The 56,704-nt window shown below is 71.6% G+C and carries 49 protein-coding genes, 2 tRNA genes and 3 pseudogenes (2 of these 54 only partly in view); 29 read left to right on the plus strand and 25 right to left on the minus strand.

What is annotated here, in order from left to right:
* From ACIQNG_RS15770 to ACIQNG_RS15785, 4 genes and pseudogenes are all read left to right on the plus strand, one after another.
* Nucleotides 1-96, plus strand: partial view of a lantibiotic dehydratase gene (locus tag ACIQNG_RS15770; RefSeq protein ID WP_401485409.1) — the final stretch only. It extends 2,964 nt beyond the left edge of the window; 96 of the gene's 3,060 nt are visible here — the last part of the coding sequence; its start codon lies beyond the left edge, outside the window; the stop codon is at nt 94-96.
* Nucleotides 93-1,319, plus strand: coding sequence for a lanthionine synthetase C family protein (locus ACIQNG_RS15775; protein ID WP_401485410.1), 1,227 nt, complete (start codon nt 93-95; stop codon nt 1,317-1,319). Before ACIQNG_RS15770 ends, ACIQNG_RS15775 begins: the two co-directional genes overlap by 4 nt.
* Nucleotides 1,320-1,343: 24 nt before the next feature.
* On the plus strand, nt 1,344-3,425 hold the full coding sequence (gene fxlM, locus ACIQNG_RS15780) for a methyltransferase, FxLD system (protein WP_401485412.1): 2,082 nt from the start codon (nt 1,344-1,346) through the stop codon (nt 3,423-3,425).
* An 87-nt stretch (nt 3,426-3,512) separates the two neighbouring features.
* Nucleotides 3,513-4,613 (plus strand): annotated as a pseudogene (locus ACIQNG_RS15785) (hypothetical protein).
* Nucleotides 4,614-4,716: 103 nt separating this feature from the next.
* Here the strand turns inward: ACIQNG_RS15785 and ACIQNG_RS15790 are convergent.
* Nucleotides 4,717-5,149, minus strand: a pseudogene (locus tag ACIQNG_RS15790) (mobilization protein); the annotation flags it as partial.
* Between ACIQNG_RS15790 and ACIQNG_RS15795 the strand changes: the two are divergent.
* Nucleotides 5,034-5,315: a hypothetical protein gene (locus ACIQNG_RS15795; RefSeq protein WP_401485732.1), complete on the plus strand. Its 282-nt coding sequence runs from the start codon at nt 5,034-5,036 to the stop codon at nt 5,313-5,315. The pseudogene ACIQNG_RS15790 and the gene ACIQNG_RS15795 overlap by 116 nt on opposite strands.
* Nucleotides 5,316-5,362: 47 nt before the next feature.
* Here ACIQNG_RS15795 and ACIQNG_RS15800 read toward each other — a convergent pair.
* From ACIQNG_RS15800 to ACIQNG_RS15810, 3 genes are all read right to left on the minus strand, one after another.
* Nucleotides 5,363-5,435: transfer RNA gene (locus tag ACIQNG_RS15800), tRNA-Arg, on the minus strand.
* A 198-nt stretch (nt 5,436-5,633) separates the two neighbouring features.
* Entirely contained in the window at nt 5,634-6,875 is a 1,242-nt protein-coding gene (locus tag ACIQNG_RS15805) for an SLC13 family permease (protein WP_401485414.1), read from the minus strand.
* Nucleotides 6,860-8,254, minus strand: coding sequence for a CaiB/BaiF CoA transferase family protein (locus ACIQNG_RS15810; protein ID WP_401485416.1), 1,395 nt, complete (start codon nt 8,252-8,254; stop codon nt 6,860-6,862). The genes ACIQNG_RS15805 and ACIQNG_RS15810 overlap by 16 nt, the downstream gene beginning before the upstream one ends.
* A gap of 198 nt (nt 8,255-8,452) precedes the next feature.
* Here ACIQNG_RS15810 and ACIQNG_RS15815 point away from each other — a divergent pair, with 198 nt between their 5' ends.
* Complete coding sequence (locus tag ACIQNG_RS15815; RefSeq protein WP_401428614.1) at nt 8,453-9,025, plus strand: MaoC family dehydratase; 573 nt, start codon at nt 8,453-8,455, stop codon at nt 9,023-9,025.
* 45 nt (nt 9,026-9,070) lie between these two features.
* Here the strand turns inward: ACIQNG_RS15815 and ACIQNG_RS15820 are convergent, their stop codons facing one another.
* Complete coding sequence (locus ACIQNG_RS15820; RefSeq protein ID WP_401485418.1) at nt 9,071-9,901, minus strand: HpcH/HpaI aldolase/citrate lyase family protein; 831 nt, start codon at nt 9,899-9,901, stop codon at nt 9,071-9,073.
* Between the two features lie 406 nt (nt 9,902-10,307).
* Nucleotides 10,308-11,201 carry a LysR family transcriptional regulator gene (locus ACIQNG_RS15825; protein ID WP_401428618.1) on the minus strand — a complete coding sequence of 298 codons (894 nt, stop codon included), beginning with the start codon at nt 11,199-11,201 and terminating at the stop codon, nt 10,308-10,310.
* Between the two features lie 235 nt (nt 11,202-11,436).
* On the opposite strand from ACIQNG_RS15825, the gene ACIQNG_RS15830 reads away from it, so the two are divergent.
* Nucleotides 11,437-12,075: a LysE family translocator gene (locus ACIQNG_RS15830; RefSeq protein WP_401428620.1), complete on the plus strand. Its 639-nt coding sequence runs from the start codon at nt 11,437-11,439 to the stop codon at nt 12,073-12,075.
* A gap of 160 nt (nt 12,076-12,235) precedes the next feature.
* Here ACIQNG_RS15830 and ACIQNG_RS15835 read toward each other — a convergent pair whose 3' ends face one another.
* On the minus strand, nt 12,236-13,522 hold the full coding sequence (locus ACIQNG_RS15835; protein WP_401485420.1) for a M6 family metalloprotease domain-containing protein: 1,287 nt from the start codon (nt 13,520-13,522) through the stop codon (nt 12,236-12,238).
* Nucleotides 13,523-13,937: 415 nt separating this feature from the next.
* On the opposite strand from ACIQNG_RS15835, the gene ACIQNG_RS15840 reads away from it, so the two are divergent.
* On the plus strand, nt 13,938-14,597 hold the full coding sequence (locus ACIQNG_RS15840; protein WP_401428624.1) for a TetR/AcrR family transcriptional regulator: 660 nt from the start codon (nt 13,938-13,940) through the stop codon (nt 14,595-14,597).
* A 308-nt stretch (nt 14,598-14,905) separates the two neighbouring features.
* Nucleotides 14,906-16,462, plus strand: coding sequence for an MFS transporter (locus ACIQNG_RS15845; RefSeq protein ID WP_401485422.1), 1,557 nt, complete (start codon nt 14,906-14,908; stop codon nt 16,460-16,462).
* A gap of 134 nt (nt 16,463-16,596) precedes the next feature.
* Here the strand turns inward: ACIQNG_RS15845 and ACIQNG_RS15850 are convergent, their stop codons facing one another.
* Nucleotides 16,597-17,082, minus strand: a complete 486-nt coding sequence (locus ACIQNG_RS15850; protein ID WP_401485424.1) for a MarR family winged helix-turn-helix transcriptional regulator — start codon at nt 17,080-17,082, stop codon at nt 16,597-16,599.
* Between the two features lie 201 nt (nt 17,083-17,283).
* Here ACIQNG_RS15850 and ACIQNG_RS15855 point away from each other — a divergent pair, with 201 nt between their 5' ends.
* Complete coding sequence (locus ACIQNG_RS15855) at nt 17,284-18,075, plus strand: dioxygenase (RefSeq protein ID WP_401428710.1); 792 nt, start codon at nt 17,284-17,286, stop codon at nt 18,073-18,075.
* 24 nt (nt 18,076-18,099) lie between these two features.
* Here ACIQNG_RS15855 and ACIQNG_RS15860 read toward each other — a convergent pair.
* A pseudogene (locus ACIQNG_RS15860) lies at nt 18,100-18,366 on the minus strand (GNAT family N-acetyltransferase); the annotation flags it as partial.
* A gap of 196 nt (nt 18,367-18,562) precedes the next feature.
* Here ACIQNG_RS15860 and ACIQNG_RS15865 point away from each other — a divergent pair.
* Together ACIQNG_RS15865 and ACIQNG_RS15870 are read left to right on the plus strand one after the other, a co-directional pair.
* A complete protein-coding gene (locus tag ACIQNG_RS15865) occupies nt 18,563-19,561 on the plus strand; it encodes an RNA polymerase sigma factor RpoD/SigA (RefSeq protein WP_401428631.1) in 999 nt (332 codons plus the stop codon).
* A gap of 460 nt (nt 19,562-20,021) precedes the next feature.
* Nucleotides 20,022-20,768: a TetR/AcrR family transcriptional regulator gene (locus ACIQNG_RS15870; protein WP_401428633.1), complete on the plus strand. Its 747-nt coding sequence runs from the start codon at nt 20,022-20,024 to the stop codon at nt 20,766-20,768.
* Nucleotides 20,769-20,945: 177 nt separating this feature from the next.
* On the opposite strand, the gene ACIQNG_RS15875 is transcribed toward ACIQNG_RS15870, so the two are convergent.
* Entirely contained in the window at nt 20,946-21,911 is a 966-nt protein-coding gene (locus tag ACIQNG_RS15875; protein ID WP_401485426.1) for a helix-turn-helix transcriptional regulator, read from the minus strand.
* Between the two features lie 237 nt (nt 21,912-22,148).
* On the opposite strand from ACIQNG_RS15875, the gene ACIQNG_RS15880 reads away from it, so the two are divergent.
* The 4 genes from ACIQNG_RS15880 (at nt 22,149) to ACIQNG_RS15895 (ending at nt 27,783) form a co-directional block, all read left to right on the plus strand.
* Nucleotides 22,149-23,615 carry an MFS transporter gene (locus tag ACIQNG_RS15880; RefSeq protein ID WP_401485700.1) on the plus strand — a complete coding sequence of 489 codons (1,467 nt, stop codon included), beginning with the start codon at nt 22,149-22,151 and terminating at the stop codon, nt 23,613-23,615.
* Nucleotides 23,616-23,874: 259 nt separating this feature from the next.
* A complete protein-coding gene (locus ACIQNG_RS15885) occupies nt 23,875-24,636 on the plus strand; it encodes a DeoR/GlpR family DNA-binding transcription regulator (RefSeq protein WP_401428639.1) in 762 nt (253 codons plus the stop codon).
* Nucleotides 24,633-25,580, plus strand: a complete 948-nt coding sequence (pfkB, locus tag ACIQNG_RS15890) for a 1-phosphofructokinase (protein WP_401485429.1) — start codon at nt 24,633-24,635, stop codon at nt 25,578-25,580. Before ACIQNG_RS15885 ends, pfkB begins: the two co-directional genes overlap by 4 nt.
* A gap of 214 nt (nt 25,581-25,794) precedes the next feature.
* Nucleotides 25,795-27,783 (plus strand): fructose-specific PTS transporter subunit EIIC, encoded by a 1,989-nt coding sequence (locus tag ACIQNG_RS15895; RefSeq protein WP_401485431.1) that lies wholly within the window; start codon nt 25,795-25,797, stop codon nt 27,781-27,783.
* Nucleotides 27,784-27,912: 129 nt separating this feature from the next.
* Here the strand turns inward: ACIQNG_RS15895 and ACIQNG_RS15900 are convergent, their stop codons facing one another.
* The 4 genes from ACIQNG_RS15900 to ACIQNG_RS15915 form a co-directional block, all read right to left on the minus strand.
* Entirely contained in the window at nt 27,913-28,662 is a 750-nt protein-coding gene (locus ACIQNG_RS15900) for a DUF6227 family protein (protein ID WP_401485433.1), read from the minus strand.
* Nucleotides 28,663-28,839: 177 nt separating this feature from the next.
* A complete protein-coding gene (locus ACIQNG_RS15905; protein ID WP_401485701.1) occupies nt 28,840-30,057 on the minus strand; it encodes an Ig-like domain-containing protein in 1,218 nt (405 codons plus the stop codon).
* 159 nt (nt 30,058-30,216) lie between these two features.
* The gene (locus tag ACIQNG_RS15910; protein WP_401485435.1) at nt 30,217-31,248 is read right to left on the minus strand and encodes a P1 family peptidase; all 1,032 of its coding nucleotides are present in this window, start codon (nt 31,246-31,248) and stop codon (nt 30,217-30,219) included.
* Between the two features lie 39 nt (nt 31,249-31,287).
* Entirely contained in the window at nt 31,288-32,526 is a 1,239-nt protein-coding gene (locus tag ACIQNG_RS15915; protein WP_401428650.1) for a low temperature requirement protein A, read from the minus strand.
* An 85-nt stretch (nt 32,527-32,611) separates the two neighbouring features.
* Here ACIQNG_RS15915 and ACIQNG_RS15920 point away from each other — a divergent pair, with 85 nt between their 5' ends.
* Nucleotides 32,612-32,794, plus strand: a complete 183-nt coding sequence (locus ACIQNG_RS15920) for a hypothetical protein (RefSeq protein WP_401485437.1) — start codon at nt 32,612-32,614, stop codon at nt 32,792-32,794.
* A gap of 130 nt (nt 32,795-32,924) precedes the next feature.
* Here the strand turns inward: ACIQNG_RS15920 and mscL are convergent, their stop codons facing one another.
* The 6 genes from mscL to ACIQNG_RS15950 form a co-directional block, all read right to left on the minus strand.
* Nucleotides 32,925-33,455 (minus strand): large conductance mechanosensitive channel protein MscL, encoded by a 531-nt coding sequence (gene mscL / locus ACIQNG_RS15925; RefSeq protein ID WP_401485438.1) that lies wholly within the window; start codon nt 33,453-33,455, stop codon nt 32,925-32,927.
* 138 nt (nt 33,456-33,593) lie between these two features.
* Nucleotides 33,594-34,100, minus strand: a complete 507-nt coding sequence (locus tag ACIQNG_RS15930) for a hypothetical protein (RefSeq protein ID WP_401485440.1) — start codon at nt 34,098-34,100, stop codon at nt 33,594-33,596.
* A 340-nt stretch (nt 34,101-34,440) separates the two neighbouring features.
* Nucleotides 34,441-35,274 carry an S-methyl-5'-thioadenosine phosphorylase gene (locus tag ACIQNG_RS15935; protein ID WP_401485442.1) on the minus strand — a complete coding sequence of 278 codons (834 nt, stop codon included), beginning with the start codon at nt 35,272-35,274 and terminating at the stop codon, nt 34,441-34,443.
* A 174-nt stretch (nt 35,275-35,448) separates the two neighbouring features.
* Nucleotides 35,449-35,826, minus strand: coding sequence for an FmdB family zinc ribbon protein (locus tag ACIQNG_RS15940; protein WP_401428665.1), 378 nt, complete (start codon nt 35,824-35,826; stop codon nt 35,449-35,451).
* A gap of 68 nt (nt 35,827-35,894) precedes the next feature.
* Entirely contained in the window at nt 35,895-37,187 is a 1,293-nt protein-coding gene (locus ACIQNG_RS15945) for an MFS transporter (protein WP_401428667.1), read from the minus strand.
* Between the two features lie 314 nt (nt 37,188-37,501).
* Complete coding sequence (locus ACIQNG_RS15950; protein ID WP_401428669.1) at nt 37,502-39,085, minus strand: potassium/proton antiporter; 1,584 nt, start codon at nt 39,083-39,085, stop codon at nt 37,502-37,504.
* Between the two features lie 205 nt (nt 39,086-39,290).
* On the opposite strand from ACIQNG_RS15950, the gene ACIQNG_RS15955 reads away from it, so the two are divergent.
* Nucleotides 39,291-42,152: a penicillin acylase family protein gene (locus ACIQNG_RS15955; protein WP_401485444.1), complete on the plus strand. Its 2,862-nt coding sequence runs from the start codon at nt 39,291-39,293 to the stop codon at nt 42,150-42,152.
* A gap of 179 nt (nt 42,153-42,331) precedes the next feature.
* Here the strand turns inward: ACIQNG_RS15955 and ACIQNG_RS15960 are convergent, their stop codons facing one another.
* Nucleotides 42,332-42,985, minus strand: a complete 654-nt coding sequence (locus tag ACIQNG_RS15960) for a 5-formyltetrahydrofolate cyclo-ligase (RefSeq protein ID WP_401485446.1) — start codon at nt 42,983-42,985, stop codon at nt 42,332-42,334.
* Between the two features lie 61 nt (nt 42,986-43,046).
* On the opposite strand from ACIQNG_RS15960, the gene galU reads away from it, so the two are divergent.
* The 7 genes from galU to ACIQNG_RS15995 all read left to right on the plus strand — a co-directional run bounded on the left by galU (nt 43,047) and on the right by ACIQNG_RS15995 (nt 48,993).
* Nucleotides 43,047-43,949 carry a UTP--glucose-1-phosphate uridylyltransferase GalU gene (gene galU / locus ACIQNG_RS15965; RefSeq protein WP_401434110.1) on the plus strand — a complete coding sequence of 301 codons (903 nt, stop codon included), beginning with the start codon at nt 43,047-43,049 and terminating at the stop codon, nt 43,947-43,949.
* A 4-nt stretch (nt 43,950-43,953) separates the two neighbouring features.
* Nucleotides 43,954-45,321, plus strand: a complete 1,368-nt coding sequence (gene glp, locus ACIQNG_RS15970) for a gephyrin-like molybdotransferase Glp (protein ID WP_401485448.1) — start codon at nt 43,954-43,956, stop codon at nt 45,319-45,321.
* 85 nt (nt 45,322-45,406) lie between these two features.
* Entirely contained in the window at nt 45,407-45,886 is a 480-nt protein-coding gene (moaC, locus tag ACIQNG_RS15975) for a cyclic pyranopterin monophosphate synthase MoaC (RefSeq protein WP_401434114.1), read from the plus strand.
* A 131-nt stretch (nt 45,887-46,017) separates the two neighbouring features.
* Nucleotides 46,018-46,566: a molybdenum cofactor biosynthesis protein B gene (locus ACIQNG_RS15980; protein WP_401434658.1), complete on the plus strand. Its 549-nt coding sequence runs from the start codon at nt 46,018-46,020 to the stop codon at nt 46,564-46,566.
* A 17-nt stretch (nt 46,567-46,583) separates the two neighbouring features.
* Nucleotides 46,584-47,282, plus strand: coding sequence for a GNAT family N-acetyltransferase (locus ACIQNG_RS15985; RefSeq protein WP_401485450.1), 699 nt, complete (start codon nt 46,584-46,586; stop codon nt 47,280-47,282).
* A 172-nt stretch (nt 47,283-47,454) separates the two neighbouring features.
* Nucleotides 47,455-48,813, plus strand: a complete 1,359-nt coding sequence (locus ACIQNG_RS15990; protein WP_401485452.1) for a hypothetical protein — start codon at nt 47,455-47,457, stop codon at nt 48,811-48,813.
* Between the two features lie 106 nt (nt 48,814-48,919).
* A tRNA-Ala gene (locus ACIQNG_RS15995) sits at nt 48,920-48,993 on the plus strand.
* Nucleotides 48,994-49,103: 110 nt separating this feature from the next.
* On the opposite strand, the gene ACIQNG_RS16000 is transcribed toward ACIQNG_RS15995, so the two are convergent.
* Together ACIQNG_RS16000 and ACIQNG_RS16005 are read right to left on the minus strand one after the other, a co-directional pair.
* The gene (locus tag ACIQNG_RS16000; RefSeq protein WP_401434121.1) at nt 49,104-49,910 is read right to left on the minus strand and encodes a hypothetical protein; all 807 of its coding nucleotides are present in this window, start codon (nt 49,908-49,910) and stop codon (nt 49,104-49,106) included.
* 75 nt (nt 49,911-49,985) lie between these two features.
* Nucleotides 49,986-50,471 (minus strand): GNAT family N-acetyltransferase, encoded by a 486-nt coding sequence (locus ACIQNG_RS16005; RefSeq protein WP_401485704.1) that lies wholly within the window; start codon nt 50,469-50,471, stop codon nt 49,986-49,988.
* Nucleotides 50,472-50,565: 94 nt separating this feature from the next.
* Here ACIQNG_RS16005 and ACIQNG_RS16010 point away from each other — a divergent pair, with 94 nt between their 5' ends.
* Nucleotides 50,566-51,360 (plus strand): exodeoxyribonuclease III, encoded by a 795-nt coding sequence (locus tag ACIQNG_RS16010; RefSeq protein ID WP_401434663.1) that lies wholly within the window; start codon nt 50,566-50,568, stop codon nt 51,358-51,360.
* A gap of 45 nt (nt 51,361-51,405) precedes the next feature.
* On the opposite strand, the gene ACIQNG_RS16015 is transcribed toward ACIQNG_RS16010, so the two are convergent.
* Nucleotides 51,406-52,095 carry a MerR family transcriptional regulator gene (locus tag ACIQNG_RS16015; protein WP_401485706.1) on the minus strand — a complete coding sequence of 230 codons (690 nt, stop codon included), beginning with the start codon at nt 52,093-52,095 and terminating at the stop codon, nt 51,406-51,408.
* A 199-nt stretch (nt 52,096-52,294) separates the two neighbouring features.
* On the opposite strand from ACIQNG_RS16015, the gene ACIQNG_RS16020 reads away from it, so the two are divergent.
* The 3 genes from ACIQNG_RS16020 (at nt 52,295) to ACIQNG_RS16030 (ending at nt 55,790) form a co-directional block, all read left to right on the plus strand.
* Nucleotides 52,295-53,902 (plus strand): flavin-containing monooxygenase, encoded by a 1,608-nt coding sequence (locus ACIQNG_RS16020; protein ID WP_401485454.1) that lies wholly within the window; start codon nt 52,295-52,297, stop codon nt 53,900-53,902.
* Between the two features lie 65 nt (nt 53,903-53,967).
* Entirely contained in the window at nt 53,968-54,894 is a 927-nt protein-coding gene (locus tag ACIQNG_RS16025) for an alpha/beta fold hydrolase (protein WP_401485455.1), read from the plus strand.
* Nucleotides 54,891-55,790 (plus strand): SDR family oxidoreductase, encoded by a 900-nt coding sequence (locus tag ACIQNG_RS16030; RefSeq protein ID WP_401485457.1) that lies wholly within the window; start codon nt 54,891-54,893, stop codon nt 55,788-55,790. The genes ACIQNG_RS16025 and ACIQNG_RS16030 overlap by 4 nt, the downstream gene beginning before the upstream one ends.
* Before the next feature lie 220 nt (nt 55,791-56,010).
* Here the strand turns inward: ACIQNG_RS16030 and ACIQNG_RS16035 are convergent, their stop codons facing one another.
* Nucleotides 56,011-56,704, minus strand: partial view of a S41 family peptidase gene (locus ACIQNG_RS16035; RefSeq protein WP_401485459.1) — the 3' end only. The gene runs 2,573 nt beyond the window's last position; the window shows 694 of its 3,267 coding nt (coding positions 2,574-3,267); its start codon lies off the right edge, out of view; the stop codon is at nt 56,011-56,013.

Consider the following 56,704-nt stretch of genomic DNA (forward strand, 5'->3'; position numbering starts at 1 on the left):
ATCGCGGTGAACTTCCCCGAGGAGGAGGTGTGCCTCTACCTGGCACGCGCCGCCGCTCTCGCCTGGACCGCGCGTGCCGAGAGGAGGCCGACATGACCACTCACCCGGCTCTCGACCTGGTCGACGCCGTCGCGTCCCGGCTCGCCGATCCCGAGGTACAGCGGTTCTCCCCCTCGTACCGGCAGCACCTGGCCTACGGCCCTGCTGGCATCGCGCTACTCCACATCGAGCGGGCCGCGCACGGACTCGGACCGTGGCAGCGCGCTCACGACTGGCTCGCCGCCGCCTCCCGCCAGCCTCTCACCAGCGGTCCCGACAGCCACCCCTTCTACGGGACGCCCGCCCTCGCCCACGCGCTGGCCTGCGCGGCGGACCACCTCCCAGGCTCGTACCAACGCGCGCTGAACACGATGGACGACCGAATCGCGATCGACGTCGGACGCCGCCTGAATGCCGCCCACCACCGTATCGACGCCGGGCGTCTGCCACAGCTCGCCGAGTTCGACGCGATCCGAGGGCTGACGGGATACGGCGCCTACCTGCTGCGCCGCGCTCCCGACGGTGCCACGACGCGTGCTGTGCTCGACTACGTCGTACGCCTCACCGAACCGTTGGCCCACCAGGACGAGGCCCTGCCCGGCTGGTGGACCGACACCGGACCCTCGGGCTACCCGGACGACCGCTTCCCCGGCGGCCACGCCAACAACGGCATGGCACACGGCATCGGCGGCGCACTCGCCTTCTTGGCCCTGGCCGCCCGGCACGGCACCATCGCCCACGGGCACCACGCAGCCATACGCACCATCCTGACCTGGCTGGACCGCTGGAAGACCGATCACGGCCAGGCTTGGCCGTACTGGATCACCTGGGACGAACTGCGGACCGGCTGCCGCGCCCCGTCCGCAGTCCAGCGACCCTCGTGGTGCTACGGCACCGCCGGCCTTGCCCGCGCTCAGCAGCTCGCTGCGATCGCCTTCGGCGACATCGACCGTCAGACCCAGGCGGAGAACGCCCTCGCGGCTGCCCTCACCGACGCCGACCAGCTCAAGGCCACGACGGACAAGGGGCTGTGCCACGGCTTCGCGGGGCTTGTCCACATCGCCACCCGGGCAGCCGACGACGCTCACATCTCGACCGCGGCCCGCATCCGCGCCTCGATTCCCGCCCTCCTGGACGCGATTCATTCGGCGGACACCGCATTCAGGAACGGAGACCCCGGCCTGCTCGACGGCGCCGCCGGCACAGCCCTGGCACTCATCGCGCCCAGCACCGCCACCCCACCCCGTTCCGCCTGGGACGCCTGTCTGCTCGTCGCCTGATCCACCGACAGAAGGACCCCCTCCATGCCCTCCGACCGCTGGCAGCAGCACAACATCACCTTCGCCGACCGCTCGGGCGCCCAACGCGTCATCGCCGAATGTCTCGCCCCCGCCCTGACCGCCGCCGAGGCGACCGGGCAGGTCACCGGCTGGTGGTTCATGAACAAACAGCCCTGGCCCCTGCGATACCGCGCCGACGAACCCTCCCCGGTCATTGAGTCGCTGCTGGACGACCTCGTCGGCGAGGGCTGGGTCGCGTCCTGGCTGCCCGGCAGATACGAGCCCGAGGTCGACGCGTTCGGCGGACCGACAGCCATGGAGACCGCCCACCAACTGTTCGCCGATGACTGCCGCCATCTGCTGGCCTACCAGCCCGGCCCGGGGCACCTAGGGCGCCGGGAGACCGTCGTCCTTCTGGTCAGCGCCATGATGCGCGGCGCCGGACTCGACTGGTTCGAGCAGGGGGACGTATGGGCGAAGGTGGCCGCACTCCGGCCGACTACCGATCCGCTGCCGCCCGGACGGGCCACCACCCTGGCTCCCACCATGCGGAAGCTAATGACCGCCGAGGCCCATGACCTCTGCCACCCGGGCGGCCCGCTCCACGGTCACGACGCATGGGTCACCGCGTTCGAACAGGCGGGGGCAGCCCTCGCCGACCTCGCGGGCCACGGCGTTCTCACCCGTGGCCTGCGGGCCGTCATCGCCCACCACACGATCTTCCACGCCAACCGCGCCGGTCTCCTCCGGGACGACCAGAGCGCTCTGTTCAACATCGCACGAGAGGTAGTCATGGGAACCAGTGACAACACCGCATCGCCCAGCGGGTCAGCGGCGGACGCCGCTAGCGTCGGCTCGGTGAACACCGAAACGATCACCACCGACTCGGCGGACGCCGAGCGCCTTCGCAACACCCTGGTCGACCGGATCCAGGCGAACGGTCAAGCCCGCACCCCCGCCGTCGCGAATGCTCTGCGGACCGTTCCCCGCCATGTGTTCGTTCCCGAAGCATCGCTCGAAGACGCCTACGCCAACGCCCCGGTGCACATCAAGTACGACACCGACGGCGCCTCCATCTCGTGCGCCTCCCAGCCGGGGGTCGTCGCCCTCATGCTGGACCAGCTCGATGTACAGCCCGGCGAACGCGTCCTCGAACTCGGTGCAGGCAGCGGCTACAACGCCGCTCTCCTCGCGCACCTGGTGGGCGAGACCGGTCACGTCACCACCCTGGACGTCGACGACGACCTCGTAGAAGGCGCCCGCGCCCATCTCGCCGAGGCCGGGATCACCAACGCCAAGGCCGTGACCAGGGACGGAGCCCTCGGGTACGCGGAGGGAGCACCGTACGACCGGATCATCGCCACCGTCGGCGCGCACGGTGTGCCGCACGCCTGGCTGGAACAGCTCGCCCCCGGCGGACGTCTTCTCGTGCCCCAGCGCCTCAAGGGCAGCGTCGCCCGCTCCATCGCGTACGAACAGCGCGACAGCCGGTGGGTATCCATCGGCAGCGAGATGAACACCTTCATGCCGCTCCGGCGCGGCATCGCCGACGACGACCGCCGTGTCATCCCGCTCAGCGCCGATGGCACCGTTCGGCTCCAGGCCCCCGCCGGCCAGGACATCGATGCCGACGCCCTCGCCCGTGTTCTGGAACAGCCGCGCACCGAGGAGTGGACCGGTATGACGGTCCGCGCCATGGAATCGCCGGAATGGATGGAACTGTTCCTCACCTGCTCCTTGCCGTCCGGCCTGATCCGGATGCTGTTCCCCCAGAACGCCAAGGGCGGGCTGCTCACCGAAGATCCGTACCCCTCATCCACCGCGGCCGTGGAGAAAGGCGCCGTCACCTACCTGGCCCGGCGGCTGCTGAAGAAAAGGACCCCGGAAGGCGGCAAGCTCTGGGAGTTCGGCGTCGTCGGCCATGGTCCCGGCAGCGACGAACTGGCCGCGAAGGTTGCGGACACGATCCGTACTTGGGACCGGAACTATCGCGGCCGTGAGGCCACCTTCGAGATCCAGCCTCTCGACACCGCGCCTGCCGAACAGCGCCCCGGCCTCTTCGCCCTCGACACTCCGCTGAACCGGATCGTCGTCGACTGGCAATGACACCCCACGAATAGCGGAGGGTGCCCGTCGGCATACGACGGGCGGGCACCGCCGCCCCACAGTTCCGACTCACACCCCGGGGGACCCATGGACCCGCACGTTCCCATAGCCCAGCGCTTCCCGCTCGTCGCCCGATTCCGACCCGCCTGCCTGCCCCTGCCCCAACGCGTCCGTGCACTCGTCGACCTGGCCGACACTGCGGTGCGGAAGGCTGACCAGGGACTGGCGTCAGCCATCTACAACCAGGCCGCCCTCATCGCCTCCGACCTGGACCTTCCCGGCCCCGCCCGCGAGATGTGCCATCAGCACGCCGCCGCCTATCTCGACGCCTGCCCGCTGCCCGGAATGAGCGCGATCCGAGGACTCGAACCCGTCGTCAACCTCGCCCGTCTCCAGATCCGCAGTGGCCACCCCGACGAAGCCCGCCAGCGGCTGCTCGACCTCTACGCCGCCGTCGAGACCGGTGCAACCGCTCGGTTCGACGGCGTCGAGGTGCCGGCGGATCTCGCCACGACCGACGCGGACCGCCAAGAGGTTCGTGCGTGGCTCTGGCGCGTGCTCCTCGCCGACGGCACGCGCACCCTCACCACCACCGGACGCTGGGCCGAGGCGCTGAAGCACATCAAGTCCCACCGAGGCGTGGGCAATCGTATGCTCGACGGTCGCCAAGTCGCCGTACTCTCCGCCCTGATCTCTGGCGACACGGCATCGGCAGCAGGGCTCCTCCACGACACCGTGCCCTGCGACCCGTGGGAAGAGACCGTCACGGCTTGCCTGACCGTCCTGCGCCGCCGCGAGGCCCAACAACCCTTCGACGGCCACCTGCTGGAACTGACCTCGGACTACCTTCACCGGCAGGCCGAGCCCGGAATGACTGTTTTCGACATCCGGCTCGGCCTCACCGTCCTCGACTCGATTGGCTCCTCCGACGCACCTGCCGCGCACCGCGTCGTGGAAAACCTCCACCACAGGACGACGGAGGCCGAGGACGGCTACGCCGCCCGCGCGGTCCTGGCCCATCCGCTCTTTCTCACTCTCGCCACAGAGCGAGGGGTCCAGGAGTGCCACGAGCTGGTCAAAGCCTGAGCCCTGGGAGCGGGAACCATCCCGAAAGACCTGCACAGTGCACTGACCGCAGCTCTACGCGCCAGCGACAAGGTGATCCGGGACAGCCTCGCGCATCGGTGATCAGCGTCGACGGCCCTGTGCTGTCGACTGAGGTGGCGTGAACACAGTTGCGCATGTTACGGCGACGGCGGCCGGTCGGCCCTTACTTCGGGCCGACTCTCGACTGCCGAGCTTCTGGCTGGTAGTCGTTCCAGTGACGGGCGGTGCGCAGGTCGCCCCGGACTTTGGTGGCGGCGATGTGGATGTGGTCGGGGGCATGGCGGACGGCGACCCAGCGGCAGCCGTCCGGGTCGCCTTCGGGGGGCGATGTCGGTGGCGTGGACGATGCGGCGGGCGATGTCCGCCCATTCGTCGTCGGTGAGCGTCCGGTCCTCGGGTGTGGCCCGAACGGAGCAGTGCCAGACGTGCTGCTCGGGTGCCTGGCCGAGGCGCCGGGCCTGCTTGACCCTCAGGTCGAGGTCGGCGACGAGGAGCTTGCGGGTGGCGTCGAAGTCGTCGGCGCGGCCGGGGTCGGGGGCGAAGCCGTCCCAGGAGGCGACCAGGTGGGGGTCGGTGTGGTCCTTTGCCTTCTTCGTGTCGAACAGGTACCGGATCAGCCCGGCTGTGCTCTTCCCGCTGCTGATCGACGAGCTGGAGGAGCTTGGCTCGGAGACCGTGCCGGATGGTGTTGATCCGTTGGGAGAAATTTCGGAGATCAACTCTCCGTCCGCTCACGCACCGCTCACGCAAACGGCCCCGGACGACGAGTCCGAGGCCGAATAGAGCCCCCACCTGGGGGAGAAACCCCAGGTCAGAGCCGTAACGCGTTGTGCCCCCGGCAGGATTCGAACCTGCGACACCCGCTTTAGGAGAGCGGTGCTCTATCCCCTGAGCTACGAAGGCCCGAAGGCCGGGATCTGTCGGGGAGAACCTCGTTCGGTTGGTTCCCGGCAGTCTGCGGCAGCGCGGCCGGTAGGGGCTGCGCCATCGCAGACAGTGTAGCGGGTGGCCTGGTAGTGGCAGGTGTCTGCTGGGTGGGGAGGTCTTTGGTGCTGGTCGCGTGGGTGGGAGGGGGGACCGGGGTGTGGTCCGGGGTGGGTGTCAGAGGACCACGAAGGTGAACCAGGCCGCGGCCGGGGCGATCGCGCACACGCCCGTGCCCCAGCGCAGCAGGCCGCGGTAGGTCTGGGGCCGGGTGGATTCCGGGGTGTTGGCGACGACCAGGGCGCCGTTGGTGGAGAAGGGGCTCGCGTCGACCACGGCCGCTGTCGCGGAGAGGGCGATGACCAGGCCCGTGGTGGGGATGGAGCCCGAGGCCAGGAACGGGGCCGCCAGGGGCATCAGGGCGCCCAGGATGCCGGTGGTGGACGCGAAGGCCGACACGATGCCGCCGACGTAGCAGATCAGCAGCGCGGCCAGGAGGGGGGCGCCGACCGCCGCGATCGTTTCGCCGAGGGAGTCCACGATCCCGAGCTTCTGCAGCAGGGCGATGTACGTGACGATCCCGCACACCAGCAGGACCACGGGCCAGGCGATCTCCCTGGACGCCTGCTGGGCCGTGGTGCGGAACACGACGGCCAGGGCCGCGGCCAGGGTGAGGGCGAACAGGCCCGTGTCCAGGGAGAGGACGGTGGTGCCGAGCACCAGGAGCACCATCGCCGTGAGGGTGGCCCCCTGCTCGGCGCCGAGTCGCGGGGCCGCCGGCGTCGCGGTGTCCGGCTCCTTCGGCAGGGCGACCGCGCTCCGGCGTCGGCGGCCGAAGACCAGCCAGGTGATGAAGGCGGCGGCCAGATTGACGGCGAAGGTGCCCCCGAACAGCGCCGCTCCGCCGACGTGCAGCCGATCGGCCGCGAGGGACGCGTTCACGATGCCGCCCAGGATCCCCGTCGGCGCGAAACTGCCCGCGGCGGCCCCGTTGACGGCCATCAGCCCGACGTACAGCGGGCTCATCCCGTTGCGAACGGCGAAGGTGATGCCGATGGGGGCCAGGATCGCGACCGCCGCGGGGGAGGCCGCACCCGTGGCGCACAACAGCGTGGCCAGCAGGAACAGCACCCACGGCACCACCCCGACCCGGTTGCCCGCGGCCCGGACCGCCGCGTGGACCAGCCAGTCCACCGTGCCGTTCGTACGGGCGATGCCGAACAGGAAGGTCACAGCGACCAGCACCACGAACATGTCGGCCGGGAACCCCGCCAGCACCTCCTTCGCGGGATGGCCCAGCCACACCGCACCGAACAGGAACGTCGAGATCAGGGCCAGGATGCCCATGTTGAGGCCGGTGACCGAGGCCAGGACGAAGACGACGGCCAGGACCAGCACACCGATCAGCTCAGTGGACATGGCGCCATCCCTTCAGGGCGGCGCTCGACGGGCGCGTCGATCCAGGCGAGGACGGATTCCGTGTGCTCGCCCAGCGCCGGTACGGGTCGCAGCCGCGCGGGCGGGCGGCCGTGGACCGTGACCGGCGGGACGAGACCCCGCAGCTCCCCGACCGGGCTGTCGAACGAGGCCCACCGGCCCCGGGACCGGAGCTGCGGGTGCTGGCTGAACTCGCTCACGGTGCGCTGCCGCGCGTGCGCGATCCGCGCCTCGTCCAGCCGGTCGACCAGCTCCGCGGCGCTCAGCGCCAGGGTGGTCTCCCGTACGAGGGCGTCGAGTTCGGCCCGGTGGGCGACCCGGTCGGCGTTGCCCTTGAACCGGGGGTCGTCCAGCAGCTCGGGCCTGCGGAGCACGGTCTCGCAGAAGGCGGCCCATTCGTGGGCGTTCTGGAGACCGAGCAGCACGTGGCCGCCGTCCTCGGTCGGGAAGGGACCGTAGGGGGCGATGGTGGCGTGGCTGGCCCCGGTACGGGCGGGCGCCGTGCCACCGTAACGGGTGAAGTACTCGGCATAGCCCATCCATTCGCCGAGCGCTTCGAGCATGGAGATCTCCAGTCGGGTGCCGAGACCGGTACGGGAGCGGTCGAGGAGCGCCGTGAGGATGCCGGAGTAGGCGTACATGCCGGCGCAGATGTCCGCGATGGACAGGCCCACCTTCGACGGGGTCCCGGGCGTGCCGGTAATGGCGAGCAGTCCCGCCTCGGCCTGCACCAGGAGGTCGTACGCCTTGCGGTCGTGGTGGGGGCCGGTGCCGCCGTAGCCCGAGATGTCGCAGGAGATCAGTCCCGGGTGGGTCGGGGCGAGTTGCGCGTGGCCGATGCCGAGGCGGGCGGCGGCTCCGGGGGCCAGGTTCTGTACGAGGATGTCGGCCCGGTCGACCAGCGCGTGCAGCCGCCGGTTGCCCTCGGGGGAGCGCACATCGAGCTGGACGCTCTCCTTCCCGCGGTTGAGCCACACGAAGTGGCTGGACATACCGCGTACGGTGCGGTCGTAGCCCCTGGCCAGATCACCGGTGCCGGGCCTTTCGACCTTGATGACCCGGGCGCCGAGATCGGCGAGCTGACGGGTCGCGAACGGCGCGGCGACCGCCTGTTCCAAGGAGACGACGACCAGGCCGGCAAGTGGACCGTCCACCAGGTCGTCGGCGGGGCCGGTGGCGCGCTCGGTCGTGCGGCCCCGGGTGGGAGCGGCGGCGGCAGCGGGAGCGGCGGTGGGCGCAGCAGCGGGAGCGGTGGCGGGGGCAGCGGTGGAAGTGGCGGCGGGGGCAGCGGTGGAAGCGGTGGCGGGGGCAGTGGTGGGAGCGGCGGGGACGCGGTGGTGCGGGGAATGCGGCTCAGGCATGAAAAACCTCCGGCGGAGTCCGGATCTGATGTGCAGACACTGTCCGCCGCTCGTCAGCCGCTGTGAAATGACGAAATGACCGCCACCTCATGCGTGGCACGCATGACCTGAGACGTGGTCCGGTCATGCGTGTCATGCATGGCGCGAGGCACGTTTCGTCATTTCACAAGCCCGCTCCGGCGTTCCGAAGATGAGGTCATGACGAACGAGAGCCACCGCCGCCCCGCCCCGGAACGCGCCCCCGTGACCGGCTGGCAGGGCCGCTACTTCGAGGACTTCGAGGTCGGGGACGTCTACCGGCACCCCCTCGGCCGGACCGTGCTGGAGACCGACAACGCGTGGATGACCCTGCTCACGCAGAACACCGCGCCCCTGCACTTCGACAGGCACTACTCGGCGCAGACGGTGTGGGGCCGGCCGCTGGTGGACTCCACCTTCACGCTGGCCCTCGTGACCGGGCAGAGCGTCACCGACGTCTCCCAGCACGTGATGGCGAACCTGGGCTGGGACCGGGTACGCCTGCCGAACCCGGTGTTCGAGGGCGACACGATCTACTCGCAGTCGGAGGTGCTGTCCGCCCGCACCTCCTCCAGCAGGCCGGACGTCGGCATCGTCCGCGTCCGCACGATCGGCTTCAACCAGGACGGCGTCGTCGTCATCACCTTCGAGCGGACGCTGATGGTCTACCGGCGAGGTCACGGGCCGTCGTTCGACGCCGTACGGCCCGTGTGGGACGAGCGGTCGAGGGCGGCGGCCGGCCTGGACGGCTGAGCCCTCGCTCGCGTACGGCACCTGCCCGCGAGCACCCGAGTCGCTCTACGTCTCCATGAGCGCCGCGAACTCCAGCAGGTCACGGGCGTGTTCGAGGCGCGGCCGGTCGATCATCTCGCCGTCCACCCGGACGGCGGCACCGTCGCTGTGCGCGGCCTGTTCGAGCACCCGGCGAGCCCAGTCGATGCGCTCGGGCGCGGGACCGTAGGCGGCGTTCACCGGGGCGATCTGCGCGGGATGGACGCACAGTTTGCCGGTGAATCCACCGGCCCGGCTCCCGTCCGCCTCGGCGCGTACCGCGGTCAGGTCGTCCAGGCGCAGGGTGGGGCCGTCGATGGGGCCGCGCAGTCCGGCCGCCCGGCTGGCGATCACCAGCCGGGTACGGGGGTAGGCCCAGGCTTCGGGCGCGTCGCCCATGCCGGTCTCGCGCCCGAAGTCGGCCACGCCGAACGCGAGGGCGAAGGTGGCCGTCTCGCAGGCGATGGCGAAGGCGTTCTCGATGCCGAGCGAGGTCTCCACCAGGGCGACGACCGGCGTTCCCGGCGGCAGCAGGGCGGCCGTCGCGGCGATGTGCTCCGGACGCTCGGCCTTCGGCAGCATCACACCGGCGAGCGCGGGCAGGTCCGCGACCGCGTCCAGATCGTCCCGCCAGTGGTCGCTGGCGCGGTCGTTGATCCTGACCCAGACGGGCAGGTCGCCGGCGTTCCGCCGGGTGAGGTGGTCGCGGGCGAGCGCCTTGCGGCCGGGCGCGACGGCGTCCTCCAGGTCGAGTACGACCGCGTCCGCGCCGGGCCGGTCCCCGCGGGGGTAGCGCTCGGGACGGTCGGCCGGGGTGAACAGCCACGAGCGGGCGTGGCGGGGACCGAGAACCATCATGTCTCCTTGCGGGAGCGGGCGGTGGGGAGGTGATCGGGAGCGGTGACACCCCGCCCGCATACGGCTACGGCCGTCCCCGCGGCCCGGGTGACCAGCGGAAGCGGGGCACGCACCCTCTCGTGCTCATGGCGCCATGCTCGGACCCGTTCTCCCCGCCCGTGAAATGACGCCTCTTCGCCGGGTTCATGCGTGGTGGGCATCGTCCCAGCTCAGAGGTGGTTGGCCGCGCGGTTCGAGCGTTCGAGCGTTCGGGTTGCTTGGGCTGCTTGGGCTGCTTGGGTTGCTTGGGTTGCTTGGGTTGCTTGTGCTGTTCGTGCTGCCTGCGGGCTCAAGGTCGGACTCCCGCTGCCCACGGGCTCAAGCTCGGGCAGGCGCGGGCTCGGGCAGGCGCGGGCTCGGGCGCGGCTCAGGCGCCTGTCTGCCGGGTCGTGGAGCGGACGTAGTCGTAGAACCGTGCCACCACCGCGGCACGTGGGCCGCCCGCCGGGACGATCACCCCGATCGTCCGGAACGCCCCCGGATCCGCCAGCGGTACGGCGACGGCGCGGCCCTCTTGGGCGGACGGGTCGCCGGTGCTGGGCACCACGGCCACTCCCAGCCCGGAGGCCACCAGGCTGCGGAGGGTACTGAGTTCCGAGCACTCCGTGACGATCCGCGGGGTGAAGTCGGCCGCCGCGCACAGTCTGTCCGCGACCTGGCGCAGCCCGAACTCCGGTTGCAGCGCGAGGAAGTCCTCCGTCGCCAGCTCGGCCGCCCGCACCCGGCGGCGGGACGCCAGCCGGTGCCCGGCGGGTACGAGCAGGGACAGCGCCTCGTCCTGGAGCGGCGTCCACCGCAGGTCGTCGTCGGCCGGGCGCGGGCTGGTGACACCCAGGTCCAGTCTGCCCCGGCGCACCCCGTCGACCACGGCGTCCGCGGCGCTGCCCCGCAGCTCGAACGTGGTCGAGGGCGCGATCCCGCGGTAACCGGCGAGGAGTTCGGGGATCAGCCAGGTGCCGTACGAGTGGAGGAAGCCGAGCGCGATGGTCCCGGTGTCGGGATCGACCAGGGTGGCGATGCGCTGCTCCGCGTGGTCGATCTCGCTGATGGCGCGCACGGCGTGGGCGCGGAACAGCTCACCGTACTTGTTGAGCCGCAGCCGGTTCTGCCGGCGGTCGAACAACGGCACACCCACCCGCTTCTCCAGACGCGCGAGGGCACGGGAGAGGGTGGGCTGGGCGATGTTGAGCCGCTCGGCCGCGGAGGTCACGTGTTCCGACTCGGCAAGAGCCACAAACCACTGCAACTCTCTGATCTCCATGGGGCCACCATACGCGCGACGCATGATCCCGCCACGGCAGCCGGGTGACGGGGGCGGGGGCGGGGGCGAGGGCGGGGCCGTACGGGGCCCGCCGTGGCAGCCGGTGACGGGGGCGGGGCCGTACGGGGCCCGCCATGGCAGCCGGTGACGGGGCGGCTGACCGTGCGGGGGCGGGGTGAACGCGTTCGGGAAAAGGGGTGGTACCGGCGGGAGGCGGCGTGTTTGCATGGCCGACATGGTGTCTGCCGAGCGTCTGCTCGCCTTCGGGGCGATGTCGTTCCTGCTGATCGTGGTGCCGGGGCCCAGTGTGCTGTTCGTGATCGGGCGGGCGCTCGCGCAGGGGAAGCGGGCCGCGCTGACGACGGTGGTCGGGAACACCATCGGGGCGTATGTGCTGATCGTCGCCGTCGCCCTCGGGGTGGGGTCGGTCGTGGAGCGCTCCGTGCTGGTGTTCACCCTGCTCAAGCTGGCCGGCGCCGCCTACCTCGTGTATCTCGGGGTCAAGGCGTGGCGGGAGCGCGGCGCGCTCTGGGACGCCGTGCAGGGGAACGGGAGCGTCCAGGGCGGGGTGCGGACCTTCTGGGAAGGGTTCGCCGTGGGGGTCACCAACCCCAAGACCATCGTCTTCTTCGCCGCCGTGCTGCCGCAGTTCGTGGACCGGGGGCAGGGACAGGTCGCCCTGCAGATGCTGGTGCTGGGGCTGGTCTTCAGTATCATCGCCGTCGCCTGCGACACCGTCTGGGGGCTGGTCGCCGCCACCGCCCGCGACTGGTTCGCGCGCTCGCCCCAGCGGCTCTCCGTCGTCGGTGGAGTCGGCGGGCTCACGATGATCGGGCTCGGGGTCACGGTCGCCGCCACCGGGCGCAAGGACTGACGTTCCGCCCGCAGACGCCGGGCGCAAGGACTGACGTTCCGGCCGTGGACGCCGGGCGCAAGGACTGACGTTCCGCGCCTTGCGCCTTGTCGCCGGGCGGAGCATCCAGAGCAGCGGAGCATCCAGAGCACAGGACTCACCCCGCCCCCGTCGCCCCGGCTCACCCCCGCGTCACCCTCACCACATGGTTCCCCTTCAGGTCCGCCGACGCCACCGTGATACGGATGCCGTGTTCCGGGTCCTTGAAGGTCTCGCCGGGGGTGAAGGTCGCGTCGGAGAGTTCGGCGTGGACGTTGGGGGAGCGGGTGCAACCGCCGCTGTCGCCGCGGGAGTCGTAGACGCGGACCGGGCCCTGGCCGGTGTCGATGACGGCGTTCACCTTGTAGATGAGGATCCCGGCACGGCAGACCGCCTCGTCGTTGCCGCCCTGGGTGCGCAACTCGACGGCGTAGCCGGTACGGCGGTCCAGCGGTACGACGACCAGTTTGGGGCCGCCGGAGCGGGTCAGCGGGGTGAGGATGTGCTCACTGGTGCCGGGGCGGGAGGCGCAGGTGATCTGGCCGGCGTCGAGCCAGCCCAGCTTCCACTTGTGCCAGCCCAGCAGATCGTTGTTGGCGCCCCAGTCCTCGCTCATGATGTCCCAGTGCCCCACGGCCGCCCCGCCCTCCATGGTGTAGAGGTCGGGCAGGCCGAAGACATGGCCGTTCTCGTGCGGCAGCACACGGTAGCCGGTGCGGTCGTAGGAGCCGGAGCCGTCGTCCTGACGGGAGTAGACGAAGGACGCGTTCGCGACCGGGACCCCGTCGGCGGTGGGGGCCTCCGGGTTCCCCGCGAAGGTCACGGAGAGCACGGTGTCCAGCGCCGAAGGGCCCGCGTTCGGGGTGACCAGCACGTTCAGGAGGTCGTACGAGCTGAAGTCCACCTTCGGGTCGGCCGCGGTCACCAGGTCCTGGACCAGCTTGCGGTACCCGGGGTCGAAGGGGGCGCCGCGCTCTATCCCGTACTCCTCGAAGCTCTTCGGCATGCGCAGCCACTGCGTCACGGGGGCCTCGGAGCGGTAGTCCAGGCGGCCGTACGAACTGGTGCGGAACCATTCCTGGGTCTGCGGGAAGAACTCGTGGTAGCGGTCGAGCGCGTCGCCCTGGCCGGGCGCGTCCGAGAAGTCGATCATCAGGCTCAGCGCCCGGATGGTGCCGGTGGAGGGGGCGTAGCCGCGGGAGGTGGGGACACCCTCGGACATCTGGACATCGGTCGGGCCGCTGATCATGCAGGGGCCGAGCGCGGAGGAGCGGGAGAGCGAGGCAGGGCCCGCCCCGGCCGCCGAGGAGCCCACGGTGTGCTGACCGGTGCCCGCCGCGGTGCTGACGGCGAAGGTCAGCGCGGTGACGGAGACGAGGGTGGCCGCGCGTCGCGGGCGTATCCGGCTGTGGGACGGCTGAGGCTGCATGCAGGGGCCTTTCGCTCCAGGCAGCCACCGGACTCTCACCGGACCCCGGCTGCGCGCTCGCGGCAGCCGGCGAGACGCGACCGGCTGCACCCTTTCGATCACCCTGTGTCCAGGTGGCCGCGGGCGCGCGCTGGAGGAGACCGATCGTGGGTTTCTCCGCGCTGTGATGTGACTCACGTCACTGGAAGTCTTCCGGAGGTCGGGAAATAACCGGGGACGCCCTCCCCGTTTAATGGGGCGTAGGTCGAACCGGGGACCCATTCCCCGGTTCGTTACGAACGGGCAACGAGCCACGAACGAGCGACGACGAGCCACGAGCGAGCGACGAACGCGCGACGACGAGTCACGAACGAGTGACGACGAGCGAGCGACGAGCAGTGAGTGGCCCTGACGACCGGACGACCAGGAGGCAGCCGTGGAGACCGCGACACCCGAGCGACGCAAGGCACCCCGGCCCCGTGCCGACGCCCTGCGTAACCGGGAGCGGATCGTGCTGGCCGCCCGGGAGATGTTCGTGGAGTTCGGGGCCGACGTCCCGCTCGACGAGATCGCCCGCCGGGCCGGCGTCGGCAACGCCACGGTGTACCGCAACTTCCCGGACCGCGATTCCCTGGTCCGGGAAGTGGTCTGCGAGGTCATCGACCGTACGGCGCGGGCGGCCGAGCAGGCCCTCGCCGAGTGCGGGGACGAGCCGTTCGCCGCGGTGGAGCGGATCGCGCACGCCGCCGCCGATGAGCGGATCAGCGCGCTGTGCCCGATGGTCTCCAGCACCTTCGACCGCAACCACCCCGATCTGGAGGCGGCGCGGATGCGGTTCGAGGAACTGGTCGAGGAGGCCATGGAGCGCGCCAAGGCGGCCGGTCAGCTCCGTGTCGACGTGGGTGTCGGGGACCTGATGGTCGCCGTGGCCCAGCTCAGCCGGCCCCCGGCCGGAACGCTCTGTCTCAGCGTGGACCCGTTCGTCCACCGCCATCTCCAGGTGTTCCTGGACGGCATGCGGGTCCCGGCCCGCTCCACCCTGCCCGGAACGCCCGTCACCATGGAGGATCTGCGCCGGATCCCGCACGAGGGATGAGTTTCGCGGGCGATCGCGGTCAACACCCCGGTCACCACGCCCGACAGCGAAGCCAAGCCGCCGACCCGGCCTCATGGACTCCAGACCTACCTCACAGACCCTTAGACCCCTAGACCCTTAGACCCTTAGACCCTTAGACCTACCTACCTCACAGCCCCCTGGACCGATGAACCCCTGGGCCCACAGAGCCCTGGACCCCTAGACCTCTTTCTGCCTTACCAAGTCCGATATTTCACTCGTCCCGACGGATCAGCGGATCAACGCGGATCAGTCGTCATCCGTCACGAAGTCCCGAAGTGGGTACACCCATGTCAGAAACAGCCTCGAAGGCCGCCGGCACCTCCGCGGTGCCCGATCCCGACCCGGGTCGCTGGAAGGCCCTCGTCTTCATCGCGCTCGCCCAGCTGATGGTCGTCCTCGACGCCACCATCGTGAACATCGCACTGCCCTCCGCCCAGGAGGACCTGGGCATATCCGACGGCAACCGGCAGTGGGTCGTCACGGCCTACGCCCTCGCCTTCGGTGGTCTGCTGCTCTTCGGCGGCCGGATCGCGGACCTGTGGGGGCGCAAGCGCGCCTTCGTCGTCGGGCTGGGCGGTTTCGCCGTGGCCTCCGCGCTCGGCGGTGCCGCCACCAACGAAGCCATGATGTTCGGCGCCCGCGCCCTCCAGGGCGTGTTCGGCGCGCTGCTCGCGCCCGCCGCGCTGTCGCTGCTCGCGGTGATGTTCACCGACGCCAAGGAGCGCGCGAAGGCGTTCGGCATCTACGGTGCGATCGCCGGTGGCGGTGGCGCCGTCGGTCTGATCCTCGGCGGCTTCCTCACCGAGTACCTGGACTGGCGCTGGACGTTCTACGTCAACATCCCGTTCGCCGTGGTCGCCGCGATCGGCGCCTGGCTCGTCATCCGTGAGCCGGCCTCGGGCCGCAACCGCTCGCCGCTCGACATCCCCGGCGTGGTGCTCTCCACGCTCGGTCTGGTCGCGCTGGTCTACGGGTTCACCCGCGCCGAGTCCGAGGGCTGGGGCGACTCCGTGACCGTCGCCATGTTCGTCGCCTCGGCCGCGCTGCTGATCGCCTTCGTGGCGGTGGAGGCGAGGGTCAAGTCGCCGCTGCTGCCGCTGCGCGTGCTCACCGAGCGCAACCGCGGTGGGATCTACCTCTCGCTGGGCCTCGCCGTGATCGGCATGTTCGGCCTGTTCCTCTTCCTGACCTACTACCTCCAGATCGTGCGGGGCTACTCGCCGGTGCGGACCGGCTTCGCCTTTCTGCCGATGATCGTGGGCATGATCGTGGGTTCCACCCAGATCGGTACCCGGCTGATGACCCGGGTCGCGCCCCGGCTGCTGATGGGCCCCGGCTTCCTGGTCGCCGCCGTCGGCATGCTGCTGCTGACCCAGATGAAGATCGACTCGTCGTACACGGCCCTGCTGCTGCCCGCGATGCTGCTGCTCGGCCTCGGTATGGGTACGGCGTTCATGCCGGCCATGTCCCTGGCCACCCAGGGTGTCGAGCCGCGTGACTCCGGGGTCGCCTCCGCGATGGTCAACACCTCGCAGCAGGTGGGTGGCGCGATCGGTACGGCGCTGCTGAACACGATCGCGGCCTCCGCGACCACCTCGTACGTCGCCGACCACATCGGTGGCGCCGGATCCCGCCCGGAGGCGCAGCTGGTCCAGCTGCGCGGCATGGTCGAGGGCTACACCAGCGCCATCTGGTTCGCCGTCGGCATCCTCGTGGCCGCCGCGCTGATCGCCTTCGGCATGGTCAACGCCGGCCGGCCGGGCACCACCACGGTCACCTCCTCCGGTGACGGTGACGGCGACGGTGTGGAGGACCAGCTGAAGGTGCCGGTCATCGCGCACTGACCCGCAGGACCGGACCGGTTCCGCTCGCGTCGACCGGTCCGTCGTACCCATCGGGCCCGCCGTGCACGGCAGGAGGGGACGCCTTCCGCGTACGGCATCCGGGACCTGCCCCGGCTCCGCACCGAGTGAGCGGCTCAGCGGAGCCAGGGCAGGTCCGCTCCGGCTTCGTTCGGCTGAAGTCCCTCGGCGACGATCTCCATGATCTCGCCGAGGGACTTCTGCTGTTCCGGGGTGAGCCGGGCGAACAGCGCCTGGCGTACGGCGCCGACATGGCCGGGCGCCGAGCGGGCCAGCACCTCCTGGCCCTGGTCGGTGAGGACCGCGAGCTGGCCGCGCTTGTCGGAGGGGCAGTCCTCGCGGCGCACCCAGCCGTGCTTCTCCAGGCGGGCGACGGCGTGCGAGAGCCGGGAACGGGTGATCTTCGCGTGGCGGGCCAGCTCGGTCATCCGCAGTCGCCGTTCCGGCGCCGCGGAGAGCTGGACGAGCAGCCCGTAGTAGATGTGCGGCATTCCCGCGTCGCGCTGGAGCTGACGGTCGAGATGGTCCTCCAGCAGCGTCGTGGCGTGCAGGTACGCCTGCCAGACGCGCTGCTCCTCGGCGGTGAGCCAGACCGTGTTCATGCGTCCACTGTACGACCGTGCTGCTTGAAGATTAAAGAAAGTGGTCGTATGGTCGGGGGTGGTTCTTTAGAGTTCAACTATCTATGTTCAGTGATCTACGCGATCTACGCGATCTACGCGATCTACGCGATCTACGCGATCTACGCGAACTGCGTGAACTGCGTGATCTACGTCCAACTATCCACGGGAGTGGTGGTCAGCATGTCCGACGCGGCACAGGGGCGGATGCCCGCCCTCTACCTCAGCCATGGCGCCCCGCCCCTGGCCGACGACCCCGTCTGGCCCGGCGAACTGGCCGCCTGGTCCGCCGGACTGCCCCGCCCCCGCGCGATCCTCATGGTCTCCGCCCACTGGGAGGAGGCCCCGCTCGCCCTCGGCGCCACCGAGACGGTCCCGCTCGTCCATGACTTCTGGGGCTTCCCCGAGCACTACTACCAGGTCCGCTACGACGCCCCGGGCGCCCCCGCTCTGGCCGAGTCGGTACGCAAACTGCTGCGCGCCCCGGGCATGCCGGTGCAGGACATCCCCGACCGGGGGCTCGACCACGGTGCCTATGTCCCGCTGGTCGAGATGTTCCCCGGCGCCGACATACCGGTCCTCCAGGTCTCCATGCCGACCCTCGACCCGGTGCGGCTGATGGAGATCGGCCGTCGGCTGGCCCCGCTGCGGGACGAGGGCGTGCTGATCGTCGGCTCCGGTTTCTTCACCCACAACCTCGCCGCGCTACGGCACACCGGGCCGGGCGTGCCGACCTGGTCGGCCGAGTTCGACGACTGGGGGCGGCGGGCGCTGGAGTCACGGGACTGGGACGCCCTGCTGGACTTCCTGCACAAGGCCCCGGCGGGTCAGTACGCCCACCCGCGCACCGAGCACTTCGCCCCGCTCTTCGTCACCCTGGGCGCGGCCGACGCGACGGGGGAGACGGACGCCCAGCGGTCGGTGATCGACGGGTTCTGGATGGGGCTGGCGAAGCGGTCGGTGCAGTTCGGGTGAGTGACGGCCGTCCGGTGGGTAGCGGTCGATGACGGCCGCGTACGCGAAAGAGCCGGATGTGGCGTGGTCAAGGATTTCCTGAGAGTCCGCGTCCGTGGCAACCATCAGCCGATGCGGTCCGTCTTCAAGGTGGGAGGGCGGTCAAGGGCGGCAGCGCTCCGCAGAAGGGAAGACCGCCGTGTCGAATGTGATCGGCGTCTCACGGATGTAGTGGTTGCAGAGCGTGGTGGGGGCGTCGAGATCATCCTCGGTTCCCGGCCTGACCTGGACCTCCGTGGGTGCGGACGCCATCCGACCTCCCCCTGGGGCGGCACAGGGTACTGCATGATCAGAAAAATTGGGGGGCCCGTTGGGAATTCTGTCCGGATTCCAGTCGTTGTTTCCATCGGATGCAGGGCACCCGGAAAGAGTACGGAGAGGTCGTACAGCCGAGAGTCCGAGTATCCGGAGACCGACCCGCTGACCCCACCATCGCAAGGGAGCACGCATGGCAACCCGTGCCGTCGCCCGTCGTAAGTCCGCCGCCGGCGAGACCTCCGACGCGGCACACAGCGTTCGCGCCTCTGGCGGCGAGATCGCCGACCGCGACCTGGTCGGCATGTATCTCGATGAGATCGCACGCACCCCGCTGCTCGACGCGGCGAAGGAAGTCGACCTGTCGCAGACGATCGAGGCGGGTGTCTTCGCGAGGCAGGTCCTGGAGGGCTTCGAGGAATCGACCTCCGACGCCACCCGGGAGGAGCTGGAAGCCCTGGTCGCCGCCGGTGAGCGGGCCAAGGATGTCTTCATACGCTCCAACCTGCGTCTGGTGGTCGCGGTCGCCCGCCGCTATCCGCGCAGCGGACTGCCCCTGCTCGACCTGATCCAGGAAGGCAACGCCGGACTGGTCCGCGCCGTCGAGAAGTTCGACTACCGCAAGGGCTTCAAGTTCTCGACGTACGCCACCTGGTGGATCCGGCAGGCCATCACCCGCTCGATCGCCGACCAGTCGCGCACCATCCGGCTCCCCGTCCACCTGGTGGAGGAGCTGGGTCGGATCCGTCGTGTGCAGCGCGAGTTCAACCGCGACCAGGGCCGGGAGCCGGAGCCGGCGGAGATCGCGGCGGAGCTGGGCTCCACGCCGGAGCGGGTCAGCGATGTGCTCGACTGGGCGCGTGACCCGGTCTCGCTCAACATGTCGGTGGACGACGAGGGGGACACCCAGTTCGGCGACCTCCTGGAGGACACCTCCGCGATCACCCCGGAGCAGTCGGTGCTGACGCTGCTGCGCAGCGAGGAACTGGACGATCTGATCGGCCGCCTCGACCAGCGCACGGCCTCGATCATCAAGATGCGCTACGGCATCGACGACGGCCGCGAGCGGACCCTGACCGAGGTCGGCAAGGAGCACGGACTGACCCGTGAGCGGATCCGGCAGATCGAGAAGCACGCCCTGCTGGAACTGAAGAAGCTGGCCCGCGACACCGGGTTCGACGCGGTGGCGTGAGTCCCTGCCCGTCAGGGCAACGGTCCGGGAGCGGGCCCTCGCCGGGCGGGGGCGTGCGCCGGGTGGCCAAAGCCCGCGCAAACATGGCGATGTAACGCCGCTTAACCGGCGGCGCATCGGGAACAAACCCTCAGGGCGCAGAAGTCCGGCTACCCGGAGACCTCATGGAGGAGGCTCCGAGGAAGCACGGGGTCTGCCGCTCCGTAGGGGCGGGGATCTGTTCCCCGCCGACCGCTTCCATGACCACGACCACGACTTTGGCCACGCCCAGGAACCACGTCCCGCCGTCCAACCCCCCCGGCGCCGGGACTCCCCAGAGCCGGGCTCCGCGCGCCTCCCCCCCCCTGGCGCCGGAGCCCGGCTCCTCCTTGTGCGGTGAGGGAGGCGGGGCACCCCGAACCTGAACCCCGGGGTGGCCCGCCGGATGGCAGATTCTGCCACAGGGGCATAGCCTGCCGACGTGAGCAGCACCACCCCCGCACACAACCGCCCCGTTTCGGGGCCCGCCGCGACCGCTTCTGCGGCGGCCGGTTCGCTGACCGAGCGGCGCAAGGCGGCGACCCGTATGGAGATCGCGCGGGCGGCGGCCGGCCTCTTCGTCAGCCGGGGGCTCAGGGCCACCCGCGCCGAGGACATCGCCCACACCGCCGGGATCGCGCCGCGCACGTTCTACCGCTACTTCGCGACCAAGGAAGAGTCCGTCGCCCCCCTCTACGCCGCCGGCGCCGAACGCTGGGCCGAGGCGCTGCGGGCCGCGCCGCCCGGACTCTCCGTCCCCGAGGCACTGGACCACGCCGTCCGGCACACCTTCACCCCCGGCGTCGGGGTCTCGGCGGCCTCGTGGGAAGGGGTCCGCACCCTGGTCCGCCTCGCGGACGCGAGCCCCGCGCTGGGGCGGGTGTGGGCGGAGGTGTGCCGCACGGGGGAGGGGACCCTGGCCGAGGTACTGGCGGTCCGGCTGGGGCGGGCCGCGCCGGGTGAGGGCGAGAACGGGGGCGTGCCGCAGGGCGACAACGTTGCCGGGTGCGGCGATCCGGAGGTGTCCCCGGCGTTGCGGTTCGCCGCCGCGGTCGCCAGTGCGGCCGTGCGGGTCGCTGTGGAGTCCTGGGCGGCCGGCGACGGTCCGCCGGACGGGCCACAGGGACCGGCGGCGCTGGCCGTCCGCAATCTGGAAGCGCTACGGGATTTCCGGTGGACGGAACTATGAGGCGCCGACGGCCCGGGACGCGGGTTCCCGCCGGGGGTTCTGCGGGCGCCCTCTGAGCGCGCCCGAACGACACTCCTGGGCCGGGACCCGCGCTCCCTGGGTCGGGGCCTGTGCTCCCGGGTCGGGCCCCGGTCGGGCCCCGGTCAGGACCCGCCCCCCCCGGCGTCAGGCCCCGCCTCAGGTCCCCGAAGCCCGTAGCAGGCGCTGGCCCAAGTTCCTTACGTACGTGATGAGTTCTGGTGGGTTCTCGATCGTGAAGTCGGGGCCGAGCATGGCCAGTCTGACTCCGAGCCACTCCAGTGGGTCACCCGTTGTGCCGCGCATCCGGCATCGGTCGGGGGTGAGCGGTTCGGGTGTGCCCATCCAGGGCGGGAGCCGGCCCGCGATGGCCTCGGCGGGTGCCTCGAAGATCACGGAGAACCCGTATGTCTCCTGCTGACGGCTGATGGACCGCCGTAGGTACTCCGCCGCGTTGCCGGTGGGCAGTTCGCGCGGGCTGAAGCGGGCACCGGTGGCGAAGGGGTCGCTCACCCGGTCGACCCGGAACGTACGCCAGTCCTGGCGGTCGAGGTCGTAGGCGACGAGGTACCAGCGGCGGCCGGTGGAGACCAGCCGGTGCGGTTCGGTGACGCGGCGGCTCTCGGTGCCGTCGCCGGAGCGGTAGGCGAAACGCAGCCGTTCGTGACCGGCGACCGTGGAGGCCATGACGGTGAGGGTCTCGGGGGCGATGTTGGGGCCGTCGCCGCTGGTCAGCGGGGTGGTGGCGGCCTGGAGGGTGGCCACCCGGTGGCGCAGCCGACTGGGCAGCACCTGCTCCAGCTTGGCGAGTGCGCGTACGGATGCCTCGTCCACGCCCTCCAGGGCGTGACCGGCGCCGGCCCGCAGGCCGACCGCGATGGCGACCGCCTCCTCGTCGTCCAGGACGAGGGGCGGCAGCGCCTTGCCCGCGACCAGCCGGTAGCCGCCGTCGGAGCCCATGGTGGCCTGGACGGGGTAGCCGAGTTCACGCAGCCGGTCGATGTCGCGGCGGACCGTCCGCCGGGAGACCCGCAGCCGGTCGGCGAGTTCTCCGCCGGGCCATTCGCGGGGGGTCTGGAGGAGGGAGAGCAGTTGCAGGAGCCGTGCCGGGGTGTCCGTCGTCATGTTGTCGAGGGTGCCTCACCACTAGGACATGATCTGACCTACTGAGCCCCTAGCTTATGCGACATGACCTCCAGCGAGACGAATCTCAGTTCAAGGACGCCGAGTTCACCGGCGGAAGGGGCACCGGCCACGGCGTCGGTCGATACCACCGGCCGGCCCGGTCAGTCCGGTCAGTCCGGTCAGTCCGGTCAGGTCGGGCAGGCCGACCGGCGGCGCTGGTTCGCGCTGGCCATCGTGATGACGGCGGCCTTCATGGACCTGGTCGATGTCACGATCGTCAACATCGCCATCCCGTCCATCCAGCGGGACGAGGGCGCGAGCTTCAGCCAGATCCAGTGGATCACCGCCGGATACGCGCTGGCCTTCGCCGCGGGCCTGATCACCGGCGGACGGCTCGGTGACATCTTCGGCCGCAAGCGGGTCTTCCTGGTCGGCGTCGCGGGCTTCACCGTGGCCTCCGCGCTGTGCGGCCTCGCGGTGAACCCGGAGATGCTGGTCGCCTCCCGGATCCTCCAGGGCGCGACGGCGGCGCTGATGGTGCCGCAGGTACTGGCGATCGTGCACGCCACCTTCCCGGCGCACGAACGCGGCAAGGTCTTCGGTCTGTTCGGCGCGATCGTCGGACTGGGCGCGGTGTCCGGCCCGCTGCTGGGCGCGCTGCTCACCGAGTGGAACCTGTTCGGGCTGGAGTGGCGGCCCATCTTCCTGATCAACCTGCCGGTCGGTGTCGCGGCCCTGGTCCTGGGCAGCCGGTTCATCTCCGAGTCCAAGGCCCCGCGGGCGCTCAAGCTCGACCTGGTGGGGGTCGCACTGGTCACCTCCGCGCTGATGATGCTGATCTACCCGCTCACCCACGGCCGCGAGAACGGCTGGCCGGCCTGGGGCTTCGTGTCGATGGCCGGCTCGATCGGGGTGTTCGCGGCGCTGGTGGCGTACGAGCGGCGCAAGGCGGAGCGGGACGGCTCCCCGCTGATCGAGCTGTCCCTGTTCAAGGTGAAGAGCTTCGCCGCGGGGATCGCCGTACAGACCGTCTTCGGTGTGGTGATGGGCGTGTTCTTCCTGGTCTGGACGCTGTACATGCAGATCGGACTGGGCTGGGAGCCGCTGAAGGCCGGACTGACCGGGGTGCCGTTCTCCCTCGCCGTGTCGGTCGCGGCCGGGATCTCGGTGCAGGTCCTCGTGCCGCGGTTCGGACGCAAGGTGCTCCAGGCCGGTGCCGCGGCCATGGCGGCGGGCGTGCTGCTCTACCTCTGGGAAGCCGGGCGGTACGGGGCCGACATCGCGCCCTGGCAGATGGCGCTGCCGCTGATCGTGATGGGCGTCGGCATGGGCCTGATCGTGGCCCCGCTGACGGACGCGGTGCTGTCTCAGGTGCCGCGTGAGCACGCCGGTGCGGCGTCCGGGCTGGTCAACACGGTCACCCAGATGGGCAACGCGCTCGGCCTCGGCCTGGTGTCCGTCGTCTTCTTCGGTGTCATCGACGAGCACGTGGCACCGGGCGCGGTGGGCGCCGAGTACCTGGACGGCTTCCAGAACGCGCTCGGCTGGGTCGCCGGGCTGCTGATCGTCATCTTCCTCGTGATGTTCGCCCTGCCGAAGCGCCCGGCCCAGCATGTGGAGGGGGCGGCGACGGCGGCCGAGGAGCCGGGGGACGACCTGACGCCCGGCCAGGACCGGGGGCGGGAGCCGGAGCTGGTGGGCTGAGGTCGCAACCGACCCACCCGACCGTCCGAGGAAGGGCCCGGCACCGGGGGTGCCGGGCCCTTCGGCGTGCGCCTCGGCCCCGCCCCGCCCATGCCCCTCCCCTGCCTACCTGCGCTCGCTCTGCGCCCGTTCATGTCTGATCGGAGCCCGATTGAGTCTGTAAGAGTCCGAATCGATTTACTTTCTGGAGATCCGGCCGTACGCTCCCCCTCAACAGAGCGAAAACCACGCGATCGGGCAGAGTCGGAGGCAAACGGACATGTACGCACCGGAGCGGCAGCAGGAGATCCTCCGGCTCGCCCGGGACGCGGGCCGGGTGGACGTGCTGTCGCTGGCCGAGGAGTTCCAGGTGACGGCGGAGACGGTCCGCCGGGATCTGAAGGCCCTCGACCGGGCCGGACTGGTCCGCCGGGTGCACGGCGGCGCGATCCCGGTCGGCCGTCTCGACTTCGAACCCGACCTCACCGAGCGCGAGTCCAGCTCCGCCGACGAGAAGGACCGCATCGCCAAGGCCGCGCTCGCCGAACTGCCCGCCGAGGGCACGGTGATCCTCGACGCCGGTACGACCGTGGCCCGGCTCGCGGCGGCCGTCCCGGTCGAGACCTCCCTCACCGTCGTCACCCACGGCCTCCCGATCGCCGCCCGTCTCGCCGACCACCCCGGTATCCAGCTCCACCTCGTCGGGGGGCGCGTCCGGCACCGTACGCGTGCCGCCGTGGACGCCTGGGCGCTGCGCGCGTACGCCGAGATCCGCGCGGACGTCCTGTTCGTGGCGGCCAACGGCTTCTCGGCCGCACACGGGCTGACCACCCCCGACCTCGCCGAGGCCGCCGTGAAGCGGGCGGCGATGGCGGCGGCCCGCCGGGTGGTGCTGCTCGCCGACTCCAGCAAGCACGGCCAGGAGCACTTCGCCCGCTTCGGCGACCTCGGCGAGGTGGATCTGCTGATCACCGACAGCGGGCTCGGCCCGGAGGCCGCCACCGCGATCGAGCGCGGCGGCACCGAAGTGGTCCGCGCATGATCCTCACCGTCACCCCCAACCCCTCCCTCGACCGCACCTACGAGGTGCCCGCGCTGGAGCGCGGCGAGGTCATCCGCGCAAGCGGCGAGCGCATGGACCCCGGCGGCAAGGGCGTCAACGTCTCGCGCGCGATCGCCGCGGCCGGCCGCCGCACGGTCGCCGTGCTGCCGCTCGGCGGGGCGCCCGGCGCGCTGGTCGCCGCCCTGCTCCACGCCCAGGGCATCGAGGTCGCGCCGGTCCCGGTGGCCGGCGCCACCCGCTCCAACATCGCGCTGGCCGAGTCCGACGGCGTACTCACCAAGATCAACGCGCCCGGCCCCGAACTGTCGGCGGCGGAGCAGGAGTCGCTCCTGGAGACGGTGCGGGAGCGCTCGGCGGGCGCGGACTGGATCGCCTGCTGCGGAAGCCTGCCGCGGGGACTCGCGCCCTCCTGGTACGCCGATGTCGTCACGCGGGCGCACGCCGGGGGCGCGCGTATCGCCCTGGACACCTCGGGCCCCGCCCTCCCGGCGGCCCTGCGCGCCCGGCCCGACGTGGTCAAGCCCAACGCCGAGGAACTCGCCCAGGCCGTCGCCCGCCCCCTCACCACCGTCGGCGACGCGGTCGAGGCCGCCGAGGAACTGCGCGCGATGGGCGCCCGGGCCGTCCTCGCCAGTCTGGGCGCGGACGGCCAACTGCTGGTCGAGTCGGCGGGCACCTGGTTCGCAACCGCGCCCGTCACCGCCGTACGCTCCAATGTGGGCGCCGGGGACTCCTCCCTCGCCGGGTTCCTCATCGCGGGGGGCACCGGGCCGGCCGCCCTGGCCTCCGCCGTCGCCCACGGGGCCGCGGCCGTCCAACTGCCCGGCAGTGTGATGCCGACCCCGGCGGACCTGGACCCGGCGGCGGTGACCGTGACGTCGGACGTGCCGCTGGACCGTGCGCTCACGGAGCCGGTGCCATGACCGGCACCCTCCCCGCGCCCGCCCCCGGCCCGCTCCACCCCTCGGCCCCCCGACCCGCCCGCCTCCCTGCCCTCCGTGCCCTCCCTGCCCTCCGTGCCCTTCGTCCCGCCCGTCTCCGTGCCTTTCGGGCTGTCCTCCCGGCCGCCCTCCCGCCCGTCCCCGTCCCCCCAGCCCACCTCGTCCCCCGGGCGATACGCGAGCGAAGGAGCCCGCGATGAGTGACATGATCACCGCGGATCTGGTCGATCTCGACCTGTCCGCCGACACCAAGGAAGCGGCGGCGCGCTCCCTCGCCGAGCGGATGGTGGCCCTGGGCCGGGTGACCGACCTGGACGGCTTCCTCGCCGACGTGGCCGCCCGCGAGGCCCAGATGCCCACCGGCCTGGACGGCGGCATCGGCATCCCGCACTGCCGCAGCGAACATGTCACCGAGCCGATCCTCGCCTTCGGCCGCAGCGCCTCCGGCATCGACTTCGGGGCGCCGGACGGCCCGGCCGACCTGATCTTCCTGATCGCCGCGCCCGCCGGTGCGGACGACGCCCATCTCACGATCCTGTCCTCGCTCGCCCGCCGGCTGATGAACGCCGAGTTCACGGACGCACTGCGGGCGGTACCGGACGCGGCGGGCGCCGCCGCGCTCATCAGGGGCGACGCGGAGAGCGCCGTAGCCCCGGACGCGCCGCCCGCGGACACCGGCCGTCCCTTCCGGATCGTCGCCGTCACCTCCTGCCCCACCGGTATCGCGCACACCTACATGGCCGCCGAGTCCCTGGAGAACGCGGGCCGGGAAGCGGGCGTCGAGATCACCGTCGAACCGCAGGGCTCGGCCGGATTCACCCGGCTCGACCCGGCCGTCGTCGCGGCGGCGGACGGCGTGATCCTCGCCCATGACGTCCCGGTACGGGAGAAGGACCGCTTCGCCGGGAAACCCACGGTCGACGTGGGAGTGAAGGCGGGCATCAACCGCCCCGCCGAACTGATCGCCGAGGTCCGCGGGAAGGCGGCGCGCGGCGAGGTGAGTGCGGCGCCCGCGCCGGGGCGCACGCCGGTCGACCGCACGGGCGACGCCGACGAGGGTTACGCCACCAAGTTGCGTAAGTGGCTGATGTCCGGCGTCAGCTACATGGTCCCGTTCGTCGCGGCCGGCGGTCTGCTGATCGCCCTCGGCTTCGCGATCGGCGGCTACGAGATCAACAAGGCGCCGTCCGTCATGGACCGCTTCCTCTGGACCCAGGCGGACAGCTGGGGCGCCCTGTTCTTCCAGATCGGCGGCGTCGCCTTCAACTTCCTGGTCCCGGTCCTGGCGGGCTACATCGCCTACGGCATGGCGGACCGGCCCGGTCTGGTCCCCGGCTTCGTCGGCGGCTCCATCTCGCTCACCATCAACGCCGGTTTCCTCGGCGGTCTGGCCTCCGGTCTGATCGCCGGTGCGGTGGTGCTGGCCGTCCAGCGGGTGCGGATCCCGGCGTCACTGCGCGGGATCATGCCGGTGGTGGTGATTCCGCTGATCTCCTCGGCGATCGTCGGCTTCCTGATGTTCGTGGTGATCGGCAAACCCATCGCCCGTGCGCAGAAGGGCATGACCGACTGGCTGGGCGGCCTCACCGGCACCAACGCCCTGCTGCTGGGCGCCCTGGTCGGCCTGATGATGTGCTTCGACCTGGGTGGACCGGTCAACAAGGTCGCCTACACCTTCGCCACCGCCGGTATCGCGGTCGCCGCGCCCAGCGACTCGGCGATGAAGATCATGGCGGCGGTGATGGCCGCCGGAATGGTGCCGCCGCTGGCGATGGCCCTGGCCACGACCGTGCGCGGCAGGCTCTTCACCCCGACCGAGCGCGAGAACGGCAAGGCCGCCTGGGTGCTGGGCGCGTCCTTCATCTCCGAGGGCGCGATCCCGTTCGCGGCGGCCGACCCGCTGCGGGTGATCCCGGCCTCGATGGCGGGCGGCGCGGTCACCGGTGCCCTGTCGATGGCCTTCGACACCACACTGCGCGCCCCGCACGGCGGCATCTTCGTCGTGCCGCTGATCGGCAACCCGTTCCTCTACCTGATCGCCATCGCGGCGGGCGTCGCGGTCACCACGGCCCTGGTCGTCGTCCTCAAGAGCCTCCGGAAGCCGACCCCGGACCCGGACGGCACCGCCACACCGGGTACGGACCGGACGCCGACGACAGAGCCGAAGGAGCCGGTGGCGGCGTGACGAGAGCGCGGGCGCACCACCGCGTCGTGCGGCACGCCACCGCTTCGTGCGGCGAGGGTCCTACGGCCCCATGAGCGCGGCGAACTCAGGGGGGCGGGGTTCCCGGGAACCCGAGCCCCCGCACCATCCTCAGGGCACCTGTGCCGCCCGTCGTTCCATCGCTTCGCGGGCGGCGTCCTCCGAGGCGTACACCTCGCACATGTGACGGCCGTCGGGCGTTGCCGTGTGCTCGACCTCCCAGAGGGAGACCTCGTGGCCGTCACGCAGCAGGAACGCGTGTTCGTAGAGCGAGAAGCACAGCCCGGCACGCCCCGCCCGGCACGGGCGGCCGAACGCCTGGGTGATCTGGTGCGCGATCGCCTCGGCGAGCAGCGCCGCCGTCTCCGCGTCCGGCCGGTCCGCGTTCTCCGCGCGGCGCAGCAGCCGGCGCGCGTGGTCCGCCGAGTCGTCGGGCACGTAGGTGTGCCGAGGGCCCGGGACCGGTGGCAGCCGCACCTGCACCGAGAGTTCAAAGTCCGGTGCGTCCGGCGGCAGCGGAAGTCTGGCCGTGGCGGCGCGCAACTCCTCCTCGTCCGCGTACACCTCGTGCTGCGGGGTGCCTCCCGGCCGGGTGTCGTGCACCAGCTCCCAGAGGGTGAGTGCCGACCCGTCGGCCAGCAGCCAGGTGTGCCGGTACGTCTCCCGGTGCTGCCCCGCGCTGTGGTGCGCGGAGTGCAGCGAACTGTCCTGCGCCAGGGCGCAGTCGAGACGCCGTATGGTGTCGTCGGGCAGTTCGAAGGAGTTGAGGGCACGGCCGAGCAGTCGCGCGAGGTGCTCTTCCGGAGACTCCGGCGACTCTGGTGGTGGTTCGTACGCTGCCGTCTCGTACGGAACGCTCAAGGTTTCTCCCGGCGTTGCTGCGTGTCACCTTGTGGGTGCATACCGTAGCCCCTCGGTCGGACATCATGTCCGGGAACCGAGAAAACGTACGCAAGGAAAACTGCCAGACCGCGCGAGAAGTTCCCGCGCGGCCCGATGGTCCCTCAAAAATACCTGGTCAGTGCGGCGTTGGACAGATCAGGCCACGCTGTCCGCGGTCCACTGGCTCCAGGACATGTTCCAGCCGTTGAGCCCGTTGTCGGGGGCCACCGTGTCGTCGGGGGAGTTCTTCACGATGACGACGTCCCCGAGCAGGGAGTTGTCGTAGAACCACTTGGCCTCGGTGTCGCCCTGCGCGCCCTGCACATCCGCGAGGCCCACACAGCCGTGGCTGGTGCCCTGGCGGCCGAAGGGCGGATTGCCCTTGGGGTACCAGTAGTTGCCGTGCAGGAACGTTCCGGAGGTGGTCAGGCGCATCGCGTGCGGGACGTCCGGGATGTCGTACTCGCCGCCGAAGCCGACGGTCGAGCCGTTCATCCGGGTCTCCTTGAACTTCTCCGAGATCACCATCTGCCCGTTGTACGTCGGGTTCTCCGCGCTGCCGGCCGAGATCGGCACCGACTTCAGCACCTTGCCGTCGCGCTTCACGGTCATGGTCTGCGTGCCGACGTCGACGGTGGACACCTGGGAGCGGCCGATGGTGAAGTTCACGGTCTTCTTCTGGACCCCGAAGACACCGTTCGCGCCCTCGACACCGTCCAGGTCGATCTTCATCGTGACCTTGGAGCCGGCCTTCCAGTAGTCCTGCGGCCGGAAGTCCAGGCGCTGGCCGTCGAACCAGTGCCCCACCACCTCCTGACCGCTGCTCGACGTGACCGTGATGCCCTTCTGCACGGACTTCCGGTCGGTGATCGCCTTGTCGAACCGGAACGACACCGGCATCCCCACACCCACCGTCGACCCGTCGTCCGGCGTGTACGTCCCGATGAAGCTGTTGTCCGGGCTGACCGTCGTGAACACCGAGTTCGCCGACGTCGGCCGCCCGTCGCCGCCCTTCGCGCGCGCCGCGATCCGGTACTTCGTCCCGCGCTCCAACTGCTCCTTCGGCTTCCAGCTCACCCCGTCCGCCGACACCGCGCCCGGCACGTCCTGCCCGGTCTCCGCCACGGTCATCCGCACGTCCGTCAGCCGGCCGTCACTGACCTTCACACCGGTCTTGTTGATGGAGGCCCCGGCCGACCCGTCCTCGGCGGAGATCACGATACGGGCGCCCTGGTCGCCCGACTCCTTCCCGCCCCGACCGCCCTTGCCGTCATCGGCCCCGGCGCTGCCCCCGCACGCGCTCAGCACCATCGCCCCGACCACGAACGCCGCCCCGGCCACGACCCCGCGCCTGGCCCTCCCCGCTATGCCCATGTTCCCCACGGCTTGCTCCCTGTTCCCACGTTCTGCCTCGTCCACCCGTTCCGCGAGGAAAGAGGGAGCCGTCAGCGGCCCGGTTCCGCCCATGTCTTCTGGACATCACCGCGTGACAGAACCGGGACAAACGCCGGGGTGGGAGGGGGTGCGGACCCGTCAGTTCCGGGTGCCGTACAGCTCGGTGTACGAGGGCCAGAGGCCGCCCGGTCCGGCCACCGGGGTCGCCGCGCGCACCGCCCGGGTGATCGCCCGGGTCACCGTGTCCGCCGCCGCGGCGAGGAGTTCATTGAGGGTGAGGGGCCGCTTCGGGGGCAGCGGGCGGTCGGCCGTGGCGAGGGCGAAGACCGTGTCGCCGTCGTTCAGGAGGTGGACGGGGCGCACCGCGCGGGCGATGCCGTCATGCGCCGTGCCCGCGAGCTTCTGGGCCTGCGCCTTCGACAGGTCCGCGTCCGTGGCGACCACCGCCAGCGTGGTGTTCAGCGGCGGCAGGGTGTTGCGCGCCGCGGCCTCGGCGATGCTCCGGGCCGCCGCCTCATGGACCTCCGCGCTCGGATAGACCACCCGGCCCCCGTACAACTCCCCGTACATCACCCCCGTCCGCGGATCCATCACCTCGCCCGCCGCGTTGGCCACCACCAGCGCCGCCACCGTGAACCCCGACTCCGTCACCGTGCTCGCCGTGCCCACCCCGCCCTTCAGATGACCCACCGAGGCGCCCGTCCCGGCCCCGACGACCCCCTCGGCCACCGCCGCACCCGGCCCGCTCGCCGCCGCGGCCTCCACCGCCGCCCGCCCGGTCGCCGCGTCGGGCCGCGCCCGGAAGTCACCACCGCGCCCCAGGTCGAAGATGCACGCGGCGGGCACGACCGGCACCACATGCCGCGGATCCGGGCCCACCCGCACCCCGCGCCCGCGCTCCTCCAGCCAGGCCATCACCCCCGACGCCGCGTCGAGCCCGTACGCGCTGCCGCCCGTCAGCACGATCGCCTCGACCCGCTGCACCACATTGCGGGGGTCGAGCGCGTCGGTCTCCTTGGTGCCGGGCCCGCCGCCGCGCACATCCACCGCGACGACCGCCCCGCCCTCGGGCGCGAGCACGACCGTCGTCCCCGTCAGCCAGCCCTCCCCGTCACACGTCGCGTGCCCCACCCGCACACCGGCCACATCCGTCAGAGCGTCCACTGTCATGCCCCCCAGTCTCGCCCCACCCGCCCCGCGACCAGGGGCTCACCGCGCCTCGGACAGCTGAGCCGGACCCCGGCCCCGCCCCGGTCTCCGCAGCGCCAGCGTCTCCCCGGCCACCACCGCCAGCGTCATCACCACGCCCGCCGCCAGTACGGCCCACGTCCCGCAGAACGTGCAGCCGATGACCAGCAGGGCCGCCACCGGGAGGACCAGATGCTCGGTGATGCCCATCTTGAAGTGGCGGGAGTGCAGCGCCCACACCGCCAGCAGGTACAGCGCCGTCGGCAGGGTCACCGCCGCCGACGCGGCCAGGGTGGAGAGGTCGGCCTCATGGACGGCCTGCTCGATCGTCACCTCCAGACCGCCGCCGATCGCCGCCGCCGAGGCGAAGATCAGGTAGTGGCCGTAGCCCCATAGAAACGCCTGTCTGTTGCCCCGCAGATGGCCGTGGATCGGGACGGCGAAGTAGATCCACCAGGCCGCGAACACGATCAGCAGGCCGCCCGCCGCGATGGGCAGCAGCGTGGCCACCGCCGCGTTCACATCCACACCGGACTTCACGGCGACCGTCGCCGCGGCGACCGACTCACCCAGCACGATGATGGTGAACAGCCCGTACCGCTCGGCGATATGACGCGGATGCCACGGACTGGCGAAACCGCGCTCCGCGAACAGCGGAACGCTCAGCTCCGCGACCACCATCACCAGGAACACCCAGGAGCGCGCCGACTCCGGCAGGAACACCAGCCCCAGCCAGCCGATCTGGCACACCAGGATCCCGATCGCGTACCGCAGGGCGCAGCGCCGCTCCTCCCCGGCCGCGTCCCGCGCCGCTCTCAGCCACTGGGACGCCATCGCCACCCGCATGATCGCGTAGCCGAGCCAGACCAGCACGAAGTCATGCTGGTCGAAGGCGCGCGAGACACCGGCGGCGAGTACCAGCACCCCCGCGATCTGCACCAGGGTCACCACGCGGTACAGCACGTCGTCGTTGTCGTACGCCGAGGCGAACCAGGTGAAGTTCATCCAGGCCCACCACACGGCGAAGAACACCATCGCGTAGTTCAGGATCCCCTCGCCGACCCGCCCCTCGGCGAGCGCGTCCACCAACTGCACCCCGGCCTGGGCCACCGCGACCACGAAACACAGGTCGAAGAACAGCTCCAGCGGGGTCGAGGCGCGATGCTCCTCGCCGCGTCCTCGCGCGGTGAGCCGCCGCAGGGGCCCACGGGGCTCCGCCGGGCCCGAGGGGGCCGTCGGCGGGGGTGAGCTGGAGGTCATGATTCCCAGCAGAACAGATCCCCTCGGGAATCTCCTGCGCGGACGTTCGCGAGGGGGACGGGGGCCGGGGCCGTACGCTGGAGGCATGACGACCGCCCCCGAACCCGAGCCCCGCGCCCCGAGGCCCGCGCTGGTCTTCGACGACCCGCTGGACACCCCGTCCTCGGACGACACGGACCGGGGCTGGGGTGACCGGGCGGGCTCGGAGAGCAGCAGCGCCGACGACCTGCGCCGCTTCCTCGACGAGAAGCCGCCCCACCACCTCTGAGCCGCACCGCGCGCCCCGGGGGGCCGTGCCCCGCGGAGCCGTGCTTCCGGGATACACGCCCCGGGGACCCGCGCGACAGGGCCTCGCGCGACAGAGCCTCGCGTCCCCGGGACCCGCCGAACCGCGCGAGCTAGCCTTCCCCGCGCCCCGTACCGCCGGATCCACCGGTACCGCCCACGCCGCCGGATCCGCCGGAGCCGCCCGCACCGCGCTGGGCCACCAGTTCGTCGCGGATCTCCTTGAGGACCTCCAGTTCGGTCAGCTCGATGATCTCCGCTGTGCCCTCCTTCGCCTTGCGGCGGGCTTCCTGCCGGGCCAGGTACTTCGCCATCGGCAGGACCATCAGGAAGTAGACCACCGCGGCTGTGATCACGAAGCTCAGCGCGGAGCCAAGGACCGAGCCCCAAAGGATCATCACACCGCTGGAGACCGTACCGTCGGCCGCCTTCTGGCACGGGCCCTTCAGACAGGAGCTGTAGCTGTCCAGGTTCTGGGTGCCGATCGCTCCGACCAGCGGGTTGATGACACCCCTCACCACCGAGTTGACGATGTTGGTGAAGGCGGCGCCGATGACCACCGCGACTGCCAGATCGACGACGTTCCCGCGCATCAGGAAGGCTTTGAAGCCGTCCCAGAGACCCGGATCCTTCTTCTCGCTCACCTCGGAGCCTTCCTTCACACACGCACATAGGGGAATGGACCGCTCCGCAACCTACGTCAGGGTGCCGCCATCCTGTCCAATCCCATCCCTCGATCGAGCGACTTGACACGGGTGTGAGTGGCCCCTGCGGGGCGTGGATCAGCACAGGGTCACCGCCAGACTGGCCGTCGTACCCGCCCCGACCAGGACCGCCGCCGTGGCCCGGGGGACCGACAGCAGCACCAGCGCCCCGCCCGCCGCGGATTCCGCCGAGGCTCCCTCCCCGGGCCCGTCCAGGGGCTTCGGCACCTCGGTCACCAGCGCGCCCCGCGCCACCACGCGCGCGTCCCCGCCGCCGGTCGCGGTCTCCCGCGCGGCGATGACATCGACCCGGTCGCCGGGGCGCAGCAGCCGGACCGTCGCGGCGTCCGCGATCCGCACCGGCGCGGTCACCTTCCTCGGCGGCGCCCCGGCCCGTTCACGCGGCGGCCCGCCATCCGTCTCCGCAGGCTCCCGGGGGCCCGCCGCCACCAGCGCCGCCGTGACGACGAGACCCACCGCCAGGGCCCGCCCGCGGTGTCGTACGAGTCGGCTCCGGCTCAGCCGACAGCGTCCACCGCGCACCCGCACGGGCGCGAACTGCGGCACCTCGCACGGCGGCGGCACATCACCCCCTGACGGACCTGACGGACCTGACGGACCTGACGGACCTGACGGACCTGACGGACCCGCACGGGACGGAGTCGGAGGAGGAACGGGAGGGACGCGAGGAACGGGACGAACAGGAGGAACACGAGGAACGGGTGGAACAGGACGAACGGGAGGAACGAGCGACACGGTGCTCACCACCTGCGAAGGAACCGGCTGGACCCCCCACGATGAGGCTTTTCGCCGATCTCCGCCGAGCCCCGTGTCCTACTCCCCGGTTGTGGACAACTCCGCCACCCGAATGAGGAGTTCCACCCCGCCGAGACGTTTCTTCAACCTCCCCGGCACCCCACCCCGCCTACGGCAACACGATCCCCGGCTCCGCCCCACTCAACGCCGTCGTGCACAGACACTCCCGCTCCCCGCTCGCCGGCAGCCCGCCCACCGTGTCGAAGAGCACCCCCCGCAGCCGGTCCACGTTGGCCGCGAACACCCTCAGCACCTCCTCGTGGGAGACGCCCTCGCCGGTCTCGGCGCCCGCGTCCAGGTCGGTCACCAGCGTCAGCGAGGTGTAGCAGAGTTCCAGCTCACGGGCGAGCACGGCCTCCGGGTGGCCGGTCATGCCGACCACCGACCAGCCCTGCGCCCGGTGCCACAGCGACTCCGCGCGGGTGGAGAAGCGCGGCCCTTCGACCACGACCAGCGTGCCCCCGTCCACCGGTTCCCAGTCCCGTCCGCGCGCGGCCTTCAGCGCGGCCGAGCGGCCGACCGGGCAGTAGGGGTCGGCGAGGGACACATGGACCACGTTCGGCACGGTTCCGTCGGCCAGCGGCAGCCCGTCGTAGTACGTCTGGGTCCGGGCCTTCGTACGGTCCACCAGTTGGTCGGGGACCAGCAGGGTGCCCGGCCCGTACTCGGGGCGCAGACCGCCCACCGCGCACGGGCCGAGGACCTGGCGCACGCCGACCGACCGCAGGGCCCACAGGTTGGCCCGGTAGTTGATCCGGTGCGGCGGCAGCCGGTGGTCGCGTCCGTGACGGGGCAGGAACGCGACCCTTCGGCCGCCGATGTCGCCGAGGAAGAGGGAGTCACTGGGCGCCCCGTACGGGGTGTCGACCTGGACCTCGGTCACCTGGTCGAGGAACGAGTAGAAGCCGGAACCGCCGATTACACCGATCTCTGCGTTCTCCATGCCCAGCACACTAGCCATGCCCAGCACACAAGCCATGCCCAGCACATCAGCCATGCCCGGCACGCCGGCCGCCGCTCACGAAGGACCGCCGCGTGCCCCGGGAACGCCGAACACCCCGCCGCCCCGCGCGACGAACGGCGGGGCGACGGGGCGACGGGGTACGGCGAAGAGGAGTTACGCCGCCGAACTACCGGCGGACGAACTGGAGCCCGACGACTTCGACCCGGAGGACGAAGCGGAAGACTTCTTCTCCGAGGAAGAGGAGGACGAGGAGTCCGAGGACGAGGAAGACGAGGAAGACGACGAGGACGACGACTTACCGTCCGTCGAGGACCCCGAGGCCGACTTCGCCGCCGGCGCGCTGCTGGACGACGAGCCGCGGCTGTCGTTGCGGTAGAAACCCGAGCCCTTGAAGACGATGCCCACCGCGGAGAACACCTTCTTGAGGCGGCCACCGCAGTTGGGGCACTCGGTCAGGGCGTCGTCGGTGAACTTCTGCACCGCCTCAAGGCCCTCGCCGCACTCGGTGCACTGGTACTGGTAGGTCGGCACTGGTCTTCCTCCTGGCACTCTCACTCGATGAGTGCTAACGACGGTCCATAGTGACGTATTCCTCGGGATCAGTCCACTGCGACCGGCTCGCGGTGACCCACGCCACGCGCGACGGTACGGCTCTGGGGGCGGGCCGCCAGAGCGGAACGCAGGGCCACGACCGTCAGCAGCGCCAGCACCGTACCGCCCATCGGCACCAGGAACCCGGCGCCGTCCCACAGACGGTCCTCCAGTTGTCCGGCGACCGTCACGGCCGCCGCCTGCCCCAGCGCCACGGCGCCGGTCAGCCAGGTGAACGCCTCGGTGCGGGCCCCGGCCGGGACCAGCCCGTCGACCAGGGTGTAGCCGGTGATCAGCGCGGGCGCGATGCTCATGCCGACCAGCAGGCCGAGGCCGGCCAGCAGTACGACCGACTGCGCGGCCCACAGCCCGGACGCGGTCAGCGCGAGAGCCGCGTAACCGGCGACCAGCCGGTGCTGCGGGGCCGACTTCCAGGCGATGGCGCCGCACGCGACACCGGCGAGCATGTTGCCCGCGGCGAAGGTGCCGTAGAGGACGCCGTTCAGGCCCGGTCGGTCGATCGACTCGGTGAACGCCGCCAGCGAGACCTGCATGCCGCCGAAGACCGAACCGATGCCCAGGAAGGCCACGATCAGCACCCGCACACCGGGGATCCGCAGCGCGGACACCTGCTCCACGCGGGCCTGCCCCCGGGGGGACACCGTGGGTTGGGTGCCCTTCTGCGCGGCGAACAGCAGACCGCCGACCAGGGTCAGGGACGCCTCGGCGATCAGGCCCGCGGCAGGGTCGACGGTCGTGCACAGCGCGGTCGCGAGCAGTGGGCCGAGGACGAAGGTCAGCTCGTCGGTGACCGACTCGAAGGCCGCCGCCGTACTCATCAGGGGCGTGCCCTGGAGCTTCGCCGCCCAGCGGGACCGGACCATGGGGCCGATCTGCGGCACCGACGCACCCGTGGGCACGGCCGCCGCGAACAGCGCCCACAGGGGCGCGTCGGAGAGGGCCAGCACGGTCAGGGTCAGGCCCGACAGGGTGTGTACCAGGACGCCGGGGAGCAGGACCGCGCGCTGGCCGAGGCGGTCGGCGAGGCGTCCGCTGTAGGGCGCGAAGAGCGCCATGGAGACACCGGTGACGGCGGCGACGGCACCGGCCGCGCCGTACGAGCCGGTGGTGTGCTGCACCAGCAGCACGATGGAGATGGTCAGCATCGCGAACGGCTGGCGTGCCGCGAAGCCGGGGAGCAGGAAGGCCCAGACGCCACGGGTGCGCAGCAGGCTGCCGTATCCAGGGCGGGCGGATTCCGGTGTGTTCTTCGACGGCTCGTCGGTGACCGTGGACACCACGGCCCGTGCCTTTCTGCCGCCTGGTGGCACCCGCACGGGGGCGCCGAGAGCTGTCCTCTTGCGCGGAACTGCGGTAGATACCGGCATCCACTCAGGAGACGTCCCGGCCGCCATACGGTCGCGCCAGCTCTGCGTCAGGCAGAGTCGGTTCGATCAGGTCCGCCCTAATCGTACTAGGAAGACCCGCCTGCCCCCACCTGCCGGTACGAGACACGGGCCACGGGCCGCGAGACACGGGCCACGGGCCACGGGCCACGGGCCACGAGACACGGGCCACGGGCAGCGGGGCCACGGGACACCCTGAGCCGCCCCGCTCAGCGCCGCGATCTCGTGACGATCGCCCGCGCGGCCGTCCCGTTCGCCCCGAGCCATCCGGCCAGCTTGCCGCCCTGGCCCACGGCCCGCAGCCGGGCCTCCGCCGCGTCCCGGACCGGGTCCGTCGCGACGACCAGCAGCTCGTCACCTCGCCGCAGCACCGTCGTGGGCAGCGGTACGAAGGACTTCCCGTCGCGTACGACGAGGGTGACGGCGGCGCCCGCGGGCAGCCGCAGCTCGCCCACCTCGACGCCGTGCATCCGGGAGCCGCCGGGGATCGCGACGGACAGCAGATGGCCGCGCAGCCGCTCCAGCGGCGCCGACTCGATGCCGAGGTCCGCCGCCTCCGCCGTCTCGCCCAGCCGCAGCACCCGGCCCAGCCACGGCAGGGTCGGCCCCTGCACGAGGGTGTAGACGACGACCAGCACGAAGACGATGTTGAAGATGGTCTGGCTGCCGTCGACCCCGTTCACCATGGGGATGGTCGCCAGGACGATGGGCACGGCACCGCGCAGTCCGGCCCAGGACATCAGCGCCTGCTCCTGCCAGGGCACCCGGAACGGCACCAGACACAGCACCACGCTCAGCGGTCGCGCCACCATCGTCAGGACCAGCCCGATGACCAGCGCGGGCAGGATGTCGTCGCCCAGTTCGTGCGGGGTGACGAGCAGTCCGAGCAGCACGAACATGCCGATCTGGGCGATCCAGCCGAGCCCGTCGGCGAAGCCGCGGGTGGCGGGCGCGTGGGGGAGCCGGGCGTTGCCCAGCACCATGGAGGCCAGGTACACGGCGAGGAACCCGCTGCCGTGCGCCATCGCGCCGGCGGCGTACGCGGCCACGGCGATGGCCATGACGGCGATCGGGTAGAGACCGGAGGCGGGCAGCGCCACATGGCGCAGGCCCCAGGCGCCGAGGAAGCCGACGGCGAGGCCGATCGCGGCGCCGATGACCAGCTCCAGCGCTATCTCGCCCAGCAGTACGTACCAGTGCTCGATCGGACCGGCGGAGGAGAAGGCGACGACCAGGATGACGACGGGGGCGTCGTTGAACCCCGACTCGGCCTCCAGCGTGCCCTTCACGCGCGCGGGGAGCGGCACCTTGCGCAGCACGGAGAAGACCGCGGCGGCGTCCGTGGAGGACACCACGGCCCCGATGATCAGTGCCTGGCGCCAGTCGAGGCCGACCAGGAAGTGCGCGGCCGTGGCTGTGACCCCCACGCTCACCGCGACACCGGCCAGCGCGAGCGCGGAGGCGGCGGGCAGGGCCGGTCTGATCTCCTTCCACGTCGTGGCGAGACCGCCCTCGGCCAGGATCACGACGAGGGCCGCGTAGCCGATGACCTGGGTCAGCTCGGCGTTGTCGAACTGGATGTCGCCGATGCCGTCCTGGCCCATGGCGACGCCGATGCCCAGGTACACGAGCAGGCTGGGGAGCCCGCTGCGCGAGGAGATCCGGACCGCTGCGACGGCGACGAGCAGGACGAGCGAGCAGACGAGCAGGAGTTCGTTGAGGTCGTGGACAGTCAGCGGCCGTTCCCTTCCCTGGCCCACGCGCGCGTCACGCGTGTGAGCAGACCCGTACATAGGACACGAAGTACGGAACCGCGCGTCCAACTACTTCGTTACCTTACCTAACTCTTGACGCTTTCTTGACGTCCCCCGCGACAAGATCGAACGCTCGTGCGCGCTCGATCACCGATCCGCGTCAAGTGCTCCCAGGCCCTGCGCCTATGGTTGCTCCAGCACTCCAGGACCGCCTGCCGCTCGCGTTAGGACAGCAAGGACAGCGATGCCCTCCAACACCACCGCCACAACGGGTCGGAAGTCCGGCAGGAAGAAGGGACGCAAGGCCCGCCTGTTCGTGCTGGTCCTGGTGCTGGCGATCGTCGGCGGCCTCGCCTTCGGGGCGTACTGGACCATCAGTACGGTCCGGGCCTCCTTTCCGCAGACGACGGGCGAGCTGACCCTGGAAGGGCTGTCGGGGCCGGTGGACGTCAAGCGCGACGGTCACGGCATCCCGCAGATCTATGCCTCCTCCGACGCGGACCTGTTCATGGCGCAGGGCTTCGTGCAGGCGCAGGACCGGTTCTACGAGATGGACGTGCGCCGGCACATGACCTCCGGCCGGCTGTCGGAGATGTTCGGTGAGAGCCAGGTCGAGAACGACGAATTCCTGCGCACCCTGGGCTGGGACCGGGTGGCGAAGAAGGAGTACGAGTCCACGCTCTCCGACGAGACGAAGAAGTACCTCCAGGCGTACGCCAAGGGGGTCAACGCGTATCTGGCGGGCAAGGACGGCAAGGACATCTCCCTGGAGTACGCGGCGCTCGGCTTCACCAACGACTACAAGCCGACGCAGTGGACCCCGGTGGACTCGCTGGCGTGGCTGAAGGCGATGGCCTGGGACCTGCGCGGCAACATGCAGGACGAGATCGACCGCGCCCTGATGACCAGCCGGCTGGGCCCGCAGCAGATCGCCGACCTCTACCCGCAGTACCCGTACGACCGCAACAAGGCGATCGTCCAGGAGGGTCAGTACGACGAGCTGACCCGGACCTTCGACGGCGGTGAGGGCGGCTCCGGCACAGGCCAGGGCACCGGCACCGGCCTGGGCGGCGTGGGCACGGACACGGGCACGGACACCGGAACAGGCACCGGCACCGGCACCGACGTAGGCACAGACACCGGCACAGGCACCGGCACAGGGACGGGCGTAGGCACCGGCACCGACTCCTCGGGCCTCCAGACCCAGCTCTCGGGCCTCTACGACCTCCTGGACAACCTCCCCGAGGCCGTCGGCGTCAACGGCAACGGCATCGGCTCCAACTCCTGGGTCGTCGGCGGCGAGCACACCATCACCGGCAAGCCCCTGCTGGCCAACGACCCGCACCTGACGGCCTCGCTGCCGTCGGTCTGGTACCAGATGGGCCTGCACTGCCGGAAGGTCTCCAAGAGCTGCCAGTACGACGTCAGCGGCTACACCTTCGCGGGCATGCCCGGCGTGGTCATCGGCCACAACCAGGACATCTCCTGGGGCATGACCAACTCCGGCGTCGACGTCACCGACCTCTACCTCCAGAAGCTCACCGGCGAGGGCTATCTGTACGACGGCAAGGTCAAGCCGTTCACCACCCGCGAGGAGACCATCGAGATCGCGGGCGGCGACTCCAAGAAGATCGTGGTGCGCGAGACCAACAACGGCCCGCTGCTGTCCGACCGGGCCGGCGAACTCGTCAAGGTCGGCAGAAAGGCCACGGTCGAGAGTTCCGCGCCCGACCGCGGCGACGGCTACGGCATCTCGCTGCGCTGGACCGCGCTGGACCCGGGCACCTCCATGGACGCCGTCTTCGAGATGAACAAGGCGACCGGCTGGGAGGACTTCCGCGAGGCGGCGGCCCTGTTCGACGTGCCCTCCCAGAATCTCGTCTACGCCGACACCGAGAACCACATCGGCTACACGCTGCCCGGCAGGATCCCCACCCGCCCGGAGGGCGTGGACGGCTCGATCCCGCAGCCCGGCTGGGACCCCGAGCACCGCTGGACCGACTACATCGAGCAGGACGAACTGCCCTACGAGTACGACCCCGAGCGCGGCTACGTCGTCACCGCCAACCAGGCCGTCGTGGACGCCGAGGACTACCCGCACACCCTGACCACGGACTGGGGCTACGGCACCCGCAGCCAGCGGATCACCGACCTGATCGAGTCGAAGATCAAGGGCGACGGCAAGATCTCCACCGAGGACATGCGGCAGATGCAGATGGACAGCAGCAGCGAGATCGCCCGGCTGCTGGTGCCCACCCTGCTGAAGATCGACGTCGAGGACAAGGACGTCCGCGAGGCGCAGAAGCTGCTGGAGGGCTGGGACTACACCCAGGACGCGGACTCGGCAGCGGCGGCCTACTTCAACGCGACCTGGCGCAACATCCTCAAGCTCGCCTTCGGCCACAAGCTGCCCAAGGAACTCCGGGTCAAGGGCCAGTGCCTGTACGTCGACCCGGTCGAGAACACCGGTCCGGTGGACGACGACCGCAAGGTGCGCGAGTGCGGCCAGCGCGACGCCGAACAGGCCCAGCCGGACGGCGGCGACCGCTGGTTCGAGGTGGTCCGCAAGCTGATGGAGAAGCCGGACAGCGACTGGTGGACCACGCCCGAGTCGGGCAGCGGGCGCCCCGCCGCCGACAACCGGGACGACCTGTTCAAGCGCGCGATGATCGACGCCCGCTGGGAGCTGACCGCCAAGCTCGGCAAGGACATCGACTCCTGGAGCTGGGGCCGGCTGCACCGGCTGTTCCTGGAGAACCAGACGCTCGGCACCGAGGGCCCCGGCTTCCTCCGGTACATGCTCAACCGCGGCCCGTGGAAGATCGGCGGCGGCGAGGCCACGGTCAACGCGACCGGCTGGAACGCGGCGGGCGGCTACGGCGTCGTCTGGGTGCCGTCGATGCGCATGGTGGTCAACCTCGACGACCTCGACAAGTCGAAGTGGATCAACCTCAGCGGTGCCTCGGGGCACGCCTACAGCGCGCACTACACCGACCAGACGGAGAAGTGGGTCGCCGGTGAGCTGCTGCCCTGGGCGTTCACCGAGAAGGCGGTGGACGAGAGCACCAGCGACACGCTCGTCCTGATGCCCGCGAACGGCGGCTGACGGCCCGTCGGCAGGTCGACCCGTCGACCGGTCGGCCGGGCACCCTCACCGACCGCCGTCACCGACCGCCGTCACCGAGCAGCACCGTCACCGAGCAGCACCGTCACAGACAGCCGAAAGGCCCCCCACGCGCGTGGGGGGCCTTTTCGCGGACCGGACGACCCGGCGGTAACGGGATCTCAGGCCCCCGGGAACCGGCGGACCCCCGACGGAGTCACCACGGCCTGCACCGGCCGGTCGTGCGCTTCCGTCGGCACCCGCTCCAGCACCTCCGCGTCGTAGAGCAGCACCACCAGCGCGGGCCGGGCGCCGGAGCGCTCCAGCCGGGCGAGGACCCGGTCGTACGAGCCTCCGCCGCGCCCGAGCCGCATCCCGCGCGCGTCCACGGCGAGGCCCGGCAGCAGCACCACGTCCGCGTCCGTCACGGCGTCCGGGCCGAGCCGGTCACCGGCCGGTTCGAAGAGCGCCATCCTGCCGCCGTGCCGCACGCGCGCGAGGGAGCCCTCGCCGGTGTAGGCGCCCCAGTCCAGATCGTGGTCCGGGAGCAGCGCGGGGAGCAGTACCCGCACGCCGCGCGCGCAGAGCGCGTCCAGCAGGGCGACGGTGCCGGGTTCGGTCTCGACGGAGACGTACGCCGCCACCGTCCGCGCCCGCGCCAGCTCGGGCAGGTCGAGGGCGCGCTCGGCCAGCGCCCGGCCCCGGTCCCGTACGACATCCGCCGGCAACCCGCGCCTTACCGAGAGGAGATCCCGGCGCAACCTTCGCTTGTCAGAGTCCGTCTTACCTGCGATGTGACTCACCCGCTGTTTCCGTATCGTCTTAAATGTTCTCATATGGCAACCAAGGGGCTGGAGTCGCAGATTCCCGCCAAAGCCACCGGATAAGGTTGCGGCCATGACTCAGTCGCACCCCAGGATCAGCAAGGCTGTCATCCCCGCAGCAGGTCTCGGCACCCGGTTTCTGCCCGCGACCAAGGCCACCCCCAAAGAGATGCTGCCGGTCGTCGACAAGCCCGCGATCCAGTACGTGGTCGAGGAGGCCGTCTCCGCCGGTCTGGACGACGTCCTCATGGTCACGGGCCGCAACAAGCGCCCCCTTGAGGACCACTTCGACCGCAACTACGAGCTGGAGTCCGCCCTGCAGAAGAAGGGCGACGCCGAGCGACTGGCCAAGGTGCAGGAGTCCAGCGACCTCGCGACCATGCACTACGTCCGCCAGGGCGACCCCAGGGGCCTCGGCCACGCGGTGCTGTGCGCCGCGCCGCACGTCGGTGACGAACCCTTCGCGGTCCTCCTCGGCGACGACCTCATCGACCCGCGCGACCCCCTGCTCCAGCGCATGATCGACGTCCACGCGCAGCACGGCGGCAGCGTCGTCGCGCTCATGGAGGTCGCCCCCGAACAGATCCACCTCTACGGCTGCGCGGCCGTCGACCCCACCGCCGAGAACGACGTGGTCAAGGTCCACGACCTGGTGGAGAAGCCCGCCGCCGCCGACGCGCCGTCCCGCTACGCCATCATCGGCCGCTACGTCCTCGACCCGCACGTCTTCGACATACTGCGCAAGACCGAGCCCGGCCGCGGCGGCGAGATCCAGCTCACCGACGCCCTCCAGCAACTCGCCCAGGACGAGAAGGTCGGCGGCCCGGTGCACGGCGTCGTCTTCCAGGGCCGCCGCTATGACACCGGAGACCGTGGCGACTACCTGCGTGCCATTGTCAGACTCGCGTGCGAACGTGAAGACCTGGGACCGGACTTCCGGGCCTGGCTCCGCAGTTACGTCACCGAGGAGATGTAGCCACTTGAGCACCGCCGCGCCCCGCGCCGCCGACCAGGAGCACCTCTGGTCGGTGGACGAACACCTGGAGGACATCCTCGCCACCGTCCGCCCCCTCGACCCGATCGAGCTGCAACTGCTCGACGCCCAGGGCTGCGTCCTGGTCGAGGACGTCACGGTGCCGGTGTCCCTGCCCCCGTTCGACAACAGCTCGATGGACGGGTACGCGGTACGGGTCGCGGACATCACGGGCGCGAGCGAGGAGTTCCCGGCCGCCCTGGAGGTCGTCGGGGACGTCGCGGCGGGCGAGGCCGAGCTGGTGCACGTCGGCCCGGGGCAGGCCGCCCGCATCATGACCGGCGCCCCGCTGCCGCCCGGCGCCGAGACGGTCGTCCCCGTCGAATGGACCGACGGCGGCCTCGGCGCGGGCCCCGTCACCGGGATGCGCGCCCGCAGCCTGGCCCCCGAGGGCGCCGCCGGACAGGTGCTCGTCCACCGCTCCGCGCCGCCCCGCGCGCATGTGCGCGCCAAGGGCAGCGACGTACGGGCCGGAGACCGCGCGCTCGCGGCGGGCACGGTCCTCGGCGCCCCCCAGATCGCCCTCCTCGCCGCCATCGGCCGCGGCACCGTCCGGGTCCGCCCGCGCCCGCGCGTGGTGGTGATGTCCACCGGCAGCGAACTCGTCCAGCCCGACGAACAGCTCCGCGGCGGCCAGATCTACGACTCCAACAGCTTCGCCCTCACCGCCGCCGCCCGCGCCGCCGGAGCCATCGCCTACCGCGTGGGCGCCGTCGCCGACGACGCGGACACCCTGCGCACCACCATCGAGGACCAGCTCGTCCGCGCCGACCTCATGGTCACCACCGGCGGTGTCAGCGTCGGCGCCTACGACGTCGTCAAAGAGGCCCTGGAGCATGTCGCCGACGCGGACGAGGCGGGCAGCGGCATCGAGTTCCGCAAGCTCGCCATGCAGCCCGGCAGACCCCAGGGCTTCGGCTCCATCGGCCCCGACCACACCCCGCTGCTGGCACTCCCCGGCAACCCGGTGTCGTCGTACGTCTCCTTCGAGGTGTTCGTCCGCCCCGCGATCCGCACCCTGATGGGCCTGGACGACATCCACCGGCCCCGCACCCGCGCGAAGCTGGTCTCCCCGAAGGCGCTGACCTCGCCGAAGGGACGCCGACAGTTCCTGCGCGGCAGCTACACGGACGCACCGGAAGCCCCCGCCGGCCCCCCTGGCGCGAACGCCCCCGGCGGTACGGTCACCCCGGTCGGCGGAGCCGGCTCCCATCTGATCGCCGCCCTCGCGCACGCCGACGCGCTGATCGTCGTCCCCGAGGACGTCGAGACCGTCGAGCCGGGCAGCGAGGTCGAGGTGGTCCTGCTCCGCTGAACCCCTCCCCGTGGGGGTACCGTGTCGCGCACAACAGGCCCGTGCGCCCCACCGCGGCGGGCCCGGACCGGGAGCGCCACACACCATGAGCACGCAGGACCGACTCACCCATATCGACGCCGCCGGTGCCGCCCGGATGGTCGACGTCTCGGACAAGGACGTGACGGCGCGCACGGCCCGCGCGAGCGGGCGCGTCCTGGTCTCGCCGCGCGTGGTCGAGCTGCTGCGCGGGGAGGGCGTGCCCAAGGGGGACGCGCTCGCCACCGCGCGCATCGCGGGCATCATGGGCGCCAAACGCACCCCCGACCTGATCCCGCTGTGCCACCCGCTGGCGGTGTCAGGTGTGAGACTGGATCTGTCGGTCGTGGACGACGCCGTGGAGATCACCGCCACGGTCCGCACCACCGACCGCACGGGCGTCGAGATGGAGGCCCTCACCGCGGTCTCCGTCGCCGCGCTCACCGTGATCGACATGGTCAAGGCGGTCGACAAGGGAGCGGTCATCACGGACGTACGGGTGGACGAGAAGACGGGCGGCGCGTCGGGCGACTGGAGCCGATCGTGAGCGCCGGCACCCCGCACGCGGCCGGGCCCGGCGGTACGCCCGCCCCCGGCGGTACGCCTGCCCAGGGCGTTACACCCGCCCCCGCGGGCGACCACACCGCCGGTTCCGCGCTCACCGCCCCCTACGCCGCGCTGGTCGTCACCGCGTCCAACCGCGCCGCCGCCGGGGTCTACGCGGACCGGGGCGGCCCGCTGGTCGCCGAGGGCCTCACCCGCTTCGGCTTCACCGTCGACGGCCCCCGGGTCGTACCGGACGGCGACCCCGTGGAGGCGGCCCTGCGCGAGGGCGTGCGCGCGGGCTACGACGTGATCGTCACGACCGGCGGCACGGGCGTCTCCCCGACCGACCGCACCCCCGAGGCCACCCGGGCGGTGCTCGACACCGAGGTGCCGGGCATCGCCGAGGCCATCCGCGCCCACGGCCGCGACACGGTGCCGACCGCCGCCCTCTCGCGCGGACTCGCCGGGGTCGCGGGCGGCACACTGATCGTCAACCTCCCCGGCTCCACGGGCGGGGTGAAGGACGGACTGGCCGTCCTGGAACCCCTGTTGCGGCACGCCGTGGACCAACTCCGCGGCGGGGACCACCCCCGGCCGACGAGCGGGGAGCACCCCCGGCCGGCCCCGGCCGCCGCGCCCCATGACACCGACAGCTCCAGACACGCCGGAGGTCTCCGCTGAACAGCCCTTCCTGGCCGGTGGAGCTGGTCGACGACGAGGTCGCCCTCCGGCCGATAAAGCTGCGCGATCAGCGGGCCTGGCGCGAGGTGAACCGGCGCAACCGGGACTGGCTGCGCCCCTGGGAGGCGACCATCCCGCCGCCCACGCCGGGCGGGCCGATCGTGCACCGGCCCACCTACCGGCAGATGGTCCGCCATCTGCGCTCCGAGGCGCACGCCGGCCGGATGCTGCCGTTCATCATCGAGTACGAGGGGCGTCTGGTCGGGCAGTTGACCGTCGCGGGCATCACCTGGGGCTCGATGTGTTCCGGGCACATCGGCTACTGGGTGGACCAGTCGGTGGCGGGACGTGGCGTGATGCCGACGTCGGTGGCGCTTGTGACGGACCACTGTTTCCGCACGATGGGCCTGCACCGCATCGAGGTCTGCATTCGGCCCGAGAACGGCCCGAGCCGCCGGGTGGTGGAGAAACTCGGATTCCGTGAGGAAGGTCTCAGACCCCGTTATCTCCACATCGACGGCGCCTGGCGCGACCATCTCGTCTACGCGCTCACGGCGGAGGAAGTCCCGGAGGGCCTGCTCGCCCGCTGGCACCGCACCCGCGCCCAGCGGCCGGGAGCCGCAACCGAGGGCGGTGCCGCCGCCGATCAGCGCGGTGCCGGCGCCGATCAGCGCGGTGCCGCCGCCCGACCGTGGAACATCCACCGAGAAAATTGAATAAATGTTCGAAATGAATCGGCTACGGATCGTGTGCCCGACCATTGAATTCGCGATCCGACCGGTGTGCTGATCCATCGATCACAAAAAAAGTTCGAAATATCAGCCAGATCGTGCGACACACCGGCCCAATTGGCGGATGGCCTGATGCAATCCCCTCTACGGTTGGGGCGTGAGCAGCAGCGGCCTCATCTACGCAGTCATTGTCGGGGCCTGGGCCGCCTACTTGGTGCCGATGTGGCTCCGTAGGCAGGACGAGCTGAACGAGGCCCGTCCGACGGAACGCTTCAGCACCGCCATCCGGCTGCTGTCCGGACGGGCGGGCATGGAGCGCCGGTACGCCAAGGACCTGCAAGCGCGCTCCACCGACGAGGGGGAGCCCGCGCTCGACCCGGTCGTCACCGATTCGGTGGACGTCCGGGCCTTCGCCATGCCCCCGACCGCCCCCCGGGAGCGGGCCCGGGTGGAGGCGCCGATGGTGCCCAGGCCGGCGACCCGTCCGGCCCCCGAGCCGACCCCCGACGCCCCGTCCGACGCCCCCTCCTTCTCGCCCCCCCTCGCGCCGTCGGTGCCGAGGGCGCGGCGCACGCCGGGGTCGGAGGCCGCCGCGGCACGCGCCCGGCGTTCGAAGGTCCTCGCCCGCCGTCGCCGTACGACCACGATGCTCTTCCTCGCGTTCACGCTGGGCGCGATCGTCGCGGCCGTGGGCGGGCTGGCGTTCCTGTGGGCGCCCGGAGTCCCGGCGCTGCTGCTCAGCGGGTACATCGTCTATCTGCGCTCCCAGGAGCGACGCCGCTTCGCGTACCAGATGGACCGGCGGCAGGCCGAGTTGGCCGCGCAGCGGCTGCGGGACCGGGGCCGCCGCGGCCCGGACGACTGGCCCATGGACGACGGGGACGACGGAGGGGACCACGACGGCCGCGACCGCCGTGACTCCCGAGACTCCCGGGACGGGGACCGGAGCGGAGACCGGGACCGAGGGCACCGCCCCCGGGGCCGCCAGCCCTCCCGACGTTCCCCGTCCGCCTCCGTCTCCGCCTCCCTCTCCCTCGGCATCACCGACAGTGATGAGCCGGAGGTCGACTCCGAGCCCGGCCCGGACCCCGAACTGGCCGCGCTCGCGGCGGACCGGCGGGCCCTGGTGGAGCAGACCGATCACGCCGAGTGGGTCGATCAGCAGCGGGAGCGGCAGCGTGGCCCCGGCCGGGGCGAGAGCTGGGAGCCGGTGCCGGTGCCGCTGCCGACGTACGTGACCGCGCCGGTGGCCCCCCGCGCGACCGCCGACGTCGATCTCGCGGGGCCGGACGCGTGGAGTTCGGCACGGTCGAGTTCCGTCGCACCGCAGGAGGAGCCGGGCGACGAGCCCGGCGAGAGGCCGGAGGACCTGGAGACCGACGAGGACCGGACGGACGGCGACGGACGCACCGACGCCCGCCGCGCCGCCTCGGCCCGCCGCGCCCGCGAGCGGGGCCGCACCCCGCTGTTCGACCAGTACGAGGACGGCGACCGGCCACGCGCCGCCAACGAGTGAGAGCCGCCGCCCGGGTCGTCCCGACGCAGCTCAGGCCCGCGCGGACCCCCTCCGGAACGGATTTCCGGGCACGGCGATCGGGGTGCTAAGGTTTCACTCGTTGCAAGGGCCTGTGGCGCAGTCTGGTAGCGCACCTCGTTCGCATCGAGGGGGTCTGGGGTTCAAATCCCCACAGGTCCACCGCAGCTCAGAGCCCCGGCCGGGAGATCCGGCCGGGGCTCTTTGGCGTCGTGCGGCGGTCGGTCGGTTGCCGGTCCGTTGTCGGTTGTCGGTTGTCGGTCGGTCGGCGGTCAGTGGCAGTCGAAGCGCCAGTCCCAGGGAAGACCGGGGCACCGGCGGCAGTGGAAGAAGTAGACGCCGCCGCAGTCGCCCAGCTGTATGTCGCCGGTGATGGTCAGCAGGTGCTCCATGCGGTGGCCGCTGTCGCAGTCCGGCCAGTCGGCGGGCTGGGTCCAGGCGGGCCAGCCGCCGACCTTCGTCCCGATGATGTTGGAGTCGGGCGGCCACACGGAGCCGCCCGTCGGCGTCCGGAGGCGGGGCTCCCAGGTCTCCCACAGGTCCTGCGGCAGATCGAGCCATCTCGGGAAGTCCTCCGCGACCGTCGGGGTCAGCGTGGACGGCTCCGGCATGTTGTCCTCGTCGTACTCCCCTTCGCCCACCTCGGGGAGGTCGGACAGCAGCCCTCCGGCCACGACCTCCGCCTCGTTGCGCCAGTACAGCCGCGGCATCACCGGCCCCGGATCCTGCTCGTGCAGCAGCGCGCACCACACGAGTTGGAGCAGATCCGTGCCCGCCGGGAACTCCAGCCCCGGTACGTCCCGCGCGAACAACTGGAGGATCGGCACCATCGGCACCGCGCCTGGGACGATCTCGGTGCGGTTGCGCCAGTCGGAGCCGTACGTCCAGTGGTCCTCCTGCGCGCAGTACGGCCACGGCTCCTCCGCCGGCCACAGCAAGCCGCCCCCCAGCGAACTCTCCCGCACACCAGGGGTACCGGGTTCCGGACGGAGGAGGGTGGTCGCCCTGCCGAGGTCCCCGTACTCCGGTATCAGGGTGCGCAGATCCTTCGCCGGCATCGCGGGTGACGGTTCGGGCATCGCGGCTCCTCAGACGTACGGACAACGAGGGAAAGTCACCTGGACGCTAGTGCCTGCCACTGACAACGACGGGCGTCAGAGCGGCTTGGCGTAGCAGCGGCTCGACTCGTAGTGGCGGTAGTAGCCGAACTTCTCGCACGGCTCGTAGCCGCTGGACAGATACAGGGCGATGGCCTCCGGCTGGGCGATGCCGGTCTCCAGGACCATGCGGGTGCGGCCGGCCGCGCGGGCGTCGTCCTCCAGGGCGGCGAGGATCCGGCGGGCGAGGCCGTGGCCGCGCTGGTCTCGGACGACGAACATGCGCTTCAGCTCGGCGTCGCCGTCCGCGTACCCCCCGTCCGGTCGGTCGCTCTCGTCCTGGCTGCGCCAGCCGCCGGTGGCCACGGGGCGCTCGGCGGCGTCGTAGGCGATCAGATAGACGCCGTGCGGGGGCCGGAAGTCCTCGGGGGACAGGACGCTGGCGTCGCCCGTGTCGCCGTAGCGCTCGGCGTACTCGGCCTGGACCTCGTCGTTGAGCTTGACGGCGTCGGGGTGGTCGAAGGGGCGGCGGCGTATGTTCATGCTGGTCACCAGGCAAGGGTGCCTCAGCCTCGCCGGACAGTCATCGAGAAATGGATCTCGTCCAGGTCGCGGGTAGGGTGCCGGGGTGCTCACTGTGACCTCTGTGAATGTGAACGGGCTGCGCGCCGCCGCGAAGAAGGGCTTCGTGGAGTGGCTGGCGGCCACCGACGCCGATGTGGTGTGTCTCCAGGAAGTGCGGGCCGAGGCGGCGCAGTTGCCCCCGCACGTGGGCGCGCCCGAGGGATGGCACGTGGTGCACGCGCCGGCCGCCGCCAAGGGGCGGGCCGGGGTCTCCCTCTACACCCGGCGTGAGCCGGATCACGTCCGGATCGGATTCGGTTCGGGGGAGTTCGACGGCAGCGGGCGCTACGTCGAGGCCGATCTGCCCGGACTCACCGTCGCCTCCCTCTATCTGCCCTCCGGCGAGGTCGGCACCGAGCGGCAGGACGAGAAGTACCGGTTCATGGCGGAGTTCCTCCCGTACCTCAAGGAGACCCGGGCGCGGGCCGCCGCCGAGGGGCGGGAGGTGCTGGTCTGCGGGGACTGGAACATCGCCCACGAGAAGGCCGACCTCAAGAACTGGCGGGGCAACACCAAAGCCTCCGGGTTCCTGCCCGAGGAACGGGAGTGGCTGAGCGAGGTCTACGACGCCGGGTCCGGCGGGTACGTCGATGTCATGCGGGCGCTCCACCCCGACGTCGAGGGGCCCTACGCCTGGTGGTCCTACCGGGGGCGGGCCTTCGACAACGACACCGGCTGGCGGATCGATCTGCACGTGGCCACCCCCGGGATCGCCCGCCAGGCCGTGAAGGGGCTGGTCGAGCGGGCCGCCACCCACGCCGAGCGCTGGTCCGACCACGCGCCCGTCACGGTCGTCTACGACCGCTAGGGTCTGTCGCCCGGGTCGGCCCGGGTCGGCCCGGGTCGGCCCGGGTCAGCCCGGGTCAGCCCGGCCCCCCTGACTCCCCCGGCTTCCCTGGCTCTTCCGGGCCTCCCGGCTCTCCCCGCCGTCCTTGCGGATGCGGCGGTCCATCGCCAGGGACAGTTCCGCGTCCACCACGCTCTTCGCGAGCGGGCGCAGGCGTTGCACGTCCTCCTCGGGGGCGTGGCGCAGTACGAGGTCGGCGAAGAGTGCCGCGAGGGCGTCGGCGTGTTCGCGGACGCGGCCCGCCGCCGCCAGGACCTCCGAGAGCGGGATGCCCTCGGCGACCAGGGCGCGGGAGACGTCCAGCAGGCGGCGGCTGATGTGGACGATGTCCTCGCCGTCGGTGCCGAGGTAGCCGAGGTCCAGGGCGGCGGCGAGGTTCTCCGGGGTGTCCTGCCCGGCGAAGGCGTCGGCGAGTTCCTCGGGGGTGAGCCGGACCGGGGTCTCCTCGGTGGGCGGGCCGACGCCGAGCAGGTCGGCGACATCGCGCCCGTGGTCGAAGGCTTCGGCCAGCTCGGCGATGCCGTTCAGCGTGTGGCCCCGCTCCAGCAGCGCGGCGATGGTGCGCAGCCGGGCCAGGTGGTGGTCGTCGTACCAGGCGATACGGCCCGCCCGGCGAGGCGGCGGGATCAGTCTGCGCTCGCGGTAGAAGCGCAGGGTGCGCACGGTGATGCCGGCCGCCCGGGCCAGCTCGTCCATGCGGTACTCACGGGTCTCGACCGTCTCTGCCACGCTCGCACCTTAATTCGTACCGGCGGTAACTTTCCCTCTCCCGACCCCTACCGGTCGGTACGGTCCTCCTCTACGCTCCCCATTGCGCCAGTATTCACTGGCAAGGTCCAGGCGGGGCCTGGACCAGGGCTAGACGAGTTCCAGGGCGACGCGTGGAGGCGGCCAGATGGCTCAGGACACCCAGCAGGCACAGGACCGGCGTGAGCATGTGCGCGTCGCCGTGATCGGGTCCGGTTTCGGCGGCCTCGGGGCGGCCGTACGGCTGCGGCGCGAGGGGATCACCGACTTCGTGGTCCTGGAACGGGCCGGCAGCGTCGGCGGCACCTGGCGCGACAACAGCTATCCGGGCTGCGCCTGCGACGTCCCCTCCCACCTGTACTCCTTCTCCTTCGCGCCGCACCCCGACTGGCCGCGCACCTTCTCCGGGCAGGAGCACATCCGCGCCTACCTGGAGCATGTCGCCGATGTCTTCGGGCTGCGCCCGCACCTGCGCTTCGGCGCGGAGGTCACGAAGATGACCTGGGACGGCGAGGGGCTGCGCTGGATCGTGGAGACCGGCGCGGGCACGCTCACCGCCGATGTCGTCGTCTCCGCCACCGGCCCGCTGTCCGACCCCAAGGTGCCGGACATCCCCGGACTCGGCTCCTTCCCCGGCAAGGTCTTCCACTCCGCCCGCTGGGATCACGACTACGACCTGCGCGGCACACGGGTCGCGATGGTCGGCACGGGCGCCTCCGCCATCCAGATCGTCCCCGCCATCCAGCCCCAGGTGGAGCGGCTGACGATCCTCCAGCGGACCCCGCCGTGGGTGATGCCCCGGGTCGACCGGGCCATCAGCGGCGCCGAACGCGGACTGCACCGGCGGCTCCCGGTCACCGCGCAACTGCGGCGCGGACTGCTGTGGGGCATCCGGGAGATGCAGGTCCAGGCGTTCACCAAGCACCCCGACCAACTCGGGTTCGTGGAGAAGCTGGCGAAGCGGAACATGGCCCGCGCCATCAAGGATCCCGCCCTGCGCGCCAAGCTCACCCCGGACTACCGCATCGGCTGCAAGCGGATCCTGCTGTCCAGCACCTACTACCCGGCGCTCGCCCGCCCCAATGTGGACGTGGTCGCGAGCGGGCTGAGCGAGGTGCGCGGCTCGACCGTGGTCGCCGCGGACGGTACGGAGACCGAGGTCGGCGCCATCGTCTTCGGTACGGGCTTCCACGTCACGGACCTGCCGATCGCCGAGCGGGTCGTCGGCGCCGACGGACGCACCCTCGCCGAGGCGTGGCAGGGCGGCATGGAGGCGCTGCGCGGCGCCACCGCCGCCGGGTTCCCCAACCTGCTGACCGTCATCGGGCCCAACACCGGCCTCGGGAACTCCTCCATGATCCTGATGATCGAGTCCCAGCTGAACTACCTCGCCGACTACCTGCGCCAACTCGATCTGCTGGGTGGCCGGGTCGCCCTCGACGCCCGCCCCAGCGCCGTCGGCCGCTGGAACCGGCGGGTGCAGGAGCGGATGAAGCGGACCGTGTGGAACACCGGCGGCTGCACCAGCTGGTACCTCGATGCGGGTGGCCGCAACACCACCGTCTGGCCGGGCACCACCGCCGAGTTCCGGCGCGAGACCCGGCGGGTGGAGATGAGCGAGTACGCGGTGCTGCGCGCGCCCCGCCCGCCCGCGCAGGCCGAGGCGGCCTCTGCGGCGGCTCACGAGGCGGCTCCCGGGGCGGCTCCCGGGGCGGCTCCCGCGGGGGCTCCCGCCGACGACGAGGTGAGCGCGTGAGCCGGCTGACGCGGGCGGTGTCCGCACCGTACGCCCCTCCGGTGTCCGGACCGTATGCGCCTCCGGTGTCCGGACCGTACGCGCCTCCGGTGCCCGTGCGGGAGCTGACCGCCGTGTCGGCGGACGGGGCGCGGCTGCATGTGGAGGTGCACGGCCCCGAGGACGCGCCCGCCGTCGTCCTCGCCCACGGCTGGACCTGCTCCACCGCGTTCTGGGCCGCCCAGATCCGCGCCCTGGCCGCCGACCACCGGGTCGTCGCCTACGACCAGCGGGGCCACGGACGCAGCCCGGTGAGCGCCCGCTGTGACACCGAGGCGCTCGCCGACGATCTGGAGGCCGTGCTGGACGCGGCGCTTGAGCCGGGCCGGAGGGCCGTGATCGCCGGGCACTCCATGGGCGGGATGACCGTCATGGCGGCGGCGGGGCGGGCCGCGTTCCGGGAGCGTACGGCGGCCGTACTGCTGTGCAGCACGGGCAGTTCGCGGCTGGTGGCCGAGGCCACGGTGGTGCCGCTGCGGGCGGGCCGGGTACGGACCGCGCTGACCCGCCGGGTCCTCGGGTCGGGCGCCCCGCTGGGGCCGGTCACTCCGGTGGCGCGGGCGGTGCTCAAGTACGCCACCATGGGCGCCGGTTCCGCGCCGCACCGGGTGGAGGTGTGCGCGCGGATCGTGCACGCCTGTCCGCGCCGGGTGCGGGCCGCCTGGTCGCACGTCCTGGACTCGCTCGACCTGGACGAGGGCGTACGGCGGCTGGAGGTGCCGGTGATGGTGGTCGCCGGGGACCGGGACCGGCTCACCCCTCCCGTGCACGCGCGGGCGATCGCCGCCGGGCTGCCGCGGTGCGTGGGGCTCGTCGAGTTGGCGGGGGTGGGTCATATGACGCCGGTGGAGGCACCCGAGCTGGTGGCGGGGTGTATCCGCGAACTGGTGGGGACGTATCTCGTCCCGGCGGAGACAGAGAACCACGCCGAGCACGCCGAGGAGAGCGCATGAGCAGGGTCAGCCTTGAGGGGCAGGTCGCGGTGGTCACCGGGGCGGCGCGGGGCGTGGGGGAGTTGCTCGCCCGCAAGCTGTCGGCGCGGGGCGCGAAGGTGGCGCTGGTCGGGCTGGAGCCGGACGCGTTGGAGCGGGTCTGCGGGCGGCTGCACAGCGAGAGCGGGTACTGGCACGCCGATGTCACCGACCCCGAGGCGATGGCGAGGGTCGCGGGGGAGGTCGGGGAGCGGTTCGGGAAGGTCGACATCGTGGTGGCCAACGCCGGGGTCGCCGCCGGGGGGCCGTTCACGGACTCCGACCCCGACGCGTGGCGGCGGGTCATAGAGGTCAATCTGATCGGATCGGCCGTCACCGCGCGGGCGTTCCTGCCGCTGCTGACGGAGAGCCGAGGCTATCTGCTCCAGGTCGCCTCGCTCGCCGCGATCGTGCCCGCGCCGATGATGACGGCGTACTGCGCGTCCAAGTCGGGCGTGGAGGCGTACGCGCACGGGCTGCGGGCCGAGGTCGGGCACCAGGGCGTGCGGGTGGGGATCGCGTATCTGTCGTGGACCGACACGGACATGGTGCGCGGGGCCGACCAGGACGAGGTGATGCGGGAGTTGCGGCAGCGGCTGCCGTGGCCGGCGAACAAGACGTACCCGCTGGGGCCGGCCGTGGACCGGATCGTCGCCGGGATAGAGCGGCGCAGCGGGCATGTGTACGCGCAGTGGTGGCTGCGCGGGATGCAGGGGGTACGGGGGTATCTGCCGCAGGTGATCGGGGTGGTGGGGCAGCGGGAGATGCGGCGGTTCGCACCGCGGTTGCGGGAGGTACGGACGGGGTTGGTGGGCGCGGGGGGCGCGGCGGACGAAGGGGCGCGGGGGGTTGCCTCCCCGCGAGGGCGCTACCGCTGACCTTCGCTGGCCTTCCCTGGCCTTCGCTGAATTTCGTTGGCCTCCGCTGGCCTCCGCTGGCCTCCGTTGCCCTTCGCTGAGCTTCCGGCTCGGGTCCGGTGCCTCATGTCGATGGGTGGGTGCGGGCGGGGTGTGGCTGGTCGCGCGGTTCCCCGCGCCCCTGACCGGCAGGCGGTCAAGGGCGCGGGAGCAGAGGACGGCGGTGTTGCGCCCCCGGGGATCAGATGCGTGGGGGGAGTGCGGGGCGGGAGCGGTCCGGGGTCCTGTCCAGGGTGGGGGGTTCGGCCGCCGGGTGGGTGGCCAACTGGGCCAGGGCCAGGGTCACCGCGTCGTCCAGCTGGGCGTAGCGGCCCTCGGCCCAGTCCAGGGGGGTGCGCAGGGCTTCCAGGTCGGGGGTGACGCCCCGGTTCTCCACGCCCCAGCCGTACGCGTCGAACCAGGCCGCGTTCATCGGTACGGTGATCACGGTGCCGTCGCCGAGGCGGTGGCGGCCGGTCATGCCGACGACCCCGCCCCAGGTGCGCTGGCCCACCACGGGGCCGAGGCCCAGCAGTTTGAAGGCGGCCGTGATCATGTCGCCGTCGGAGGAGGTCGCCTCGTCGGCGAGGGCGATCACCGGGCCACGCGGGGCGTTCGACGTGTAGGACACCGGCTGGGCGTCCCGGGTGAGGTCCCAGCCGAGGATCGTACGGGTCAGTTTCTCGATGACGAGTTCGCTGATGTGGCCGCCCGCGTTGCCGCGCACGTCGACGATCAGGGCCGGGCGGGACACCTCCATGCGCAGGTCGCGGTTGAACTGGGCCCAGCCCGAGCCGCCCATGTCGGGGATGTGGAGATAGCCGCAGCGGCCCCCGCTCAGTTCCCGGACCACCTCGCGGCGGGTGGCCACCCAGTCCTGGTAGCGCAGGGGGCGT

It is taken from the genome of Streptomyces sp. NPDC091377 (assembly GCF_044757045.1).
Classification (GTDB): domain Bacteria; phylum Actinomycetota; class Actinomycetes; order Streptomycetales; family Streptomycetaceae; genus Streptomyces.

Coding starts and splice junctions, on each gene's coding strand:
- ACIQNG_RS15825 (WP_401428618.1), bottom strand. CDS start 11,201: ATGGAGATCAGAGAGTTGCAGTGGTTTGTGGCTCTTGCCGAGTCGGAA.
- ACIQNG_RS15830 (WP_401428620.1), top strand. CDS start 11,437: ATGGTGTCTGCCGAGCGTCTGCTCGCCTTCGGGGCGATGTCGTTCCTG.
- ACIQNG_RS15915 (WP_401428650.1), bottom strand. CDS start 32,526: ATGACCTCCAGCTCACCCCCGCCGACGGCCCCCTCGGGCCCGGCGGAG.
- ACIQNG_RS15805 (WP_401485414.1), bottom strand. CDS start 6,875: ATGTCCACTGAGCTGATCGGTGTGCTGGTCCTGGCCGTCGTCTTCGTC.
- ACIQNG_RS15810 (WP_401485416.1), bottom strand. CDS start 8,254: ATGCCTGAGCCGCATTCCCCGCACCACCGCGTCCCCGCCGCTCCCACC.
- ACIQNG_RS15905 (WP_401485701.1), bottom strand. CDS start 30,057: ATGGGCATAGCGGGGAGGGCCAGGCGCGGGGTCGTGGCCGGGGCGGCG.
- ACIQNG_RS15880 (WP_401485700.1), top strand. CDS start 22,149: ATGACGGCGGCCTTCATGGACCTGGTCGATGTCACGATCGTCAACATC.
- fxlM (WP_401485412.1), top strand. CDS start 1,344: ATGCCCTCCGACCGCTGGCAGCAGCACAACATCACCTTCGCCGACCGC.
- ACIQNG_RS15845 (WP_401485422.1), top strand. CDS start 14,906: ATGTCAGAAACAGCCTCGAAGGCCGCCGGCACCTCCGCGGTGCCCGAT.
- ACIQNG_RS15920 (WP_401485437.1), top strand. CDS start 32,612: ATGACGACCGCCCCCGAACCCGAGCCCCGCGCCCCGAGGCCCGCGCTG.
- ACIQNG_RS15935 (WP_401485442.1), bottom strand. CDS start 35,274: ATGGAGAACGCAGAGATCGGTGTAATCGGCGGTTCCGGCTTCTACTCG.
- ACIQNG_RS15895 (WP_401485431.1), top strand. CDS start 25,795: ATGAGTGACATGATCACCGCGGATCTGGTCGATCTCGACCTGTCCGCC.
- ACIQNG_RS15855 (WP_401428710.1), top strand. CDS start 17,284: ATGTCCGACGCGGCACAGGGGCGGATGCCCGCCCTCTACCTCAGCCAT.
- ACIQNG_RS15955 (WP_401485444.1), top strand. CDS start 39,291: ATGCCCTCCAACACCACCGCCACAACGGGTCGGAAGTCCGGCAGGAAG.
- galU (WP_401434110.1), top strand. CDS start 43,047: ATGACTCAGTCGCACCCCAGGATCAGCAAGGCTGTCATCCCCGCAGCA.
- ACIQNG_RS15960 (WP_401485446.1), bottom strand. CDS start 42,985: ATGAGAACATTTAAGACGATACGGAAACAGCGGGTGAGTCACATCGCA.
- ACIQNG_RS15835 (WP_401485420.1), bottom strand. CDS start 13,522: ATGCAGCCTCAGCCGTCCCACAGCCGGATACGCCCGCGACGCGCGGCC.
- ACIQNG_RS15820 (WP_401485418.1), bottom strand. CDS start 9,901: ATGATGGTTCTCGGTCCCCGCCACGCCCGCTCGTGGCTGTTCACCCCG.
- ACIQNG_RS16015 (WP_401485706.1), bottom strand. CDS start 52,095: ATGGACGAGCTGGCCCGGGCGGCCGGCATCACCGTGCGCACCCTGCGC.
- ACIQNG_RS15950 (WP_401428669.1), bottom strand. CDS start 39,085: ATGTACGGGTCTGCTCACACGCGTGACGCGCGCGTGGGCCAGGGAAGG.
- ACIQNG_RS15850 (WP_401485424.1), bottom strand. CDS start 17,082: ATGAACACGGTCTGGCTCACCGCCGAGGAGCAGCGCGTCTGGCAGGCG.
- ACIQNG_RS16000 (WP_401434121.1), bottom strand. CDS start 49,910: ATGCCCGAACCGTCACCCGCGATGCCGGCGAAGGATCTGCGCACCCTG.
- moaC (WP_401434114.1), top strand. CDS start 45,407: ATGAGCACGCAGGACCGACTCACCCATATCGACGCCGCCGGTGCCGCC.
- ACIQNG_RS15910 (WP_401485435.1), bottom strand. CDS start 31,248: ATGACAGTGGACGCTCTGACGGATGTGGCCGGTGTGCGGGTGGGGCAC.
- ACIQNG_RS15775 (WP_401485410.1), top strand. CDS start 93: ATGACCACTCACCCGGCTCTCGACCTGGTCGACGCCGTCGCGTCCCGG.
- ACIQNG_RS15885 (WP_401428639.1), top strand. CDS start 23,875: ATGTACGCACCGGAGCGGCAGCAGGAGATCCTCCGGCTCGCCCGGGAC.
- ACIQNG_RS15875 (WP_401485426.1), bottom strand. CDS start 21,911: ATGACGACGGACACCCCGGCACGGCTCCTGCAACTGCTCTCCCTCCTC.
- ACIQNG_RS16030 (WP_401485457.1), top strand. CDS start 54,891: ATGAGCAGGGTCAGCCTTGAGGGGCAGGTCGCGGTGGTCACCGGGGCG.
- ACIQNG_RS15815 (WP_401428614.1), top strand. CDS start 8,453: ATGACGAACGAGAGCCACCGCCGCCCCGCCCCGGAACGCGCCCCCGTG.
- ACIQNG_RS15865 (WP_401428631.1), top strand. CDS start 18,563: ATGGCAACCCGTGCCGTCGCCCGTCGTAAGTCCGCCGCCGGCGAGACC.
- ACIQNG_RS16005 (WP_401485704.1), bottom strand. CDS start 50,471: ATGAACATACGCCGCCGCCCCTTCGACCACCCCGACGCCGTCAAGCTC.
- pfkB (WP_401485429.1), top strand. CDS start 24,633: ATGATCCTCACCGTCACCCCCAACCCCTCCCTCGACCGCACCTACGAG.
- ACIQNG_RS16020 (WP_401485454.1), top strand. CDS start 52,295: ATGGCTCAGGACACCCAGCAGGCACAGGACCGGCGTGAGCATGTGCGC.